The sequence below is a fragment of the Bradyrhizobium sp. B120 genome (assembly GCF_049075665.1).
GTDB lineage: Bacteria > Pseudomonadota > Alphaproteobacteria > Rhizobiales > Xanthobacteraceae > Bradyrhizobium.
Map to the genome: position 1 here is coordinate 5,708,077 of NZ_CP185242.1, position 54,851 is coordinate 5,762,927.

General features: G+C 63.5%; 60 protein-coding genes (2 of these 60 only partly in view). 28 read left to right on the forward strand and 32 right to left on the reverse strand.

Annotation, left to right across the window (positions count from 1 at the left end; all coding sequences use genetic code 11):
• The 5 genes from flgG to ACOIX3_RS26590 all read left to right on the forward strand — a co-directional run.
• Positions 1–751: the 3' portion of a flagellar basal-body rod protein FlgG gene (gene flgG, locus ACOIX3_RS26570; RefSeq protein WP_092115411.1), read on the forward strand. It extends 38 nt beyond the left edge of the window; 751 of the gene's 789 nt are visible here — the last part of the coding sequence; its start codon lies off the left edge, out of view; it ends in the stop codon at positions 749–751.
• 2 nt (positions 752–753) lie between these two features.
• A complete protein-coding gene (gene flgA, locus ACOIX3_RS26575) occupies positions 754–1,809 on the forward strand; it encodes a flagellar basal body P-ring formation chaperone FlgA (RefSeq protein WP_420964964.1) in 1,056 nt (351 codons plus the stop codon).
• Between the two features lie 5 nt (positions 1,810–1,814).
• Positions 1,815–2,567, forward strand: coding sequence for a flagellar basal body L-ring protein FlgH (flgH, locus tag ACOIX3_RS26580; RefSeq protein ID WP_092115413.1), 753 nt, complete (start codon positions 1,815–1,817; stop codon positions 2,565–2,567).
• 428 nt (positions 2,568–2,995) lie between these two features.
• Positions 2,996–3,430: a hypothetical protein gene (locus ACOIX3_RS26585; RefSeq protein WP_420964965.1), complete on the forward strand. Its 435-nt coding sequence runs from the start codon at positions 2,996–2,998 to the stop codon at positions 3,428–3,430.
• Between the two features lie 96 nt (positions 3,431–3,526).
• Positions 3,527–3,820 carry an antibiotic biosynthesis monooxygenase gene (locus ACOIX3_RS26590; RefSeq protein WP_092125805.1) on the forward strand — a complete coding sequence of 98 codons (294 nt, stop codon included), beginning with the start codon at positions 3,527–3,529 and terminating at the stop codon, positions 3,818–3,820.
• 156 nt (positions 3,821–3,976) lie between these two features.
• On the opposite strand, the gene ACOIX3_RS26595 is transcribed toward ACOIX3_RS26590, so the two are convergent.
• From ACOIX3_RS26595 to ACOIX3_RS26625, 7 genes are all read right to left on the reverse strand, one after another.
• Positions 3,977–4,249 carry a hypothetical protein gene (locus tag ACOIX3_RS26595; RefSeq protein WP_420964966.1) on the reverse strand — a complete coding sequence of 91 codons (273 nt, stop codon included), beginning with the start codon at positions 4,247–4,249 and terminating at the stop codon, positions 3,977–3,979.
• A gap of 116 nt (positions 4,250–4,365) precedes the next feature.
• A complete protein-coding gene (locus tag ACOIX3_RS26600) occupies positions 4,366–5,409 on the reverse strand; it encodes a phosphatase PAP2 family protein (protein WP_420964968.1) in 1,044 nt (347 codons plus the stop codon).
• 217 nt (positions 5,410–5,626) lie between these two features.
• Positions 5,627–6,127: a GNAT family N-acetyltransferase gene (locus ACOIX3_RS26605; protein ID WP_420964969.1), complete on the reverse strand. Its 501-nt coding sequence runs from the start codon at positions 6,125–6,127 to the stop codon at positions 5,627–5,629.
• Between the two features lie 400 nt (positions 6,128–6,527).
• Positions 6,528–6,929, reverse strand: a complete 402-nt coding sequence (locus tag ACOIX3_RS26610; protein WP_420964970.1) for a DUF1801 domain-containing protein — start codon at positions 6,927–6,929, stop codon at positions 6,528–6,530.
• A 33-nt stretch (positions 6,930–6,962) separates the two neighbouring features.
• The gene (locus ACOIX3_RS26615) at positions 6,963–7,196 is read right to left on the reverse strand and encodes a hypothetical protein (protein WP_420964971.1); all 234 of its coding nucleotides are present in this window, start codon (positions 7,194–7,196) and stop codon (positions 6,963–6,965) included.
• Positions 7,197–7,324: 128 nt separating this feature from the next.
• On the reverse strand, positions 7,325–7,756 hold the full coding sequence (locus ACOIX3_RS26620; RefSeq protein ID WP_420964972.1) for an SRPBCC family protein: 432 nt from the start codon (positions 7,754–7,756) through the stop codon (positions 7,325–7,327).
• Positions 7,753–8,076, reverse strand: a complete 324-nt coding sequence (locus ACOIX3_RS26625; RefSeq protein WP_050403489.1) for an ArsR/SmtB family transcription factor — start codon at positions 8,074–8,076, stop codon at positions 7,753–7,755. Before ACOIX3_RS26625 ends, ACOIX3_RS26620 begins: the two co-directional genes overlap by 4 nt.
• A 497-nt stretch (positions 8,077–8,573) precedes the next feature.
• Between ACOIX3_RS26625 and ACOIX3_RS26630 the strand changes: the two genes are divergently transcribed.
• The gene (locus ACOIX3_RS26630) at positions 8,574–9,326 is read left to right on the forward strand and encodes a carbonic anhydrase (RefSeq protein WP_420964973.1); all 753 of its coding nucleotides are present in this window, start codon (positions 8,574–8,576) and stop codon (positions 9,324–9,326) included.
• Between the two features lie 95 nt (positions 9,327–9,421).
• On the forward strand, positions 9,422–9,781 hold the full coding sequence (locus ACOIX3_RS26635; protein ID WP_420964974.1) for a ClpXP protease specificity-enhancing factor SspB: 360 nt from the start codon (positions 9,422–9,424) through the stop codon (positions 9,779–9,781).
• 245 nt (positions 9,782–10,026) lie between these two features.
• Here ACOIX3_RS26635 and ACOIX3_RS26640 read toward each other — a convergent pair whose 3' ends face one another.
• Entirely contained in the window at positions 10,027–10,812 is a 786-nt protein-coding gene (locus tag ACOIX3_RS26640; RefSeq protein WP_420964975.1) for a 2-keto-4-pentenoate hydratase, read from the reverse strand.
• Positions 10,813–10,921: 109 nt separating this feature from the next.
• Positions 10,922–11,950: an SDR family oxidoreductase gene (locus ACOIX3_RS26645; protein ID WP_420964976.1), complete on the reverse strand. Its 1,029-nt coding sequence runs from the start codon at positions 11,948–11,950 to the stop codon at positions 10,922–10,924.
• A 116-nt stretch (positions 11,951–12,066) separates the two neighbouring features.
• Here ACOIX3_RS26645 and ACOIX3_RS26650 point away from each other — a divergent pair, with 116 nt between their 5' ends.
• Positions 12,067–12,477 carry a winged helix-turn-helix transcriptional regulator gene (locus ACOIX3_RS26650; RefSeq protein WP_420964977.1) on the forward strand — a complete coding sequence of 137 codons (411 nt, stop codon included), beginning with the start codon at positions 12,067–12,069 and terminating at the stop codon, positions 12,475–12,477.
• A gap of 32 nt (positions 12,478–12,509) precedes the next feature.
• Here the strand turns inward: ACOIX3_RS26650 and ACOIX3_RS26655 are convergent, their stop codons facing one another.
• The 3 genes from ACOIX3_RS26655 to ACOIX3_RS26665 form a co-directional block, all read right to left on the reverse strand.
• The gene (locus tag ACOIX3_RS26655) at positions 12,510–13,316 is read right to left on the reverse strand and encodes a phytanoyl-CoA dioxygenase (protein WP_420964978.1); all 807 of its coding nucleotides are present in this window, start codon (positions 13,314–13,316) and stop codon (positions 12,510–12,512) included.
• Positions 13,317–13,574: 258 nt separating this feature from the next.
• Positions 13,575–13,940: an RNA polymerase-binding protein DksA gene (gene dksA, locus ACOIX3_RS26660; protein ID WP_021077973.1), complete on the reverse strand. Its 366-nt coding sequence runs from the start codon at positions 13,938–13,940 to the stop codon at positions 13,575–13,577.
• A 223-nt stretch (positions 13,941–14,163) separates the two neighbouring features.
• Positions 14,164–14,775, reverse strand: coding sequence for an NAD(P)-dependent oxidoreductase (locus tag ACOIX3_RS26665; protein WP_420964979.1), 612 nt, complete (start codon positions 14,773–14,775; stop codon positions 14,164–14,166).
• Positions 14,776–14,877: 102 nt separating this feature from the next.
• Here ACOIX3_RS26665 and ACOIX3_RS26670 point away from each other — a divergent pair, with 102 nt between their 5' ends.
• A complete protein-coding gene (locus ACOIX3_RS26670) occupies positions 14,878–15,264 on the forward strand; it encodes a winged helix-turn-helix transcriptional regulator (RefSeq protein WP_420964980.1) in 387 nt (128 codons plus the stop codon).
• A 25-nt stretch (positions 15,265–15,289) separates the two neighbouring features.
• Here the strand turns inward: ACOIX3_RS26670 and ACOIX3_RS26675 are convergent, their stop codons facing one another.
• Positions 15,290–15,703: a flagellar assembly protein FliX gene (locus ACOIX3_RS26675; protein WP_212310064.1), complete on the reverse strand. Its 414-nt coding sequence runs from the start codon at positions 15,701–15,703 to the stop codon at positions 15,290–15,292.
• Positions 15,704–15,968: 265 nt separating this feature from the next.
• Here ACOIX3_RS26675 and ACOIX3_RS26680 point away from each other — a divergent pair, with 265 nt between their 5' ends.
• From ACOIX3_RS26680 to ACOIX3_RS26695, 4 genes are all read left to right on the forward strand, one after another.
• Positions 15,969–17,093 carry a flagellar basal body P-ring protein FlgI gene (locus ACOIX3_RS26680; protein WP_420964982.1) on the forward strand — a complete coding sequence of 375 codons (1,125 nt, stop codon included), beginning with the start codon at positions 15,969–15,971 and terminating at the stop codon, positions 17,091–17,093.
• Positions 17,093–17,449, forward strand: a complete 357-nt coding sequence (gene flgJ / locus ACOIX3_RS26685; RefSeq protein WP_212310066.1) for a flagellar assembly peptidoglycan hydrolase FlgJ — start codon at positions 17,093–17,095, stop codon at positions 17,447–17,449. Before ACOIX3_RS26680 ends, flgJ begins: the two co-directional genes overlap by 1 nt.
• 23 nt (positions 17,450–17,472) lie before the next feature.
• Positions 17,473–17,970: a hypothetical protein gene (locus tag ACOIX3_RS26690; protein WP_420964983.1), complete on the forward strand. Its 498-nt coding sequence runs from the start codon at positions 17,473–17,475 to the stop codon at positions 17,968–17,970.
• Positions 17,971–18,132: 162 nt separating this feature from the next.
• Complete coding sequence (locus ACOIX3_RS26695; RefSeq protein WP_420964985.1) at positions 18,133–18,519, forward strand: hypothetical protein; 387 nt, start codon at positions 18,133–18,135, stop codon at positions 18,517–18,519.
• Positions 18,520–18,536: 17 nt separating this feature from the next.
• Here ACOIX3_RS26695 and ACOIX3_RS26700 read toward each other — a convergent pair whose 3' ends face one another.
• The 3 genes from ACOIX3_RS26700 to ACOIX3_RS26710 form a co-directional block, all read right to left on the reverse strand.
• A complete protein-coding gene (locus tag ACOIX3_RS26700) occupies positions 18,537–18,899 on the reverse strand; it encodes a hypothetical protein (RefSeq protein ID WP_097676407.1) in 363 nt (120 codons plus the stop codon).
• Positions 18,900–18,927: 28 nt separating this feature from the next.
• Positions 18,928–19,293, reverse strand: coding sequence for a flagellar biosynthesis regulator FlaF (gene flaF, locus ACOIX3_RS26705; protein ID WP_342728044.1), 366 nt, complete (start codon positions 19,291–19,293; stop codon positions 18,928–18,930).
• 205 nt (positions 19,294–19,498) lie between these two features.
• The gene (locus ACOIX3_RS26710) at positions 19,499–20,668 is read right to left on the reverse strand and encodes a flagellin (protein ID WP_420964986.1); all 1,170 of its coding nucleotides are present in this window, start codon (positions 20,666–20,668) and stop codon (positions 19,499–19,501) included.
• Positions 20,669–21,037: 369 nt separating this feature from the next.
• Between ACOIX3_RS26710 and flbT the strand changes: the two genes are divergently transcribed.
• Positions 21,038–21,469: a flagellar biosynthesis repressor FlbT gene (gene flbT, locus ACOIX3_RS26715; protein ID WP_212310072.1), complete on the forward strand. Its 432-nt coding sequence runs from the start codon at positions 21,038–21,040 to the stop codon at positions 21,467–21,469.
• A gap of 130 nt (positions 21,470–21,599) precedes the next feature.
• On the opposite strand, the gene ACOIX3_RS26720 is transcribed toward flbT, so the two are convergent.
• The 5 genes from ACOIX3_RS26720 to ACOIX3_RS26740 all read right to left on the reverse strand — a co-directional run bounded on the left by ACOIX3_RS26720 (position 21,600) and on the right by ACOIX3_RS26740 (position 29,560).
• Positions 21,600–23,480, reverse strand: a complete 1,881-nt coding sequence (locus ACOIX3_RS26720; protein ID WP_420964987.1) for a flagellar protein — start codon at positions 23,478–23,480, stop codon at positions 21,600–21,602.
• Positions 23,481–23,487: 7 nt separating this feature from the next.
• Positions 23,488–25,365 (reverse strand): flagellar hook-associated protein FlgK, encoded by a 1,878-nt coding sequence (gene flgK / locus ACOIX3_RS26725; protein WP_420964988.1) that lies wholly within the window; start codon positions 25,363–25,365, stop codon positions 23,488–23,490.
• A gap of 43 nt (positions 25,366–25,408) precedes the next feature.
• Positions 25,409–27,244 carry a flagellar hook-basal body complex protein gene (locus ACOIX3_RS26730; RefSeq protein ID WP_229172109.1) on the reverse strand — a complete coding sequence of 612 codons (1,836 nt, stop codon included), beginning with the start codon at positions 27,242–27,244 and terminating at the stop codon, positions 25,409–25,411.
• A 231-nt stretch (positions 27,245–27,475) separates the two neighbouring features.
• Positions 27,476–27,976: a peptide-methionine (R)-S-oxide reductase MsrB gene (gene msrB / locus ACOIX3_RS26735; RefSeq protein WP_420964989.1), complete on the reverse strand. Its 501-nt coding sequence runs from the start codon at positions 27,974–27,976 to the stop codon at positions 27,476–27,478.
• 87 nt (positions 27,977–28,063) lie between these two features.
• Positions 28,064–29,560, reverse strand: coding sequence for an NAD(P)/FAD-dependent oxidoreductase (locus ACOIX3_RS26740; protein WP_420964990.1), 1,497 nt, complete (start codon positions 29,558–29,560; stop codon positions 28,064–28,066).
• 94 nt (positions 29,561–29,654) lie between these two features.
• On the opposite strand from ACOIX3_RS26740, the gene ACOIX3_RS26745 reads away from it, so the two are divergent.
• The 6 genes from ACOIX3_RS26745 (at position 29,655) to ACOIX3_RS26770 (ending at position 33,464) form a co-directional block, all read left to right on the forward strand.
• On the forward strand, positions 29,655–30,197 hold the full coding sequence (locus ACOIX3_RS26745; RefSeq protein WP_420964991.1) for a SixA phosphatase family protein: 543 nt from the start codon (positions 29,655–29,657) through the stop codon (positions 30,195–30,197).
• Positions 30,198–30,353: 156 nt separating this feature from the next.
• Positions 30,354–30,779, forward strand: a complete 426-nt coding sequence (locus tag ACOIX3_RS26750; RefSeq protein WP_163159795.1) for a universal stress protein — start codon at positions 30,354–30,356, stop codon at positions 30,777–30,779.
• Positions 30,780–31,362: 583 nt separating this feature from the next.
• Positions 31,363–31,584 carry a hypothetical protein gene (locus tag ACOIX3_RS26755; RefSeq protein WP_420964992.1) on the forward strand — a complete coding sequence of 74 codons (222 nt, stop codon included), beginning with the start codon at positions 31,363–31,365 and terminating at the stop codon, positions 31,582–31,584.
• Positions 31,585–31,795: 211 nt separating this feature from the next.
• Entirely contained in the window at positions 31,796–32,413 is a 618-nt protein-coding gene (locus tag ACOIX3_RS26760) for a Crp/Fnr family transcriptional regulator (protein WP_420964993.1), read from the forward strand.
• Positions 32,413–32,808 carry a DUF6894 family protein gene (locus ACOIX3_RS26765; protein WP_420964994.1) on the forward strand — a complete coding sequence of 132 codons (396 nt, stop codon included), beginning with the start codon at positions 32,413–32,415 and terminating at the stop codon, positions 32,806–32,808. The genes ACOIX3_RS26760 and ACOIX3_RS26765 overlap by 1 nt, the downstream gene beginning before the upstream one ends.
• Before the next feature lie 368 nt (positions 32,809–33,176).
• Positions 33,177–33,464: a hypothetical protein gene (locus ACOIX3_RS26770; protein ID WP_420964995.1), complete on the forward strand. Its 288-nt coding sequence runs from the start codon at positions 33,177–33,179 to the stop codon at positions 33,462–33,464.
• Positions 33,465–33,510: 46 nt separating this feature from the next.
• Here the strand turns inward: ACOIX3_RS26770 and ACOIX3_RS26775 are convergent, their stop codons facing one another.
• Together ACOIX3_RS26775 and ACOIX3_RS26780 are read right to left on the reverse strand one after the other, a co-directional pair.
• Complete coding sequence (locus ACOIX3_RS26775) at positions 33,511–33,711, reverse strand: hypothetical protein (RefSeq protein WP_420964996.1); 201 nt, start codon at positions 33,709–33,711, stop codon at positions 33,511–33,513.
• 109 nt (positions 33,712–33,820) lie between these two features.
• Positions 33,821–36,958: a CheR family methyltransferase gene (locus ACOIX3_RS26780; RefSeq protein WP_420964997.1), complete on the reverse strand. Its 3,138-nt coding sequence runs from the start codon at positions 36,956–36,958 to the stop codon at positions 33,821–33,823.
• A gap of 509 nt (positions 36,959–37,467) precedes the next feature.
• On the opposite strand from ACOIX3_RS26780, the gene ACOIX3_RS26785 reads away from it, so the two are divergent.
• The 6 genes from ACOIX3_RS26785 to ACOIX3_RS26810 all read left to right on the forward strand — a co-directional run bounded on the left by ACOIX3_RS26785 (position 37,468) and on the right by ACOIX3_RS26810 (position 42,320).
• On the forward strand, positions 37,468–38,400 hold the full coding sequence (locus tag ACOIX3_RS26785) for an AraC family transcriptional regulator (protein ID WP_420964999.1): 933 nt from the start codon (positions 37,468–37,470) through the stop codon (positions 38,398–38,400).
• Between the two features lie 128 nt (positions 38,401–38,528).
• Positions 38,529–38,945, forward strand: coding sequence for an SPW repeat domain-containing protein (locus ACOIX3_RS26790; protein ID WP_420965000.1), 417 nt, complete (start codon positions 38,529–38,531; stop codon positions 38,943–38,945).
• A 64-nt stretch (positions 38,946–39,009) separates the two neighbouring features.
• Positions 39,010–39,927, forward strand: coding sequence for an NADP-dependent oxidoreductase (locus ACOIX3_RS26795; RefSeq protein ID WP_420965001.1), 918 nt, complete (start codon positions 39,010–39,012; stop codon positions 39,925–39,927).
• A gap of 100 nt (positions 39,928–40,027) precedes the next feature.
• Positions 40,028–40,681, forward strand: a complete 654-nt coding sequence (locus tag ACOIX3_RS26800) for a nitroreductase family protein (RefSeq protein WP_420965002.1) — start codon at positions 40,028–40,030, stop codon at positions 40,679–40,681.
• Between the two features lie 29 nt (positions 40,682–40,710).
• Positions 40,711–41,826, forward strand: a complete 1,116-nt coding sequence (locus tag ACOIX3_RS26805) for a hypothetical protein (RefSeq protein WP_420965003.1) — start codon at positions 40,711–40,713, stop codon at positions 41,824–41,826.
• Positions 41,827–42,020: 194 nt separating this feature from the next.
• Positions 42,021–42,320, forward strand: a complete 300-nt coding sequence (locus tag ACOIX3_RS26810) for a hypothetical protein (protein WP_420965004.1) — start codon at positions 42,021–42,023, stop codon at positions 42,318–42,320.
• Between the two features lie 59 nt (positions 42,321–42,379).
• Here the strand turns inward: ACOIX3_RS26810 and ACOIX3_RS26815 are convergent, their stop codons facing one another.
• The 4 genes from ACOIX3_RS26815 to ACOIX3_RS26830 all read right to left on the reverse strand — a co-directional run bounded on the left by ACOIX3_RS26815 (position 42,380) and on the right by ACOIX3_RS26830 (position 46,744).
• Entirely contained in the window at positions 42,380–42,784 is a 405-nt protein-coding gene (locus ACOIX3_RS26815) for a hypothetical protein (RefSeq protein ID WP_420965005.1), read from the reverse strand.
• A gap of 328 nt (positions 42,785–43,112) precedes the next feature.
• Positions 43,113–43,385, reverse strand: a complete 273-nt coding sequence (locus ACOIX3_RS26820) for a hypothetical protein (RefSeq protein WP_420965006.1) — start codon at positions 43,383–43,385, stop codon at positions 43,113–43,115.
• A 306-nt stretch (positions 43,386–43,691) separates the two neighbouring features.
• Entirely contained in the window at positions 43,692–46,133 is a 2,442-nt protein-coding gene (locus ACOIX3_RS26825; RefSeq protein WP_420965007.1) for an EAL domain-containing protein, read from the reverse strand.
• Positions 46,134–46,507: 374 nt separating this feature from the next.
• Positions 46,508–46,744, reverse strand: a complete 237-nt coding sequence (locus ACOIX3_RS26830; protein ID WP_420965009.1) for a DUF1127 domain-containing protein — start codon at positions 46,742–46,744, stop codon at positions 46,508–46,510.
• A 181-nt stretch (positions 46,745–46,925) separates the two neighbouring features.
• On the opposite strand from ACOIX3_RS26830, the gene ACOIX3_RS26835 reads away from it, so the two are divergent.
• Positions 46,926–48,269 carry a PLP-dependent aminotransferase family protein gene (locus ACOIX3_RS26835; protein ID WP_420965010.1) on the forward strand — a complete coding sequence of 448 codons (1,344 nt, stop codon included), beginning with the start codon at positions 46,926–46,928 and terminating at the stop codon, positions 48,267–48,269.
• A 110-nt stretch (positions 48,270–48,379) separates the two neighbouring features.
• Here ACOIX3_RS26835 and ACOIX3_RS26840 read toward each other — a convergent pair whose 3' ends face one another.
• Entirely contained in the window at positions 48,380–48,736 is a 357-nt protein-coding gene (locus ACOIX3_RS26840) for a hypothetical protein (protein ID WP_420965011.1), read from the reverse strand.
• Between the two features lie 89 nt (positions 48,737–48,825).
• Positions 48,826–49,434, reverse strand: coding sequence for a hypothetical protein (locus ACOIX3_RS26845; RefSeq protein WP_420971800.1), 609 nt, complete (start codon positions 49,432–49,434; stop codon positions 48,826–48,828).
• Positions 49,435–49,517: 83 nt separating this feature from the next.
• On the opposite strand from ACOIX3_RS26845, the gene ACOIX3_RS26850 reads away from it, so the two are divergent.
• On the forward strand, positions 49,518–49,952 hold the full coding sequence (locus ACOIX3_RS26850) for a hypothetical protein (protein ID WP_092115447.1): 435 nt from the start codon (positions 49,518–49,520) through the stop codon (positions 49,950–49,952).
• Here ACOIX3_RS26850 and ACOIX3_RS26855 read toward each other — a convergent pair.
• From ACOIX3_RS26855 to ACOIX3_RS26865, 3 genes are all read right to left on the reverse strand, one after another.
• Entirely contained in the window at positions 49,949–52,351 is a 2,403-nt protein-coding gene (locus ACOIX3_RS26855) for an EAL domain-containing protein (RefSeq protein ID WP_420965012.1), read from the reverse strand. The genes ACOIX3_RS26850 and ACOIX3_RS26855 overlap by 4 nt on opposite strands.
• A gap of 147 nt (positions 52,352–52,498) precedes the next feature.
• Entirely contained in the window at positions 52,499–54,505 is a 2,007-nt protein-coding gene (locus ACOIX3_RS26860) for a S9 family peptidase (RefSeq protein ID WP_420965013.1), read from the reverse strand.
• A 78-nt stretch (positions 54,506–54,583) separates the two neighbouring features.
• Positions 54,584–54,851, reverse strand: partial view of an MFS transporter gene (locus ACOIX3_RS26865; protein WP_420965014.1) — the 3' end only. It continues 1,151 nt past the right edge of the window; 268 of the gene's 1,419 nt are visible here — the last part of the coding sequence; its start codon lies off the right edge, out of view; its stop codon occupies positions 54,584–54,586.

The window sequence follows — 54,851 nt, forward strand, 5'->3', positions numbered from 1 at the left end:
ACAGGAACTCAGCGTTCAGGTGATCTCCAACAACATCGCGAACCTGCGTACCACCGGCTACAAGAAGCAGCGCGCTGCGTTCCAGGACCTGATCTACGACCATGTGCGCCGGGTCGGCGCGCAGGCCTCCGACCAGAACACCATCATGCCGATGGGCATCGACCTCGGCGGCGGCGTCAAGACCGTCGGCACGCCGCGGATGATGACCCAGGGCACGCTGTCGCCGACCGGCAACGATCTCGACATCGCGATCCGCGGCGAAGGCTTCTTCAAGATCCTGATGCCGGACGGCACCTTCACCTACACCCGCGACGGCTCGTTCCAGATGGACAACCAGGGCCGCATCGTCAACGCGCAGGGCAATTTGCTGCAGCCGACGATCACGATCCCGCAGAACGCCTCCGGCCTTACCATCAATGCGCAGGGCCAGGTCTCGGTGACGCTGCCGGGCCAGACCGCATCGACCAACATCGGTCAGGTCGGCCTGACCCGCTTCATCAACAAGGCCGGCCTGATGCCGATCGGCGACAACCTGTTCCAGGAAACGCCGGCCTCCGGCCAGCCGCAGGACGGCATCGCCAACACCGACGGCTATGGCGACATGCAGCAGAGCAACCTCGAACAGGCCAACGTCGAAGTGGTCTCGGAAATCTCCGACCTGATCGCCGCGCAGCGCGCCTATGAGATGAACTCGAAGGTGGTCTCCGCAGCCGACCAGATGATGCAGTCGACCTCCAACCTGTTCCGCTGAGGATGATGTCGATGATCGCCCGCTCACTCCTGATCGCAGCCGCGCTGCTCGCGGTGACCGCGCTGCCAGCCGCCGCGCAAAGCCGCGGCGAGACCATCGCGGTGCCGACGCTGCGCGCCAGCGTCACGGTCGCGGACGACATCGTGCGGGTCGGCGACCTCATCGACAATGCCGGCAGCGCCGGCAGCATTGCGATCTACCGCGCGCCCGACCTCGGCACCACGGGCACGCTGCCGGTCGCGCAGGTGCTGAACGTTCTGCGCACCCACCAGGTGATCGGCGTCGACACCCGTGAGCTGAAGGAGATCACCGTCGCGCGGCTCGCGCGCACCATCGACAGCAAGGAGATCGAGCAGCAGGTATCGCGCGCGCTGGAGGGCCGCCACGGGCTCGGCAGGGCCGGCAACATCGCGCTGACCTTCGACCGCGATCCCGGCGATATCCGCCTCGAGGCAACCAGCACCGGCGCGATGCAGCCCGTCGCCGTGCGCTACGACCAGCGCTCGACGCGTTTCGACGTCACCTTCGAGGTCAGCAACGAAGCCGGCACGGCTCCGTACAAGCTGCGCCTCACCGGCACCGCGATCGAGACCATCGAGGCCGCCGTTCTGACGCGCAATGTCGAACGCGGCGACGTGCTGAAAGCCTCCGACGTGGTGGTCGAGCGCCGTCCGAAAGCCGAAATCGGCAACGACGCCGCAGTGCGCGACGGCGCCGTCGGCATGCAGATGCGCCGCCAGATCCGCGCCGGCCAGGCGCTGCGCACGGCCGACATGGCAAAACCCGATCTCGTCACCCGCGACCAGAACGTCACGCTGGTCTACCGCACCTCCGGTCTCTACCTCACGATCCGCGGCAAGGCGATGGATGGCGGCGCCGAGGGCGACGTCGTCAACGTGATGAATTTGCAGTCCAAGCGCGCCGTCTCCGGCGTCGTCACCGGCCGCGGCGAGGTTTCGATCTCGGTCGCGACCCCGCGCGCAGCGCCAGCCGCCGACGCCGCCTCTTCAGATTCCGCTCCCGTCAAGCTGAGTTCAGTTGCACCAAACGCCGAGTAAAGTTCATGTCCCAGTACCGCATCAACCGCCTCATCCTGACCGGTGCGCTGCTCGCGCTCGGAACGATCGCCAGCGGTTGCTCGTCGATCGACCGTCTCTCCCAGATCGGTGAAAAACCGAAGCTGACGGAGATCGAGAACCCGACGGCGCAGCCCGGCTACAAGCCGGTGCAGATGCCGATGCCGAAGCCCGAGGTCGCCTCCTACAGCCCCAACTCGCTGTGGCGCAGCGGCTCGCGCGCCTTCTTCAAGGACCAGCGCGCCGCGCGCGTCGGCGACATCCTGACGGTCACGGTGAACTTCACCGACAAGGCCGCGATCGCCAACGAAACCCAGCGCAGCCGCAGCAATTCCGAAGACTCCGGGGTGACCAACTTCCTGGGCTCGCAGACCATCACGCAAGCGAACAAGATCCTGCCGGGCAAGATCCTGACCGCCGAATCCACGGCCTCGAGCGACGGCAAGGGCTCCGTGAACCGCCAGGAAGCGCTGCAGACCAGCGTCGCCGCCGTCGTCACCCAGATTCTCCCGAACGGAAACCTTGTCGTCGAAGGCAAGCAGGAGATCCGCGTCAACTACGAAATCCGCGAGCTGATCGTGGCCGGCATCGTGCGCCCGGAAGACATCCAGAGCGACAACACCATCGACTCCTCGAAGATCGCCCAGGCCCGCATCGCCTATGGCGGCCGCGGCCAGATCACCGACGTGCAACAGCCGCGCTACGGCCAGCAGGTTCTCGACGTGCTCTTGCCCTTCTAACGGCATGATCCCGAAAAGTGGAAACCGGTTTTCGGATAACGATCATGCCTGAGTAGGACTTTTACGAGCTCCCACATCTCGTCGCGAACCTAGGCGCGGCGCGGTGTACCAACACGGCCCTCGCTAGCTCCCCTGGCGAGGGCCGTGGCATTCTTGTGACCGGTCGGATGCACAAGAGCGTTTTCGAGCGAAGTGGACACCGGTTCGCGTGAAGAAAACGCGTCAAGACAACAATCGAGAGCCCGTTCCGATTCCATCGGAACGAAAAAGGGCTCTCGCCCAATCGTCGCGCACCAGTCCGATACCGCTTCGCGCAAGTCGCACGATCGGCTTCTCGGTTCGTTAACCGTTGGGAGAAGGTTAAGTAGCAGTCCCTCCGCTTGCAACGTAGCTAGACGACAACGCAGGGTTTGCAGTTCGTGACGATCATGCAAAGAGACGGTCAATATGCGGCGTGGTTTCGCACACCGCGCGGCGAAGGCACCGGAATAGTCCAGCTTGCAAACGGCAGGATCACAGGCGGCGACGCCATGTTCACCTATGGCGGCTCCTATCAGCTCGACGAGGACCGCTTCACGGCGGTCCTGACGACGCACAGATATGCCGACGGCCCGTTCACCACCGTGTTCGGATGCGACGAGGTCGAGGCGCAGCTGACCGGCACCTTCAGTGGCAATCGTGCGGTGTGCTCGGGCACCGCCAAGCAGGCCCCCGGCGTGGTGTTCGAAGCCACGCTGTTTCTGCAGCAACAGGAGCAGGCGCCCGCCCCCGGCCCAAAAACCACGGCAACGCGCGCGGATGTGACGAGGCTGCCGAAGCTCCCCGACCGCCGCACGACCGTCGTGACCCGGCGTTTCAGCTGATCGGTCCGCAATCCCGTTGGCATCTCCGCCGCTTCAGGCGTAGCATCGCGCATGCGCGAAGCGCAGCCCGATCGATGCAGCCGGAAGGAGGAACGCATGTATGCCGCCATCCGTCACGCCAAGGCGAAGACTGGTAGCGCCGAAGAACTCGCGCGCCGGATCAAGGAAGGCGCAATTCCGATCATCAGCGATGTCGAAGGCTTCATGGCCTATTACGTGGTCTATGCCGGCGACGACACGGTCACCGCGATCAGCGTCTTCAACAACCATGCCGGCGCCGAGGAAGCCAACCGTCGCGCATTGGCCTGGATCGATGACAATCTCGGCCCATTGCTGATCGGGCAAGTCACCGCAATTGCCGGTCCCGTGATCGTGCACACCAAGGCGTGACGGCCGCTTTCCCGGCAAGGTTCACCCGGCAGAACTTTCCTGCGGCAGGTTCGGTGCGCGCCGCATCATCGCGATCCGACCAGGCGGTGGACATCTCGACGAAGGTTGGCTGCGCGCGAGCCCGGCGGACGCTTGGCGGTGCCATCGAGACGATCGTTAGATCGGATAGCGCCATCCGAGCGCGCGCCGCACGAACACCAGAGCGACGGCATCCACGAGGACAGCGAGCCAAAGCAACGTCGGCGTTGACCGAAGGCCGATGTGAATGATGCAGCACGCCAGTCCGATCAGAACGGCAAGCAGTACAATCCACGCCCAGAAAAGCGGTGAACGGAAGATTCCAGTTGGGGCAGCGTCAAGCAGTCTGGAGCCCGTTGGCGCCGGGAAGAACGAGCCTAGCAGGGCTTCCCACAACGCTTCCCAGTCCATTGCCGTCCGCTCCACCTTCACGTTTGCCGGAACCGCAGTTGGCGGGTTCAGCTAGAAAGCCGTCGCCGGCATCAAGCAGAGGTGATATTGCCTCGCTGATCGGCTCTGCGCCCGCGCTAGGCGGACACGGCTTCCGGCATCGGCATTCCGCGCAAGGTCATGAACGATCTGCCGAGCATCGCCTCGATCTTCATCGCCGCCAGCCACAGCAGCGCACCGCAGGTCAGGTCGATGACGTAATGGCCGCCGATCGGAAGCGTCGAGACGAGGACGAGGAGATTCCAGATTAGCGTGATGCCGAACAGCCACCGTGTGCCAATCGTTGCGAAAACCGTCATCAAGGCAAGACAGGTGTGGAACGACGGAAAGGTCACGACGCCCTGCAGATTGCTCAACGACAGTTCCGGAGACACGCCGTTGCGGAAGTACTCGAACTTCGCGAGATGATAGATCCCCGCGTGCTCCGGCAGCGCATCGAGGATCGCGACGGGATGGTCGAAATAGACGAAGGCTCCCTTGGCGGGCCAAAACACCGAAAAGATCGCCGACGCAACGATCGTCAAGGCGAACACGAATGCCAGCTGCCAAAGCTTGTCGAAGCGCTTTGTCGCCGCCAGCAGCACGAATAGCGCGGCCACCTGGACGAATGAGCTGCAATAGGCGGCGGCGAGCAGCTCAGTCAGCCAGGGATGGTTTGCAAACCACAGGATGATGGACGGCAAATCGATCCTGATGAAGCGATCGGCATCGGCGAGACCGACATCGATCAGGGGGAACTTGTATCTCAGGCCGACGAGGCTGATCGTTGCTGCCGCCGCGGCCGACCAGAAGAACACGGCAACCGCTCCCGCCAGATTGGACAGAACCGGCGCGGACCGCCATCTGCCATAGACGATATCGACGGCAAGGAGAAACCCCATCAGGCCCGAGAACAGCGTCAGACTTTCGGGCTCGACTGCGATCTCAAATCTCCAAAGCAGGTAGCCGGCGAAACCGCTCGCCGCGATGCCGATCAACCATGCGCCGCGCTCGACCCGCTGATGGGCTTGCGGGATGCGAGGTTCCTCGCTCGTGGCTGCTGTTCTCGGGGAGGCCTGCTGTGCGACATCGGTATCGGCCGACGACGTGGTCCGTGACGGACCAACCAACTGACTGAACATTGCGACTGCCATTCCAGCGGGCACCTCGACACGAGACCCGCTCATTCCACAGCCACAGGTTTAGCAGCCACGCCTTCAATTGCGTTGGTAAGCCAATACAACCTGTGGCAGGTCGCCAGTCATTCGCATCCGATGGTGAACGATTTATTTCCCGATATTGCTGACAACGGGACTGGAGTTCCCGTGCGCAGAACTCAGGTTCCCGGCGCGATCCGGGCTATTCGGGGCCGGGCCTGTCGCTCAGGACCATGAAAACCTTGCCGCCGAAGTCGTATCGCGCGACCGCGCGCATGCCGAGCCGCAGATGCGCCTTGAGCGAGCGCGGATTGTCTTCCCTGATGAACAGGATCGCTTCGCGGCCGGGAAACGTGGCCTGAAGCCTGGCGTAGAGCGCGTCGAGGACGCCGAGACCGCGCGCGTCCGGGGAGACGCACACGGGACCATACACATACCCACCGGGGCCGCCCGGCCAGGCCTTCAGCATGGCCTGCACCGGCGGGGCCTCGCCGAATCCTTTCTCCGACGTCAGGAGCGCGCCGAGCAGCCTGCCCTTATCGCCGGTCGCGATGACGATCGATTGCCCGCGTGCAATGCGCGTCTCAATCACCTCGCGCGGCCATTGCCCGAGCAGCATGCCGCCGCGGTCGCCGGCGTTGGCCGTTAGCAACGCTGAGATCGCTTCCGCATCCGACGATGTGGCGAGCCTGGTCGTGATCATCACGGATGGATAACCTTCCGGGGAGATTTGACAAGCCAGTCGCTTGCATCAGCGAAGCGAACCGGCACAATGTCTCGACTTGCGAAGGACGAGTAACGGGATCGAGAGGCCTTCGCCTTGATTGACGGATCATTCTGGCGAGGTTTTCTGTCTGGCGCTGCGGTCTCGCTCGTCGTGCCGCTCCTGTTTGCTTATGCCGTGTCAGACCATTCAACTCAAGTCGGCCAATCCGTTGCGCTGCTCATCATGATCGCGCCCGGATCAGTGCTGCCGCCTCTCATGTTCATCGGGGCTTTGGCTGGCGGGTGCATTTTCAGAGCAGCTTCCGCTATCAGGGCACGGTCCTCCAACAGGTGACACGCCAGAATCGGGCGGCGTCAGCGGCCGACGCGGGCGCACTTCACGGCTTCTTCTTCCCCGGCTTCTTCGCAGTTTTGCTGGATTTAGCCTGGTTGAGCTCGATCGCAGCACGGATCAGGGCCCTCAGCGCGCGGTCGTTGATCTTGTCGCCCTCGAACAGATCGATCGCGCGCCGCACATTGCCTTCGAAGCCGGTGTTGAACAGCTTGTCGGGGTCCGGAAGTTGTGCGCCGTACATGAAGGTCAGCTTCACCTTGCCCTTGTGGGCGTTGCCGACCGCGATGATGCCGTCGCGCGACCACACCGGGCTGCCCATCCACTTCCATTCCTCGATGATTTCCGAGTCGGCGGCGAGGATGCTCTTGCGCAGGCTGGCGAGCGTCTTGCCGCGCCAGTCGGTGAGATCCTCGATCATCTGGTCGATACGTTCCGATGCCGTCATTGCTGCCTCGTGGTCCCAGCCTGTCCCATGCAATCACACTTGTGAGGCGGAGGTCGATCCCCCCTGCATCTGCCGCGGCGCCAGATAGGGCAACGCGAACAGATACAGGCCGCTCAGCAGCATGAAGATCAGCGGGAACAGCGCCAGCAGGCCGATCCAGACGGCTTGCTGCTGCAGGACCATCGCGACGATGTTGATGATGACGGCAACCGTAAAGGCGATCGAGAGCCAGCGGTGAAATTGCCTGATCCAGTTGTTCCAGTTCAATGTGACCTCCTGTTGGATGATGTGTGTAAAATCGTCATTGCGAGGAGCGAAGCGACGAAGCAATCCATCTATCCGTACATGCGGCACGATGGATTGCTTCGCTTCGCTCGCAATGACGAGAGAGACGATCAGCCTTCCCGCACCAGCAGCTGATCGAGATTCTCCAGGAACTGCTTCCACCCGGCATGGGCGCCGCCATACGCTTGCTTCTGATGCGGCTGGAAGCCGGACTGCTCGACGCGCAGATGGGTGCCCTTCGCCGTCGGGGTCAGCGTAAATACCACCACGCTCTCGAGATTGTAGGCGGCATCGTCATGGGCGAAATTCCAGGTGTAGGACAGCGTCTTGTGCGGCTCCACAGTGAGCACCTTGCAGTCGAGCACGCCGCCCCACTCGCCGCTCAGATTGAAGCTGTGCCCGACCTCGGGCTTGAAGTCGTTCTTCATCAGCCACTCCTCCATCAGATGCGGTTGCGTCAGCGCGCGCCAGAGCTTTTCCGGCGGATGGGGAAATTCGCGCTCCACGATGGCGGAGCGCGTTTCACGGGTGGTCTTGTTCATTGGTCCATCCTTTTGAGAAGATCTTCGAGGTGGTCGAACCGGTTCTGCCAGAAGCCCGCCATCTGGCTGGTCCAGTCGATCAACGGCGCCAGCGCGCCGAGCTGCGCGCTGTAATGCGTCTGCCTTCCTTCATGGCGATCGCGCACCAGCCCGGCCTGCTTCAGCACGCCGAGATGCTTTGACACCGCCGGCTGCGAGATCTTTGCCCGCGCGGTCAGCGCACCGACGGTCTGCTCGCCCTCGCGGCACAGGCGCTCGAAGATCGCCCGGCGGGTCGGGTCTGCGAGGGTTCGAAACAACACGTCGTGAGCGTCCGGCATCGGATCAATAGCCCGCTGGTTATGGATTAACGTATAACTGACGAGCTATGGATTGGTCAAGCGGGAAAGTTGTGGAGACCAACCGGCATCCAAGCTGCCGAATTTCGGCTTGCTGGGCGCAACATCGGCCGCACCGAAATACATAGCTAATTGGTTATGTGACGGCCGCTGATTTGTCCGTCGGGGCGAAACGAGACGCAAAGCTCGGACAAATCATCTCGCGAGAATGCGGAAGTATGTCTCACAGCTCGCGCGACAGACTCAGTGTCGTCCTGGCGAAAGCCAGGACCCATTACCCCAAACTTCAATTGTTGCGCGACGCTGGGGCCGCGATCCCGTTCATCACCGAGTTCGGTGGTTATGGGTCCTGGCTTTCGCCAGGACGACAACGATGAATGTGGCGCGCCCGCAAGCGTACGAATGCACCTCGTTGCGAAGGAATTGCGCATGACCTACACATATCGCGCGGATGCGGTCCTTGTTCACGGAGAACCTTGATGTGCCAGCTCTGCGAGATAACTCCCCCCAGCCGAACCTCCCGACGCGTCTTCCTCGCTGGCGCGGCGTGCACCGCGGCCAGCCTCGCCCTTGCGCCGGCTGTGACGGCCAAAGAGGCAAAGCCGCCGCCGAAGCCGCAGAACGTGCTGCCGCCGGACGCCGCGCTCGACCGGCTGGTGAAGGGCAACCTGCGTTATGTCGAGGGCGTCTCGCGGCGGCATGATTTCAAGCACGAGCGCGAGGCGCTGTCCGGCGGACAGAACCCGTTCGCCGGCATCCTGAGTTGCGCGGACTCCCGCATCGCACCGGAATACGCCTTCGATACCGGCCGCGGCGATCTGTTCGTCTGCCGCGTCGCCGGCAATTTTGCCAGCGACGAGATGATCGCAAGCCTGGAATATGCGTCATCCGTGCTCGGCGTGCCGCTGTTCATGGTGCTCGGTCACGACAGCTGCGGGGCGGTCGACGCCGCGATCGAGTCGCTGAAGGACAACACCACTCTGCCCGGCCATCTGCCCTCGCTGGTCACCGCGATCGCGCCTGCGGTGAAGGCGACCGAGGGCAAGCCGGGCGACCGGCTCGCCAACGCCATCAGGCAAAACGTCATCGACAACGTCGCCAAGCTCAAGACGGCGACACCGATCCTCAGCGCCGCGGTCGATCAGGGCAAGCTCCGGATTGTCGGCGCGGTCTATCGGCTGACCGACGGCAAGGTCGAGCTGGTCACCGACGCCAAGCGACCGGCGACTTGAACCTCGGCGCGGCCTGCGACCACTGAAGCCAAGAACGACATCGCGTGAGCGAATGGAGAAGGCGGATGTGGTGCCGGCGCGGATGGATTGCTGGAGTGCTGCTCCTGCTCGTGGCTTCGTTGCCGGCGCGCGCCGGCGTCGAGCCCTGCAACACGGCGCAGATGCGGATCGAAATGACCGCCTTGCTCCGCCGCGCCGCGGAGGACCGGCCGGTCAACATCACCTTCGCAACCCGGGCCGATGGCGTGAAGCTACCCGCCGCCGTGATCGAGCAATATCCCGAGGAGATCACGATTATCCTGCAGCACGAATTCGATCGCCTCGTGGTGAGCGATGACGGCTTCGAGGTCGGCGTCTGGTTCAATCGCAAATATGCCAGGCTGACCGTGCCGTTCGACGCGATCAGGAGCCTGTGGGACGGCAAGGTTCTGATGTGCACGAACGATCAATTGTAGGAAACCGTGACGTCCCGATGCAGAAAGCACGCAAAGTCACGCGAACGTCGATCCGCACACTCAATGTCGTCCCTGCGAAAGCAGGGACCCATACGCCGCGGCGGATGTCGTGAACGGCGCTCGTCGTTCCGGCGACGCGCAACAATCAACGTTCGTGGTTATGGGCCCCTACTCCCGTGCGCTATTGCGCACCAGGCAGGGACGACATCCTTATATGGAGACAAGCTCGTCAACACAACGTCACCTCACGTGAACGTGGCTTCCACCTTGCCGAGCCCATCGAGCTCCATCACGACCGTGTCGCCGGCCTTCAGCCACACCGTCTTGACCAGGCTGCCGGTCAGCACGATCTGGCCGGCATGCAGGCCACGGCCTTCGGCGGCGAGATGATTGGCGAGCCAGGCGAGCGCGTTGTGGGGATGGCCGAGCACATCGGCCCCGGTGCCGCGCCCTTCCTCTTTGCCGTTGACGAGCGCACGTCCGGTGACCTTGCGCAGATCGGGCACGGTGATGCGCGGCACGGCCTCGCCGAGCACGCAGCCGGCGGCGAAGAAGTCGTCGGCGATCAGTGTCGGCGCGCCGAGCGTCTCCCATTTGACATAGCGGTCGTCGACGATCTCGATCGCCGGATGGTAGGCCTCGATCGCCTCCGCGACCCATTCGGCGGTGAACGGCGCTTCGCCGGGAGCGAGACTGCGCGACAGCCGCACCGCGATCTCGCATTCGACACCGACATGGACGAAGTCGGCCGCCGGCAGCCCCACGCCGCTGTCATGCACGACCTTCTCGAACAGGCCGCCGCCGCAGGGGTGCGGGATGTTGATGTACTCCTGCATCACCGCGCTGGTGCAGCCGATCTTGTAGCCGACGAGGCTGCCGACCTGTGGCTGCAGCAAATCGTGCAGCGCGTACTGCACCTGATAGCCTTCGGCCTCGTCGCGTGGCACGACGTCTTTGGCGAGCGCCTTGAGCGGCGCGCGGCTGCGGCGCGCGCTGGCAATCGCCTTTGCGGCCGCGAGGATCCGTTCCATCTGCGCAGCCTCCCTGAAATTCTCCGGCGGCGCGGTGGCGCCTCCGTCTGCTCGTGGCAATTCAGCACTCGCCGACGCGTCTGGCAAGCACGCCGGACGGGAGAGGCCGTCAGGCCTTGACCAGGCCGAGCCTGATCAGGCTCTCGGCGGTCGCGACGATCATCTCCTCATTGCCGCGCGGACGCCAGCCGAGCAAGTTCTGCGCCTTGGCGCTGGTCGAGCGGCGCACCTTGCCGAGCAGCGGCAGGGTGGCGCGGGCCAACGGGTTGCGCCGCGCGGCGAGCCGGATCATCCAGTCCGGCGCCTGGAACCGGGGCACGCGCCGCGCCTTGCTGCCGAGTTTCTTGCGCAGGACCCGGGCCACCTGGAGCACCGACAAGGTCTCGCCGGCGACCGCGAGGAACCGCTCGCCCCCGGCCTTGGGCGAGGTCATGGCGCGCAGATGCAGGTCGGCGACATCGCGCACGTCGACGAGGCCGAAATGGATCCGCGGCACCGCCGGCATCGCGCCGTCGAGCAGCGCCTTGATGATGCCGATCGACTCGGAGAAGTCAGCACCGAGCGCCGGGCCGAACACCGCGGTCGGATTGACCACGGCAAGCTCGAGGCCATTGCCTTCGCGCGCGACGAAATCCCAGGCGGCGCGCTCGGCCAGCGTCTTGGATTTCGGATAGGCCTGCACGTCGGGGCCGTCGAGGTTGGACCAGGTGGTCTCATCGAACGGCTTGGCTTGCGGTGGATGGCCATAGCCGATCGCCGCAAACGACGACGTCACGACCACGCGCTTGACCCCGGCGTCGCGCGCCGCGCGCAACACCCGCAGGGTGCCTTCGCGCGCCGGAACGATCAGCTCGTTCTCGTCCTCCGGCACATGCGCACCGAGCGGCGATGCGACATGCAGCACGTAATCGCACCCCGCGGCCGCCTCGCGCCAGCCATCATCGCGCGTGAGGTCGGCGGTGACGAAGCCGACCTGGTCGGCCGCAAGCGCGCCCCCCTGGCGCAGCATCGCGATCACGTCCTTGCTGCGATCCGGATTGCGCAGCGTGGCTCGCACCGTATGCCCGTCGGCAAGCAGCTGCAGAATGGTATGCACGCCGATGAAGCCGGATCCGCCCGTGACCAAAACCGTGCTCATGTCGCTGCCCTCTTCTTGGTTCGGCAGATGGGGCACACATTGCGCCGCCCACCCTGCACAGGCCGCATCTGGTCACTATCTGATGTCAGACAAGTAGAATGAAATTCGAGACCGGTATGGAAAACAATACCAGCGAACTATGTGACGGCGGTGAATGCGAGAGCTGCCCGACCGACCCTAATCTGCTGATCGAGTTCAAGGGCGCGATCCATGCGCTCGGCGGCAAATGGAAGCTCGAGATCCTGTTCACGCTGATGAACGGCGGCGTGCGGTTCGGCGCGCTGCGCCGCGCGCTGGTGCCGATCACCCAGCACATGCTGACCGCGCAACTGCGCGAGCTCGAGCGCGACGGGCTGGTGGCACGCAAGGTGCTCGCCGAAAAGCCGTTGCAGGTCGAATACGAGCTGACGGATTCGGCCTGGGGCCTGACGCCGGCCTTCCGCGAATTGCTGGTGTGGTCGAAGACCTACGGCCCGCGCCGTCACGCGGAGGTTAGCGAGACGACACTCGGGGCCGGACTGGCCTGAATGTCGTCTCGCGCCTTCAGATCGGCACGCGGTCAACCCATGCCGAGCGCGCGCCGGATCGCGATCTCGACCGGCGAATAGGCGCCGTCGTCACGCTCGAGCCGGTACGGCTCGGCGGGACTGAGCGACGGTTGAGCCATGAAGCGCGGCCTGGTGCCCCGGTGCTGCTGCGCGGCATGCACCAGGAAGGGATGGCACAGATAGACCGTGCCCGCCTCACCGGTTGCCAGCGCGAGCTTGCAGTCGGCGCCCATTTGCGCGAGGTCCATGCGCCCGCGTCCGGCCTCGCCGGCCGGCGCGAGGTAACGCGCCATCGGGATATGCGAGCCGACCCTGATCCGGGTCGGCGCATCGCTTTCGCCGACATCGGAGAACAGGAACAACATTAGCAGCGCGCGGCCGCGCGAGTTGACGTTCACCCGCCAGGCGGAGAAGTCGCTCCGCTCGTGCGGGTCGCAATCGTCGCCGGGAAAGCTGACATCGACATGCCAGCCGGCGTCGCCCGGATCGTCCGGATGCGGGAACCGCACCGGGAAGGTCCCAATGTTGTGGCGTGGAGACCAGCGGCCGGGGCCTGCGATCTGGTCGAACGCCCGATACAGCACCGGCATGTTGATCGCCAGCCGGAATGGTTCATCGCCATAGCCGGGCAGCCGGACCACCGGGCGCGTCCACGTTGAAGGATCATGCTCGCTGCACGGCAGGTCGCGCCACATGATGGCACGTCCCGCATCGGCGAGTTCGCGGGGAAAGGCGTTGTCGATCCGGACAAAGCCCTGTTCGATGAATTGCTCGATTTGCGCGTCGCTGAGCGCACGCGTGTCGTCTCGATCGATCATGATTGTCTCTCAAATCGTCGCCAGCCGTCGACGCTCCGCAAGGCGCGGAGTTTGGCCGGCTCATTCGATTCACTGGAATCCCGCGAGCCCAGGCTCGCGGGGACGATCAGCGCTTCCGCGCGGAAGCGTGTTTCCTGGCGGAAACGAGATCAGCCCAGGAAGAAGACCGATGCGATGTTGAGAGTACGTGTCATCATGGCGGCGCGAACCTACAACCGGTGCGCGCCGGAATCAATCAGTGGGGGCGATCCGCCACCACTACTCGTCGCGATAGACCTTCTCGCGCTTCTCGTGGCGTTCCTGCGCCTCCACCGACAGCGTCGCGATCGGGCGGGCTTCGAGCCGCTTCAGCGAGATCGGGTCACCGGTCTCTTCGCAATAGCCGTAGGTGTTGTCTTCGATGCGCTGGAGCGCCGCGTCGATCTTGGAGATCAGCTTGCGCTGACGATCGCGGGCACGAAGTTCGATCGCGCGGTCGGTTTCCGAGGAAGCTCGGTCCGCGAGGTCGGGGTGATTGACGTTCTCTTCCTGCAACGTCTGCAGCGTGACCTTCGATTCGCGGAGGATCTCATCCTTCCAGGCCAGCAGCTTGGCGCGGAAATAATCACGCTGCCGCTCATTCATGAAAGGCTCTTTTTCAGTCGGCCGGTAGTTCTTCAGCTTTTCCAAAGGCAGCCATGTCCCTGTCTGGCGGAGGGAACAAAACCCCTCCGCGCGGCGCCTTATATAGCCACGTCATGTGACAGACAATATCTGCCACCGCGAAAGGCGCCCTGCCCCCAAGGCCTTGCACAGGCAAACTTATCCGTGCTGCCCGGGGGTCGGCTTTTCCCCTCTCCTTGGCCCGTCAGTAGCCGACCGTGAAGCGCTGGCGGATATGGGCCGGGCGCTCGATTTCGTCGGCGAGTGCAACTGCGAAGTCCTCGAACGAGATCGAGCTCTTCCCGTCCGCAGCCGTCAAAAGCTGGTCGGTTCCGAGCCGGAACTTGCCGGTGCGCTCGCCGGCCACGAACAGCGCCGAGGGCGACAAAAAGGTCCAGTTCAGGTCCTTTTCCTGGCGCAGCAGGTCAAGGAATTCGCCCCCCTTCGTAGCTTCGGCCTTGTACTGGGCCGGGAAGGTCGGTGTGGTCACCAGGCGGACGCCCGGGGCCACCTCGAGACTGCCGGCGCCGCCGACCACGAGATAGCGCCCGACCCCGGATGCCTTGGCCGCCCCGATCAGCTTGACCGGGTCGCTGACGGTGAAATGGACGGAACTGATCGCGGCATCGTGGCCGGCCCACAGCGCGGTCAGGGCGGCCTGGTCGTTTACATCCCCCCTCACAGCGGTGACACCAGGCAGGGTTGCGATCTGCTCCGGATTGCGGGCGATGGCGGTGACGGCATGGCCGCGGCGGGCGAGTTCCGCGGTGAGGCGCGAGCCGGCCTGGCCGGACGCGCCGGCGATGGCGATCTTCATCAAAGTCTCCGATTGATAGTTTCCAATGGTGACTAGATAGCGAAACGGATGTAAGTGTGAAGAAGGCACTCTCGTCTCACCTGATTACGCCGGAGTAACCCGATGAAAGCCGCCAGCCTGAAGCCGGACGCCTATGCCGCCAATTGCCCGACCCGCCAGATCCTCGACCGGGTCGGCGACAAATGGGCGGTGCTGATCCTGCTGCTGTTGCGCAGCGAGCCGCTGCGCTTCAACCAGCTTCGCCGCGCCATCGAAGGCATCTCGCAGAAGATGCTGTCGCAGGTATTGAAGAGCCTGGAGCGCGACGGGCTGCTGCGCCGCCGTGCGATCGCAACCGTTCCGGTCACCGTGGAGTATTCGATCACGCCGCTCGGATCGACGCTCGCCGAGGCGGTCGATCCGCTGCGCGACTGGGCCGAGCAGAATCTGAAGGAAGTGCTGGCCGCACAACGCCGCTACGACACGCAGCGCAAGGCACTGGCGGCTTGATGCAGGTCAGGTGATCGAGAGGAGCCTAGTATTGCCCGGCCTTGGCGAGCTCGACTTCGACGCGCAGCTCGATCTCGCCCAGCACGGCATCGAGGCCGGGGTCACCGGAGGATTCCTTCAGGCTCGCCGCGGCATCGCGCAGCCGGTTCACGGTCGAGGAATCGAAATTACCGGACAGCAATCCGAGCTTGAGCGCATCGAGGACGTCCAGCGCGCCCTTGCCGCGGGCCACCGAGCGCTTGCGGCGTTCGGTCGGGTCTTCGACGCCCTGCAGCGCGAGCAGCGCATCGAGGCTCGTGGCGGCCTTCGGCGCGGCCGTGGAGCGAACCTCCTCCTGCGCGCTGGTCGCATCCGGCAGCGAGAAGCCGCTCGACGAGGTGCGCCGCGTCGAGCTGGTCGACGTGCCAAGCGTGGTGCCGTTCGGTCCGTAGATGCGCATCGTCATGATCCCGCAGGCCTGAATGCCGTGAGCATCGCCGTTTTATGGTTAACGGTGCGTAAACGACCCGGCAATTTCTGCCGCCGCACGGCAGTTTCGCGCTCCCTGGCGAACCGGAACCGAATGGCGACCCGACAATTTCGATAAAGATATCAACATACTGCTCCGACGAAACGGCGTGGCATGAGGCTCGCATGGTTAATGGCGGATCGCCGTCATGGGAGTGTCGCGTGATCCGCGAGTTGCAGTTCGAGGGGAGCATTGGATGCCCGGCATCCGCATCGTAAGCTTATTCGGGTTGGCCTGCGCCGCGCTGCTGGCGCTGGTGGCTTCGGCCATGCCGGCGGCCGCGACGTCGCGGATCAAGGATCTCGCCAACATCGAGGGCGTGCGCCAGAACCAGTTGATCGGCTATGGCCTCGTGGTCGGCCTCAACGGCACCGGCGACACGCTGAACAACATCCCCTTCACCAAGCAATCGCTGCAGGCGATGCTCGAGCGCATGGGCGTCAACATCCGCGGCGCCACCATCCGCACCGGCAACGTCGCCGCCGTGATGGTCACCGGCAATCTGCCGGCGTTCGGCACCCAGGGCACCCGCATGGACGTCACGGTCTCCGCGCTCGGCGATGCCAAGGATCTGCGCGGCGGCACCCTGCTCGTCACTCCCCTGCTCGGCGCCGACGGCAACGTCTACGCGGTCGCGCAGGGCACGCTGGCGATCTCCGGCTTCAATGCCGAGGGCGAGGCCGCCAAGGTGGTGCGCGGCGTGCCGACGGTCGGCCGCATCGCCAACGGCGCCATCATCGAGCGCGAGATCGAGTTCGCGCTCAATCGCCTGCCCAATGTCCGCCTCGCACTGCGCAACGCCGACTTCACCACCGCCAAGCGGATCGCCGCCGCGGTCAACGACTATCTCGGCGTCAAGACCGCCGAACCGCTCGATCCCTCCACGGTGCAGCTCTCGATCCCGCCCGAGTTCAAGGGCAACGTCGTCGCCTTCCTGACCGAGATCGAGCAGTTGCAGGTCGATCCCGACCTCGCCGCGAGGATCGTGATCGACGAGCGCTCCGGCATCATCGTGATGGGCCGCGACGTTCGCGTCGCCACCGTCGCGGTGGCGCAAGGCAACCTCACCGTCACGATCTCGGAGAGCCCGCAAGTCAGCCAGCCCAATCCGCTGTCGCGCGGCCGCACCGTGGTGACGCCGCGCAGCAATGTGCAGGTCACCGAGGACGGCAAGAAATTCGCGGTGGTCAAGGACGGCGTCTCGCTGCAACAACTCGTCGACGGCCTTAACGGCCTCGGCATCGGACCGCGCGATCTGATCAGCATCCTGCAGGCGATCAAGGCCGCCGGCGCGATCGAAGCCGACATCGAGGTGATGTGATGGGAAGCCTGATCAACAGCACCACCGGCAGCATGCCGAACAAGGCGCTGATGCCGATGTTCAACGGCCGCCCCGATCCGGTGCTACAGGACGCGATGAAGAAGGTCTCGCCGCAGCAACTCACCAAGGCGAAGGCGACCGCGACCGACTTCGAATCGATGTTCCTCAATACGATGTTCTCGCAGATGACCACCGGCCTGAAGGGTGAAGGCCCCTACGGTGACACGGTCGGCACCGGCGCGTGGCGGTCGATGCTGACCGACGAATATTCGAAGAACTTCGCCAAGGCCGGCGGCGTCGGCATTTCCAACGAGGTGTTCCGCTCGCTGATCCTGCAGCAGGCGAACAAGAGCTAATTCGGTTCTCAAGGAGCAGCGCGATGAATCAGCGTCCACAGCAGCATCGGCCAGCCGCCCCCGCGGCGCGGCCCGCGACGACGACGCCCCCCGATGTCGCACGTCTCGCCAACGAACTGACCGAAGTGATGAGCGCGCTGCTCACCGTCGTCGAGCAGGAGACCGGGTTCGTCCGCGCCGGCAAGATCCGCGAGGCCATGCGGCTCGAGGCGCAGAAGTCGGAGCTGTCGCGGCGCTACATGCTCGCGGTGGAGCACCTCAAGTCGATGCAGAAGATGCTGTCGCAGACCGACCCCGAACTGCTCGCAACGCTACGGCGTCATCACGAGACGTTCCGCGCGATGCTGCAGGTCAACCTGACGGTGCTTGCGACCGCACACGCGGTCTCCGAAGGCATCGTGCGCGGCGTCAATGCCGAGGTGCAGCGCCGCAACATCCCGAACACCTATACCGCGAACGGACAGCGCGCCACGCCGGGCCCGCGCAACATGACGCCGATCGCCGTCAGCCGCACGCTCTGACGCACGCACGCCGACAATTTAGCTCAATTCGACGCGGCTCCGGCAGCGCGACATTCAGCGTGTTCCCTAACAGCCTGTTGAGAGGTTCCCCGTAGAGTTGCGGATCGTGAGGGGTTGGGATTTGACTCAAGCAAACTAGTGCCTGCGCACTACGAGGCTGCCATGAGTACAGATTTCAACATCAAGCCGGTGGGGGCACCGGTTGCAGCGCCGATAATCACTCCCGTGAGCGATACGGCGCAGAAGGCGGTGAGAACCGAATTGCCCGCGAGCCAGAGCGTCACCGCTCCGGAGCCGAGCGTGCGCGTCACGATCGATCCCAACGCCGTCAACGCATCGATTTCAAATCAGGCGCCGTCGGTCACCGACCAGGTCATCATCGACCGCGATGCGCGCGCCGTGGTCTACCAGGTGGTCGACAACCGCACGAATTTGGTGGTGAGGCAGTTTCCAGAAGAAGCCGTATTGCGCCGCCGCGCCTATTTCCACGCGCTCGATCTCAGCAAGGACGCGCCGACGCGGGCGCGCGCAACCGACCGCCGCGCGTAACGCAAGCGAGCGGCCCCTCACTTCTGTGTGGCGTAGGCCTTGTCGAGATAGGTCGATCCGGTGGCCGGATCGGTGACGACATTGGCGATCAATGCCGTCCCCTGCTGCACCAGCGAAAACTTGGTATCGCCGACCCGGAACGCGCCGTCCTTGATCAGGACGTCCTGATACTTGCTGGTGCCGTCACTCTGATAGTGAACCTTGGCGCGGAAGCCATCGACGTTCGACACCGAGATGTTGAACGACTTGTTGTTGGCGTACTTGCCGCTCCAGCTGCCCTCATAGAGCTTCGGATCGACCGCCACATAGGGCGTCTTCGACGGAACCGTCAGGCCGGCGGCCTTGTAGTTGGCGGACAGGATGCTCAACACGTCGGCCATGCCGAGAGCTCCGTTGTGAACCGGCCGATCAGCCGCGGCCCGAAAGGCCGGCGGCGATGTTGCAGTTGATGTCGATCAGCGACTTCAGCTTCGCCGGGTCCGGATTCATCTGGATGTCGATGGTCTGCTTCATCACGAACACGCTGATGTTCGCGATGTTCTGACGCACCTCGAGCGGCTGCGGATTGTCGGCACCCTCTGCCGCGCTGAGGAAGATCGACCACAGGCGGCGATTGAACAGCAATGCGTGATCGAGCGCCTTGTCGGGCCCATTCCAGTTGGCCTGGACTTCCTGCAGCTGCCGCGCGGCCTTCAACAGCGCCTGCGCTTCGATTTCACGTGGGGAGGCCGTCGTCGTTGACGTACGGGCATAGGCCTGGGCTGCATTCGACATTAATGACCTCGATGGGATGCGGATTTCTCGGGCCGCGGAGACGCAATTCTAGCGCCCGATATTTATGCATCCGGCGCCTTTAAATATGGTTAGCAGGCGTTACGAAATGCGCCGTTCTGACGGCATCGAAAGATACCGTAATATCCCGGAGACAAAGGAAACGGCGGGGTTTCCCCCGCCGCTCTTGAACCACTTGTCGGCGTGCTTAGCGGAGCAGCTGCAGCACGCTCTGCTGGCTCTGGTTGGCCAGCGCCAATGCCGAGACCGCGATCGACTGGCGGGTCGACAGCGCCTGGCTGTTCGCCGCTTCCTCGTTGGTGTCGGCCAGCGTCAGGTTGGACGAGCCGGTCTGCAGCACGTTGATCAGGTTCTTCGAGAAGTCCTGGCGGATCTGCACGATCGACAGGTTCGAACCCAGCGTCGAGGCTTCGCTGCGCAACGAGGAGCTCGCCGAGCCCAGCGCCGTCAGCACCTTGTTCGCCGAGTTGTTGTCGAGGAAGTCGGTGCCCGCGGCCAGCGTGTTCAGGCCGAGGCCGGTGGCATTGAAGGTGACGCCGCTGATGGCCAGCGTCGACTTGCCGGTCTCGTTGAAGGTCAGCTTCAGGTTGTCGCCGTTCAACAGGTTGATACCGTTGAACGAGGCGTCCTGCGCCGTGGTCGTGATCTGCGCGATGGTGTTGTTGTACTGCGTCACCAAGGCGGCGCGCGCGGACTGCGAGGCCGGATCGGCAACCGGAGCCGTGCCGGCTGCGCTGAACGTCGCAGTGCCGCCGCCGGTGTTGGTGAAGGTCACCGCACCGATCGTCGAGGATGCTGCGTCGTTAGTCGTGGTGATGACGAGCTTGTTGGAGCTGTCGAGGCTCGCCGTCAGGTTGCTGGCCGCCAGCGACGCATTCAACTGCGTCAGCGAGTTGCTGGCCCCGAAGGTGAAGCTGAAGGCGGGCTGACCGGCCGAGGCCGCAATCGCCAGCACGTCGCCGCTCTTGATCGTGGTGCCGTCGACGAGGTTGGCTGCCGTGCCGCCGAGCGCCGCGGTGGACGTGACCTGCGACCTCGAGGTGTAGCCCGTCGGGCTCTGCAGCACCTGGTTGGCAATCGACTTTGCGGTATCGACCAGCTTCTGCAGCGAGGTGATGCCGGTGTTGGCAGCCTGCAGCACCTGCACACCATTGCCGATGCCGTCGAGCAGGTTGTTGATGTCGCTGGCGCGGTTGTCGAGCGACTGTGCGGTGAAGAAGTTGGTCGGGTTGTCGAGCGCCGTGTTGACCTTCTTGCCGGTGGCAAGACGGTTCTGCGTGGTGGAGAGCAGATCGGCGGTGGACTGGAGGGAGAGGAGGTTCTGACGAACGGAGGAGGAGAGAATGATACCGGACATTTTCATACCTTTCTGGTGTGAAACTGAGGAAAAAACCGCGCCAATCCTTTCTGATCGGGCGGATGGCCAATCCTGCCGGTCAAGCCTCGAAGGAAAAAGAAATCTCCAGCACGGCATTTAAGGCAAATGCCGAAGAATAAAATTGTCGCTACTGGGCGAAGTTCGCCGCGAAAACTACTGAGACGACTGCCGATTTCGGCCGAGGGCCGCTACTCGCGCGGCCCCTCTGTTCACCAAGCGTTAACCATCATGGGAAAGGATCGCTGTCGCATCGGCCCCGGGCCGCAACGGCGGCTGCTAAGCAGTGCCGAACTCAACTTCGTTACGCTGCAACGATATCGCGCGACTGCCCGGCAAAGGAGAACGGTCATGGCCCTGAAGGTCGAACTCAAACCGAACGAGCGCATCATCGTCGGCAATTGCGTGATCACCAACACCGATCAACGCGCCCGCCTGTTGATCGACGGCGACCGCATCCCGATCCTGCGCGAGAAGGATATCCTGACGCCGGAGACCGCGGACACGCCGGCGAAGCTGATCTATCTCGCCGTGCAGCTGATGTATCTATCGCCGGACCCGATGGCGCACCACCCGACCTATTTCAGCCTGGTGCGCGACATCATCACCGCGATGCCCAGCGCCTGGCCGTTCATCGAAAGCGTCAACAACCTCATCCTCAACGGCGATCTCTATCACGCGCTGAAGGAATCCAAGAAGCTGATCGCGCACGAGGAGAAGCTGCTGGAAACCGCACGCGGTCAGCGAAACGGCAATCAGGACGATACCCGCAAGAGCGCGTAGCGCTTCCTGTTTTGACGCGTCCTCGCGTGAATCGGCATCCACTTCGCTTGAAAACGCTCTAGCCCCCGCCTGAACGAAAAAGGCCTCCGCGAGGAAGGCCTTTTTGTTGGCTGGAGTTGAGGGCAAGCGATCAGGCGATCGGCAGATATTTCAACAGCGTGGTCTGATACAGCATCGACGTGGTCTGGTACGACGCCTGCAGGCTGGTCTGCAGCGCCAGGATCTTGGTCGCGACCTCGTCCTGATTGACGCCCTCGACCGAGTCGAGCATCGTTTCCGCCATGGCCTTGAGCTGGGTCTGACGATCGGTGGCCGCCTTGGTCGCCGTCTGCGCGCCGGCGAACTCGGCCTGCACGTCCTGGATCTGCTGCTGGCCGTTCTGCGGCGCAAGATTCCCGCTGACGCGCTGCGCGAGCGCCGTCACCTGCGCGCTTGCATTCGGGTTGCTGGCATTGGTGGTCACCGCCGCATACACCGCGACGTTCTGCAGCAGGTAGCGGAAGGCCTGCTCGTTGGCGCGCGCGCCATACTGCACGGTGATCGACTGATCGACCTGCGCGACGGCGGTGCCGCGCGCCGATCCCGGGCCGTTCTCGCCGGTGTACCAGTACACGGTGTTGTCCGGCGTGCCCGCGACCAGGCTGGTCGCGGTATCGAACGGCGGTCCCCCTACCCTGAGCGGCGCCGGGGTCGCGGTCGTGTTGTTGGCGATGCCGAGCGCGCCGAGTGCGGCCGCATTCGAGCTCGAGATCGAAAGGCTCGCGCCGTCGGCGCCGTGCAAGGTGATCGCACCATTGCTGATGGTCGACGGGTTCTTGGTGCCGCTGACCTGGTCGATCTTCGCCATCAGCGTCTGCACGCTGTCGGTGATGTTGAGCTGGTTGCCGGTGGCGCCCGAGGCAACGAAGGTGATCGGGGTGCCGTTGACCGTGATGGTGTCGCCGGCCGCAAAGCTCGTCGACAGCGAGTTGGTGCCCGCAGCGCCCGAAAGGGCGGTGGCGCCACTGATCGGCGCCGGCGGTGTGTTCTGGTTGTTGACGGCGACGCCCGCGACGGTCGCGACCGGATTGAAGAAGTTGTTGGACGCCGCGACCGCGGAGGCCGCCACCAGCGACGTGTCGCTGAGCGTCTTGATGGACGAGGTCAGCGTCGACTGAAGGTTGGCGGTCGTCGCCGTGGTGTCGGCACCGATCAGGAACGAGCCCGCCGGCGGCGGGTTCGTCGTCGTCGCCGTGAGCTCGATCGCATCGGTGGTGCCATCGGGCAGCGTGAAGTTGAACTTGATCTTGTCGCCATCCTTCGGATTGACGGCGCCGAGATCGACCGAGGTGGACTTCGGTGTACCGGCCGGCTGGGTCACGGTGGCGCCGGTCAACGACGACTGCACCGACAGCAGCTTTAGGCCGAACGGCGAGCCGTCCTCGGCGACGCTGGTCACCGTCGTGGTCGCCGGCGGCGACGAGACGCTCAGGCGTCCCATCAAACCGGTGCCCTGATCGGCCTGCTTGCGCTCATTGATGAGTTGGGTGAGGCCGGCCTGGGTTGCCGTGCCCTTCAACATGGTGTCGGCGGACACCGTGGCCGGCGTGTCCATCGCACGACCGGAGAACAGATAGCGGTCGCCCGACTGGCTGTTCAGCATCGCGACCGCATTGGAGAACGCGGCCTGCGCCGTGATCTGACCCGAGGTCTGCCCGCTGTTGTTGAGCGTCAGCGTCGCGGTCGTTGCGGCGTTCTTCACCTGGCTCCCGACGTCGGACAGCCCCTGCAAAGTGAGGTTGGCGACGCCGAGGCGCGTGTTGAGGTTGGTAGCCGTGTCCGAGAATGCGTTGATGCCGCTGATCTGGGCGCGCAGGCTGAGCGCGAAGCCGCGATCGAGCCCCTGCCCCGCATAGGTCGTCGATACCTTGCCGGTCGCGAGCTGCGTCGTCAGGTCATTGAGCTGACTGCGCAGGTTGAGGATCGTGGTGCCGATATAGGAAGTTCTGCCGCTTACGCCGTCGATCGACATGTTACCCTCACGTGAGCTGCAGCAGCGCGTCGTACATCTGCTTGATCGACGACATCACGCGCGCGTTGGCGGAATAGGCGTTCTGCAGCGACAGCAGATGCGCCATCTCCTCGTCCATGTTGACGCCGGAGGTCGAGTCCATCTTGGTTTGGAGCGTATTCAGCACGACGTCCTGACCATCGGCCAATTGCTTGGCCGCCGTCGCCGATTCGCCCTGCTGGCTGATGAACTGCTTGGCAAAGTTCAACAGCGTGCCGGTGAACGGCGCGCCCGACGTGCCGAGGCCGGTCTTCGGCGAATAGCTGTACGACGCGTTCGACAACTGGTTCAGAATGAGGTTGGCGCGCGTGGTGTCGCCGGCCGGCGTCTGCGGATTGGTCGCGTACACGACCATGCGCGAGGGGTCGCCGACCAGGGCGGTGTTGACGCTGATGCGTGCGGCAAGGCCGGTCGACTGCGAGCCGTTTGCCGTGATCGCGCCGGTGTAGAGCCCGCCATTGTCGGTGAACAGCGGAAGCTGCGGATCGCCCGACGTCAGCGACGAAACGGTTGACGTGACCGATGCCGCGGTCACATCGGCCTTGTTGGCGGCGCCGTCGTCGAGCACGCGCAGCGTCGACCCGGAGGGATTGGAGAATTGCAGGCCGGCTCCGCCGAGCGCGCCGTTGAGCTGCGACAGCACCGAGCTCATGCCGCCGGAGAAATCCACACCCAGCACCTCGTCGTTCGGATTGACGGTTGCGGTGTTGCTGAGCGGCAGCACGCTCGGATCGTCGACGCGGACGATCGACAGATTGTGCGTGATGCCGGTGGTGTTGTCCTTGTAGGAGACGTGGATGGTGTTGCCGCTCTGCAGCCCCGAGAGATCGAGGTCGAAGCCGGACTGCGCTCCCGCCGTCGCCGCGGTGCCGGCCGTCGTCTTGTCCGATAGCGCGCTCGACATCGCGGCGGCGAGTTGGTCGATCTGCGTCTGGGCTTGCGCCAGCGTGTTGTCGCGCAGCTCGAGATAGGCGGCGATCTTGCCTGACCGGATCGAGTTGGTCGACACCATGTCATAGGTGCCGCCATGCGGGAAATTGATGGTGATGGTGCCGACGGTGCTCTTGGTCGGGTCGGTATTGTACTGCGTGTTGGGCGTCATCGTGCCCTGGGCATTGAAACTGAGCGTCGCCGCCTCGGTGCCGACCAGCTGCACGCCGGAATTGGTGAACACGGTCACCTGGTTCTGGCTGTTGGTGACGGTGCGGATGTCCATCAGCTGCGAAAGCTGGGTGACGTAGCGATCGCGCTGATCGAGCAATGCCGCGGTCGAGGCGTCCTGCGTGCCGCCGGTGGCCTGCAGCTGGACATTGAGGCGCGCGATCTGCTGCATCGCATTGTTGGCCGTGGTAACGGAGTCGCTGATGCCGGCCTCGGCGTTGGCGCGCAGCGACTGGATTCCCTGCGAGGTCGCGTTGAGCTGCTGCGCCATCGATTGGGCGGCATTGACGACGCCGATCCGGGCCGACTGCGAGTCCGGGCTGGTCGACAGCCCCTGCACTGCGGTCAGGAACTTGTTGTAGGCGTCCTCGATCGTGCCGGTGGAGTCGGGATTGCCGTAGACGCCCTGCAGATTGGCGAGGAAGCTCGAGCGGACGTCAGCGTAGGACGCGCCCGACGTCTCGGTGCGAAGCTGGGTCTGCAGGAATTCGTCGAGCTGGCGGTTGACGCCGGTGATGAGAACGCTCGACCCGAACTGGCCGGTGGTGCCGGTATCCTGGTTCAGCGTCTTCCTGACGTAGCCCGGCGTCTCCGCGTTGGCGACGTTCGACGACACGAGTGAGAGCGAGGCCTGCGTGGCGCGCAGGCCCGACATCGCGGTGGAAAGGGCTTGGCTCAAACCCATGATGTGTACTCGCCTTTACTTCTTCACACGTTCATCGCTGCGATCAGCGCACGACGTTCAGGAGGTCCTGCACCATCGAATTGGTTGTCGTGATCACCTTGGTGTTGGCCGAATAGGCCTGCTGGGTCACGATCAGCTTGGTGAACTCGTCGGCGATATCGGTGTTCGAGCTCTCGAGCGACGAACCGACGATGGTGCTGCCGCCCTTGCCGAACAGCGCGCCACCGGACTCGTCGGTTGCCTCGAACGCGCCGCCGTCGATACGCTTGAGGAAGTTGGTGCCGTTGAAGGTCGCCACCGAGATTTCGGCGAGGTCGATGTTGCGGCCGTTGGTGTAGTTGCCGACGATGCGGCCGTTGGTCGAGACACTGACCGACTGCAGCTGGCCGGCCGGGAAGCCGTCCTGCTGAATCTGGTTGACCTGCACGTTGCCGTTGGCGTCCGCGAACTGGGTCACGCCACCGGAGCCGAAATTGATCACGGGGCTGCCGAGCGACACGCCGTTGACGACGGCATTGTTGAGCGCGACCGAGGAGATCGCCGGCGACATCTGGCCGTTCGAGGCGAAGGTGAAGTTGATGTTGGCGTTCTGCCAGGAGACCTGCGTGCCGGTTGCATTGGGATTGACCTGATAGAACAGGTTCCAGCTATCGGTATGTCCGGAGCCGAGCGAGGAGCTGTCGGTCTTGGCCCAGCGGAATTGCAGGTTCACCGGCGCGCCCGACACGTCGTAGGCCGTGACGGCGCCGCCCGAGACGGATTCGTTCAGGAAGGTCGAGTTGTCGTTGCCGACGACCTGGCCGGTGCCCACGGTGCCGCCGCCGCCGCGGGTCGCAACCGCCGAGCCGGTGAAGCCGAGCGCCGCAAGCGCGGTCGAGTTCGAGCTCGTCACGTTGAGGTCGGCCGACGTTCCGGAGTGCAGGGTGATCTTGCCGCCGCTGATCGTCGATGGCGTCGCGGTACCGGTAATCGAGTCGATCTTGGCGAGCAGCGTCCCGATGCTGTCGGTGACGTTCAGCTGGTTGCCGGTCGCCCCCGAAGCGACGAAGGTGATGACGGTGCCGTTGACCGTGATCGTATCGGCGGGCACGACCGGCGGGCCGGCCGAGCCGGCGCTGAAGCTGGCATTGATCGAATCGCTGCCCGCGGCGCCCGAAAGCAAGGTCGCGGCGGTATTGGCGACCGACGGCGTCGCCTTGTTGTTTTGCGCGGTGCCGGTGACGGAAGAATCGGTATACGGCGCGGCCGGCGTGCCCAGCACCAGCGGGTTATGTCCGGCGCTGAACGCGCCCGGCCGGATCAGCTCGGAGCCCGGAACCGAGGTGTCGTGCGCCGTGGTCAACGGATAGGACGCGAGGTTGGCGCGATAATCGATCTTGGTGGTCTGCTGCGCCGGCAGGAAGTCGTTCTTGAACCGCAGCGTTTGCGGCGACGAGCCCGAGGGGTTGCCGGTGGTCGGATCGATCGGCACGCCCTCGAGATAATAGCCGGCGCCGTTGACGAGGTAGCCGTCCTTGTTGAGCTGGAAATCGCCGCGGCGGGTGTAGCGGTCGACGCCGTCGAACACCGGCGAGCCGTCGGTGAAGCCGCCCGGCTTCTGCACCGCAAAGAAGCCGTTGCCGTTGATCGCCATGAAGGTCGCGACCGACGCCGACTGCACGTCGCCCTGCACCGAGTTGGTCGAGCGCGACTGCGCCGTGACGCCGCCGGCGAGCTGCGCGGTCAGCGCGGTCTGCGGAACGAGGTCAAGAAAGGAGGTATCGATGCGCTTGAACGCCGTGGTCTGCGAGTTGGCGATGTTGCCGGAGATGTTCTCGAGCGCGTACGACCCTGCGCGCAAGCCACCGACCGCCGTCGTAAGAGCGCCGAAGATACCCATGACATGTTCTCCAATTCGATTCCCGGCGGCTGGCAATCACAGGAACGGCCGCATCGGCGGAGCATGTCGCAAAGGTCGTGCCACGAAACGAAACGTAACAAAATCATGCGCTTGAAAAAAAAGCCCCGGCCGTTTAACCGGGGCACAATTGCCGGGCAGGCAACAATTGCCGGGACGGGAGCGCAGTTCTGACCGCGCTCCTTCCCTTCTGTTCTGACGCGCTTACGCGCGTCAGGTCGCCGAGGGTGCGGCCGGGTGAAACACCAGCGCAAAACCGTCCATGCAGTAGCGCAGCCCGGTCGGCTTCGGACCGTCGTCGAAGACATGGCCGAGATGGCCGCCGCAGCGGCGGCAATGCACCTCGGTGCGCAGCATGCCGAAGGTGCGGTCCGACGTCGTGCCGACAGCATTGTCCAGCGGCTTCCAGAAGCTCGGCCAGCCGGTGCCGCTCTCATACTTGGTCTCGGACGAGAACAGCGGCAGGTCGCAGCCGGCGCAGGCAAACGTGCCCTTGCGGTGCTCCTTGAGCAGCGGGCTCGATCCCGGCCGTTCGGTGCCCTCCTGGCGCAGGATCTCATATTGCTGCGGCGTCAGCTGCGCGCGCCATTCGGCGTCGGTCTTCTCGATCTCGAATTTCTCGGCGGCCTGCGCCGGCGAGGCGCGCAGCCAGCGGAAGGCGGCGAAGCCGAACAGGCCGGCGACGGAAGCAAGCAGGATACGGCGATCGAACATCAATCATCTCCGATGCGGGCGGCCAAAGCTGGCGAACAGCATTGGCAAACTGGGCTCGTGACCAAATACGAACCCCGCCGCCAGACGTTACATCCGCCCGTCGGAGATCCGCTCACTTTCTTGCGAGGGATGGGCAGACGGCGGCTCGCCGTCCTCAGCCTGCCGGGGCGCGGGCGGCGGCGCCGGCCCCACGGACGACGGCGGCGGGCGGCGGGGCGCCGGTCCCCGGGTTCCCGCCTTGAGATTGGCCTCGGCCAGCCGCGCCTCGCGGCGGCGCTCCTTCGCCCGAGCACCCTCGCGGTAGCGCGCCAGCACGCCCGACGCGGATGCGGCACCCCTCGCCCACAGGCTGATGAAATGACCGGCGATGCGGCCGGTGGTGCCGCCGGCCCAGACCAGCTCGAACGGCGAAAACAGCCGCCAGCGGTCGTCGCCCCACAGGATGCTGCGCGCGATCAACTGCCCGGCGAGCGCCGAGGTGTTGAGCCCCTGCCGGCCGAAGCCGCTCGCTACCCACAGGCCCCTGCGCAACTGCCCGATCTGCGGCATGCCATGCACGGTGACGCCGACCGCGCCACCGAACGTGTCGGCGATCGGAACCTTGCCGAGCTGAGGAAACACCGTGGCGATGCGGCGCTGCACCGCCGCACCAAGCCGCTCCGGCCGCGCGTTCCAGGTGGTTTCGGGACTGGCCCACAACAGGCGATCGCCATCGACGACGCGGAAATGGTCGATGCCGTCGCTGTCGACGACCGAACCGGAGAAGGCGATCGCCTCCGCCAGCCGTTCCCCAAGCGGTTCGGTCAACGCCGCGTAGCGCCACACCGGCAGCAGCGTGTCCGACAAGCGCTTCAGCGGCGCGCCGAGATGGATATTGCCGGCGAGGACAATATGGTTGGCGCGCAGTCGCGCCGTCGGCGTCACGATGCGTTTGCGGATGCCCGAAAAATCGATGCTGACGACCGGCGTCTCCTCGAAGATCCGCACGCCCGCCCGCATCGCCAGCGCGGCGAGACCGTGCACATATTTGCGGCCGTCGATCTGGAACGCCTTCGGATAATAGATGCCGTGGAAATAGCGCCCGGTCCTCAGCACGCTGCGCACGCGATCGACCTGCCAGCCTTCGACTTCGGTGGCAAAATCCTCGCCCAGCGTCTGCAGGCGGCTGATCAGCGCTTCGCCGACATCGACATTGGAGACCTCCAGCACGCCGTCGCTCGCCCTGATGCCCGGGATCAGGTCCTCGGTGGCGGTGGCGCGGACGTAATCGGCGCCCTCCTTCGACAGCGCCCACAATTCGCGGGCATCATCCAGGCCGACGCGCTCGATCACATCCGATATCGGCAGGCCGAAACCCGGCATCACGGTGCCGAGATGGTGGCCGGAGGCGTTCCAGCCGACCTGGCGGCCCTCGAGCACGGCGACGCTGGCGCCAAGCCGCGCCGCCTCGCGTGCCACGGTCAGGCCGGCCAGCCCCGCCCCGACCACGCAAATGTCGACGTCGAGATCGAATGCCAGACGGTCGCGGGACGGCGAGGCCGCCTCATCGGGGCCGTCTGCCGCACTTGTGGAAGTCTCGCTCATGTCGTTTCTTACGAACCGCTGCGGCGCTTGTCACCTTGTCCAGGGCATGCGCCTGTAGAATTAATTCGACCAGACCGAATCGAGATGGAAGTCCATGCGCCGTTTGCTGCTGCTGCGTCACGCCAAGACCGAAACCGACGCGCCTTCGGGGCAGGACCAGGACCGTCGTCTCGACGAGCGCGGCCACCGCGATGCGGCGGAGATCGGCGGCTGGATCGCCCGCCACCCGCCCCTGCCCAATCTGGCGCTGGTATCGCCGGCGGCCCGCACCACGCAGACCTGGGAGATCGTGCGCGAGGCACTGAAGGGTGCCGGACCTGCGCCGAAAGTCGAATTCGTGCCCGAACTCTACGGCGCCGATCCGGCGCATTTGCTCACCGCGATCCGGATGGCCTCGGCCACCGACCCGAAGCGGCTGATGCTGATCGGCCATAATCCCGGCATGCACGAGCTCGCGCTGACGCTGACCGGCAGCGGCGACGAGGCTGCCAAGCGCGCGCTTGGCGACAATTTGCCGACCTCGGGGCTCGCCGTCTTCGACTTCGCGACCGACGACTGGAACGACGTCTCCTTCCGGCGCGGCAAGCTCGTGCTGTTCGTTAGCCCTAAACTGTTGAAGCAGGCCTCGCGCGGCTAACGCAAGCGGACAACGCAGCTCTGCCATGCTATATTGATGTCGGCGCGACAGGGGGACCGGTTCGCGGCGACACGACAAGCTACCGAAGAACAAGAAGGCGCGCGTCCCGGCACAGGGACCAAACGGCTCCAGACCAATCGCGGACAGGAGGCGCAGATGTACAAGTCCATTCTCGTGCCGATCGACCTCGCCGATACCGATCTGGCGAAGCCTGCGATCGCAACCGCTGCGACGCTGTCGCAAACCTGGAACGGCGCGGTGCGTCTGCTCAACGTGCTGCCGATGACGCCGGTGATGCTCGCCGAATATGTCCCGGCGGATTTCGACAGCCAGCAGCGTGAAACGTCGGAGGAAGCGCTTGCGATCGTCGCGCGCGAATCCGGCATCGCGCCCGGGCGCATCTCCGGCGTGGTCCGCCAGGGCGGCATCTATCACGAGATCCTCGAAGAGGCCGCGAACATGAAGGCCGACCTGATCGTGATGACCTCGCACCGCCCGGCGATGCGCACCTACTTCCTCGGCTCCAATGCCGGGCACGTCGTGCGCTACGCCAAATGCTCGGTGCTCGTGGTGCGGCACTAACGCGGGATGAGTTCTGGGGCCGTCGCAGGCGGCGCTGCCAAAATATCGAAAACAACCCCATGCAAAGTAGCCGGCCGCCGCCGGCGCTCGACCAGGCGACTTGACACGTCGCGCAACTCAGGGATATATTTCTAATATTCCGAAATTGCGCATACGTGCCCTTCCCCACGCATCGCGGGCGAGAGAGGGAACGCGCACTATTTGCGACCGCGGCCCAATCTCATCCTGCTTTAATAATAACTTATGTGAAAGATCAGGCGGCGCGACTAACATACGTTAGTTGCAGAACAATTTGGCGGTACTTGTCGGAACCGCGTTAGAGCCACGGCGGTTGTAGATTTTATCGGGCGGGTTTTGAGGCGGGATGAGAACGTGAAACAACGAAGACGGGTGAAACAAGTGCACTCACTTGAGGTGCGACTTGCCAATGAGGCTCAGGAATTACGCACACAGGCCAGGCAACTTCCTCCAGGCCCCAAGAGAGAATCCCTGCTCCGTAGGGCCCGGTTCGACGAGACCGCGGCACACATGACGGAGTGGTTGACATCCTCCGGATTGCAGACACCGAAGTAGGGCGACCGTAATGGCCATCTATCGACTATTGAAAAACAGCCAGTTGAATCCGATAGAGGTCGATCGTATCGCAGCGGCTTACGACCACGCGCTACGTATCCTTTGTGTCAAGGATCGCGACGATCCACTAACGGAAATGGTCGCCAAGAAGATCATCAAGATCGCGCAAACGGGCGTACATGACCCAACGGACATTTCAGCGTTGGCAATCAAAGAACTGGAAATCAGGTAGAGTCCTAGGAACGGTCATCCCAAACCCACAGACCAAGGCCGCGTCACTGGCTCATCTTTCCGTCTGTGGCAAGACAACAGCATAAGGTAGATTGATGCCCCTTACGCCGTTTATGACAAAGCTTTCCTCTCGGATGACGCTACCGATATCAGATCAGCACGCCCTCTTTCGGGCGGCTTCTGCGCCGCGTCACGCGCTAAAAGGTGAATGCTTGATCGAAGAAGGCGCGGAATTATCGTCGCTCCTTATTCTTTGCAGTGGCATGGCGAGAGCGGTGCGCACATTCTCTGACGGGAATCAGCAAATTGTCTCGGTGTTCGTGGATGGAGATACGCTCAACGCCGGTGAGATCGTGTTTCGTCAATCCCGAAAAGCGGTCTACGCCCTCACCGCGGCGATCTATCTTTCAATTCCACTGCGCGAGTTGAACGCGCTAATGGATAGTAGTCCGGCGGTCGCGCGTGCGCTCTGGTTGGAGACAGCCGCCCAGGCCGCGATTCAGCAGGAATGGATGGCCTGGCTTGGACAGCGCGCGGCTCAAACCAGGCTGGCGCATTTCCTGTGCGAAGTGTCGCACCGATTGCAGCTCAGTGGACGCGACGCGCACGCAACCTGCGAGTTTCCGCTGACCCAGCGCGATCTTGCAGACACTCTCGGGTTATCGTCAGTGCACGTCAATCGGACACTGCAGACCTTGCGGAGCCAGGGCCTGATTGAGCTTACCCGCAGCCAGCTGACGATTTTGGACAAAGAGGGGCTTTACGCGATCGGGGAATTCGACCCCCAATACCTCGATGGACTGAAGCTTGTCGACGAAGGAGCGAACTGATGCCCCGTTTCTTTATCAACCACACCTCACCGAGCGAGATTTGTGTGGACCACATCGGGGTTGAGTTTTCCTCGCTCGAGGCTGCCTATCTGGACACCTGTGAAGCCGCACTTGCCATCGCATTTGAAAAGCTGCATGAGCGACAGGATCCGACAAGGGATGCATTCGAAATCATCGATGAAAAGCAAAACTTGCTGATGCAAGTGCCGTTTTCCGAAGTGCTGCGGCCGGCGGCGATGACAACCAAGCAGGCAAACACCTTAGCGTTCGAAAATTGCCGCCGCCAAATCGCCCGGAGCGAACGGTTGAAAGACGATATTCGCGCCGAGTTGACAAGGACAAGAGGAATATTCGACGCCATTCGTGCGAATCTCTCCCCTCTCCGTCCGGTATAACCGACATTCGCTGCTTTGCCCGCTAAGATGAACGGTTGCGCTGACATCGGCCGCGGGTGGCGGCCCCGCTCGTATTGCGCTGGGCGTCGTCCCAAACGTTCCCCGGCCCCGAGACTGTCATAGGTTAGCGACGGGCCGCGGAACGCGCATTAGCATGCTTGGCTAGAAAGCTGGGTCGCTCACCGTGAAGAAAAAAAGAAAACGCTACCGAATGGTTGAACCCCTTGAGGTTCGCCTGCAGAGATTTGCTGACGAGGCGCGGGCGTCGGCACGCGCAACGCCGGCCGGTAACGAGCGAGATCTCCTGCTAAGAAAGGTCGAGCAGACCGAGAACGCATTGGAAATGAACAGTTCGCTAGGTGGACGTCATGCGCCAAGGTGATGGAACAGATCGGCAGCCAAGGCTCGGCTGGTGGAACGAAACGACCGAAGAAAAATTTGACCGTCGCACTCTCGCGAATATGAATCTTGCACTGGACCGCGTCTGCGAGAATGTTCCCTATGGCGAGGACCATGTCGTCCGGAAACGTGTCGCTGAACAGATCATCAAATGCGCGACGAGCGGCAAGACGGCGCTCGGCGAACTGACCGATGCCGGCCAACGCGCCCTAATCAGCCTCGGCTGCGCGGCTAATAGCGAATCCCGCCGGCGCTAGACTCATTCGTTCGCGCTGAAGAGATCAACGCGGGCGCCGCCGTCCCTCACCGCCACATTGTAGGCGCGTCGTGCAGAGCGTCGCGGCCCGCTTTCCTAAGATCGTCAATCGACCATTCGCCGCTTCTTGCAACGTCCAGTATCCTGGAAGCAACGCGGGTTCGTGTCGATGATTCCAGCACGGGCACCTGTTCGCAAAGTTCTGCGAGGACTGCGCGCAACACCACGGTCGTGTCGGGATCGAACATGGAAGCCCCCTTGAAATCCGAGACCATGTTGGCGCGAACTAGCGATTGCCGACCTTACATATGTTAAGGTTGCGAAAATTTTGGGAGCCATCCCCTCCACGGGGCGGGGCTATCGTCCAACGCGAGCCCTGCTCGCAGGCATTTGCACCATCCATCGCAACCCGTCCGGTGCGAGGTCAGCCTGCACGGTAGCATCGAGCGAACGTGTAACCATCTGGTCGGTGACAAAATGGCCAAAGCCCTTGCGGGTTGACGGTTTTACGGCAGGTCCGCCTGTCTCTTGCCATTCCAATTTAAAGACTTCCGACGCACCATTTCCGCCCACGAAACTCCAACGAAGAACGATCTTTCCGTTCGGTGTTGACAGCGCGCCATACTTCGATGCGTTGGTCGCGAGCTCATGCAGGGCCAGCCCGAGCGTCTGGACGGTTTCGGCGGTCATCGTAACCGGCGCCCCCGCCATCTTGAGCCGCGTGGAGTCGGAGCCAACGAACGGAGCGAGCTGCGCTTCGATCAATCTGTCAATCGAGACGCCTTTCCACTGTTGATCGATGAGCAATGCGTTGGACTGGGCCAATGACTGCACCCGCGCCCCAAACTGCTCCTCGAAGTCAGCCAGAGAGTCGCTGGTGCGCACAGTCTGGCGCGCCATCGCTTGAATGACCGCAAAAAGATTATTGGTGCGGTGCTGAAGTTCCTTCATCAGCACCTGCAGATGATCGTGCTGCTGCTTTTGTTCGCTGACGTTGTTGAACGTCATCACGACGCCGGAGATGACGTTGGCGACGGTGCGGTAGGGCCTTATCCGCATCATGTAGGCCGCGCTCTCGTCTTTCAGATCGAGCTGATGCTCGACGATCTCCAGAGTGCGCTGGACCTTCCTGACGTCCTCGCGGAGTTGATCATAGGAAAGCAGCGACACGATATCGGTCACCGGCCGGCCGCGATCGCCTTCGCGCAGTGAAAACACCTCCCTCGCTGCCGGCGTGAAATTCCGGATGCAGAGTTCGTCGTCGAGAAAGATGGTCGCGATTTGCGTGCTGTCGAGAAGATTCTGCAGGTCGTTGTTGGCTTGCATCAGCAGATCGTTCTTGCCGTGCAGCTCGTTGTTGATGGTTTGGAGCTCCTCGTTGACGGACTGCATTTCCTCCTTGGCCGTTTCCAGTTCCTCATTGGACGATTGCAACTCCTCGTTCACCGACTGAAATTCCTCAGTCACGGACTTCATGTTTTCGATCTGGCTTTCCAGCTCGTCGCTGGTCGCCTGATGTCGGATTTGTAAGGCGTGCAATTCCTGCTGGAGCGCCTCAACGTCCCGTTTGGTGGCCGGCGCATCGTCCTCGGGCACTTGTTCGCCCTGCGGGCGGCTCGGGCGAAACCCTACCACGACAAGGCCGGGCGGCCTGCCCGCTTCGACGATCGGTTCGACGAGGAGGTCGACCAGCTGGCCCCCTTCGACCTTCAAACTCGCTTCTTCAATTGCTTGGCCGGATGAAAAGGCACGCTCTACGGCGTGCCGCACCCGAGTCCGCACGCTCCTCGCCAAATTCGCAAACAAATCCAGGCTCGCGTTGCCCTCCGAAGGCTCGAGATAGCGGCCGGTCTCGCCGCCCGAATACCGCACGATGTTGTGGTGGCGATCGATGACGAAATAGGCTGGAGAGTGCTTCGCCATGACGCGGCGAGCGCTCTTGTCGATCTGATCCTCGATGCGGGCAGTAGCAACTTTGATGGCTGCGCCGCTGCCTGCCTGAGGCAGAAATTCCGGCAACGCCGCCCGCACGCTGTCGTGTCGTTGCAGAATACGATGCTTCTTGTCGGCGGCGCGAAACAGCCGTGATTCTCGGCTGATGCTTTCCGACGGCCCGATAAAGAGATAGCCGCCGGGTCGCAGCGCATAATGGAACGTCTGCATGACGCGGTGCTGAAAGTCGTTGTCCATGTAGATCAGCACGTTGCGGCAGGAGATCAGGTCAATTCTCGAGAATGGAGGATCCCTGACAAGATTGTGCTCGGAGAAGACGCACATTTCGCGAATGGCATGCACCGGAATGTAATCTTCGCCATCCCTCACGAACCAGCGCTGCAGCCGCTCCGGCGACAAGCCATCCATCCGCCGGTACCGCGCCGTACGTGCGAACGTGATGGCTTGTGGATCGATATCTGTTGCAAAGATGGTGACCTTGGCCTCGCTGCGATGGGCCGCGAGCACTTCTTGCAAAAGCACGGCAAGGGAATAGACCTCCTCGCCGGTCGCGCAACCGGCAACCCAGACCCGGATTGGATCGTCGGCGTCTCTCGCTGCGAGCAGCGACGGCAGAAAATTCGCCTTAAGCGCCTCAAACGGCTCTTCGTCGCGGAAAAACTGCGTAACACCGATCAACAACTCACGAAACAGCGCGTCACCCTCTGACGGCTCACGGCGCAGATGTTCAGCATATGCGGGAACGGCTTCGATCTGCAGTATCTGCATTCGGCGTTGTATCCGCCGGATCAGGGTGTTTTGCTTGTAACCGCTGAAATCATGCTTGAGGCGTTTTCGGAGCAGCGCGGTAATCGTGGTCAGGCTTTCGCGGATATCCTCGCGGGCCCCGTCAGCACCCTTCTGCTCCTCGACCTTTGCCAGATAGGCCTGGTGCTCAAGAACCTTCGCCGGCAGGCTCTCGACCGAGGCGACACAATCGACAAGTCCCGTCGCCGCGGCGCTACTCGGCATTCCCATCATGGCGGTTTCGTCGAATTCCGCCTGGGCAAGAGTAAAGCCGCCATATTCCTTGATCGCCTTGACTCCGAGCGACCCGTCACTGCCGACGCCCGACAAGATTATGCCGACCGCGCAATCCTCCTGACTTTCCGCCAGAGATGCGAAAAACGTATCGATCGGGCGGCGATACTCCCGGGGAGGTACCGGCGTCGCAACTCGCAGCACATCGCCTTCGAGCGTAAGCGTCGCATTCGGCGGAATTACATGAATCTGGTTGGGCACCAACACTACGTGATCCTGCGCCTCCACCACTTCCATGGCGGTGTGTGGCCGCAGCAAATCTACCAGCAGGCTATTGTGGTCGGGATCGAGGTGCTGAACCAAGACAAAGGCCATGCCGGTATCGGCAGGCATATGATCGAAGAAACTTCTGAACGCGGTTAGTCCGCCGGCCGATGCCCCAATGCCCACTACGAGCGAGGGCGGACGTCTTCGCGCGAGATTTGCTTTATCGCCGGCAATGTCCGATTGCTTCTCTTCCATGTTTTCCTCGGCCGCGGCAAGGAATTCCGCGCGGTGCAAGCCGCAATGGATCCTGCCCCTTGACGTCCGGTTCCCACACTAAGCCTTTGCTAAACCTGATAGAACAGAAAAGCCAGAGCGAGGCGCAAAGTTCCCGCCAAGACGGCTGCGGCCAGCCAGGTCTTCCGGGCAACGCGAAGCCAGTCCTGAGACAAAACCGGTTCCCTTCCAGATGAAGCGTCGCAGTTGCTCCAACGCCCGGCGATTGCCCTCGGCGACACGCGCCCTATTTGCGGCCGCAGCCTAATCTCATCCTGCTTTGATCTGACACGGGATGTGGACTCATCAACGCGCAGCCACAGCGGCGGGTAACATTCTGGACTTGTGTCGGCTTTCGAACAATTGAGGACGAAGTTAGCGCCTTTTCGATCAAAGCGACGGGCGCAATTGACCCCATCGGCGACATGCGAGGCGAAGTCTGCTATCATGCAACGCGGGTGCGGGGAGTCTAGCTGAACGAGATGGCCCGCATGTTCGACCTCTTGAGTGATGTCTTTGAGACCATCAGGCTCAAAGGAACACTTTATTTCCGTACTGACTATTCGCCACCTTGGGCCATTACCGTTCCGGCATACGAGCAAGCGGCGCGGTTCCATTTTGTGATCCAGGGCTGCTGCCATGTGAGCCTTCCGTCCGGCCGCAATATCGTTCTTGAACCAGGCGATGTCGTATTGATTCCCCGCGGTCGGGGGCATGTCCTTGCCGATCGTCTAGGCCGGGCACCGGCGCCGCTGGAACGCGTGATCCAAGAATCGGGTTACGACGGCAAGGGCGCGTTCGTGATTGGCAAGGGCGACCCTCAGGCCACGACGCAAATGGTTTGTGGTCACCTGGGCTTTTCGCAGGGTGCCGATCATCCGCTGCTTGGCGCATTGCCCGAAGCAATCCTGATAACCCAGCCCGACCGCGGTCGTTATCCGCTGCTTGACGAGACACTGGGCCTGGTTGCGCGGCGAGCATTGAGTGACGAGGTCGGTGCCGCCGCTTCGATCGCGCGTCTGTCGGAAATCTTTTTTATCGAGGCTGTGCGGGCAAGCGTCGAACGTCATCCGCCACTGGCCAACGTCATGACCGCGATGACGGATCTTCATATCGGCCGCTCTCTTGAACTGGTGCACAAAATGCCCGGCGATCCATGGACGGTCGAAACTCTCGCCAAAGCAAGCGGCATGTCGAGGAGTCGCTTCGCGGAGCGGTTTACGGAACTCGTCGGTGTTGCGCCTATGGCTTATGTCACGGAATGGAGATTGCAAAAGGCTTTGGCCAGGCTCGGCAGTTCCAAAGCAAGCGTGAAAGAAGTTGCAGCTCAGGCCGGATACCAATCGGCCGCCTCCTTTGCGCGGGCATTTTCCCAACGCTTTGGAATTCCTCCGACCGATACTCGTGGTCTTGAATCGTCATAAGTTTGCATATCGTCCCAACTGTCTTGCAGACAGTCCGTACTTTGTTCGCGTGTCTTGCTCCTGCCTCCTGCGCGATCCTAGGTGAGTGGTGTTGCGAACAGTCGCCACTCAAACCAAAGGAGTCGATCGTGCAAATCACTCAACAAGCCAACCAGCCCTCTACTCGCTTCGATCCCAGGTTCGTCACCAAGACGCTGCACGCTTACCTGGACTATCCTGTTGCTGCGAGCTTGATCGCCTTGCCCTTCGTACTCGGACTCGGCGGTTCAAATGCTTCGGCAAAATGGATCGCTGTCGTCACTGGCGTGGCGGCGATCGTTTTGACGTTCTTCACGGATCACGGGACGGGCGTCATCCGGATTATCCCGTTCTCATTCCATGTCGCGGTTGATGCTCTCGTCGGCATCATCTTCGTGACGGTGCCGTTTGTCCTCGGCTTTACCGGTCTCGATGCCTGGTACTACTGGGCGAACGGCGGGGCGCTGTTGGCGGTGCTCTGCTTGCAGAAGTCCGACGCGATGCCGATGCGGACCGCAAGCGCTTGAAGTCCACTTGCTCCAACGCTGCAACATTTCCAGCAAAGAGACAGATGACTCGGGAGAAATAACCATGAAGGCAATTGTGGTAACGGACCAGGCTGCGGGAAAGGCCGGGATGAAGCTGGCGGAGCGGCCCAAGCCGCAGGCAGCGATAAACGACGTCGTCGTTCAGGTTCATGCGTCGGGATTCGTCGGGACTGAGCTGGAGTGGCCCTCGACCTGGACCGATCGCCTCGACCGGGATCGAACACCGTCGATCCTCGGGCACGAGCTGGCCGGAGTGGTCACCGCTCTCGGCTACGGCACGACGGGGCTGTCGTTGGGACAGCGAGTGCTCGGCCTCGCCGACTGGTATCGCGACGGCACCCTGGCGGAGTATGTAGCCATGGAGGCACGCAACCTCGCGCCGCTCCCGGGCGACGTCGATTTCACGGTGGGCGCGAGTCTGCCAATCTCGGGCCTCACGGCGTGGCAGGGACTGTTCCAGCACGGCCGCCTTCGGGCGGGCAAGAGCGTCCTCGTGCACGGCGCGGCCGGCGCAGTCGGTTCGATGGTGACGCAGCTCGCACGAGAGTTCGGCGCCCACGTCATCGGCACCGGACGCGCTGCAGACCGTCAGAAGGCGCTCGACTTCGGCGCGCAGGAATTCGTCGACATCGAGAACGACGCCTTGGAAGACGTCGGCGGCGTCGATTTGGTGTTCGATCTCATCGGCGGCGACATCGGGAAGCGATCCGCGCGTCTGGTTCGAGCCGGAGGAACGCTGGTGTGCGTCGTTGGGCCATGCGAGGCACGGCCCGCCGACGGCCAGGCAGTCGACTTCGTTGTCGAGTCTGATCGTGCCCAGCTGAGTGAGATCGTCCAGCGGGTGCGGGACGGACGACTGCGGACGAACATCGGCACCGTGGCGATCCTCGACGATGCCGTCGCTGCTCTCAATCCGACCAAGCGGATCAGCGGGAAGACGATCATCCGCGTTCGTCCCTGAGCGACACACGCCCATTGATCCACGCAGCCGGCTGGCGCGCGTCTCATACAGCGAAAACACTCCCGTACTTCAACCTATCCCTTCACCCACAGGAATCACCATGACCGACGGAATCCCCACGAGCGACGGAATCACCATGACCAATGCCGTCATCGAATGCATCCTGAGCCGCAGCGCCGCCAAGTACTACGACCCCGATGCCACCTTGAGCGACGACCAAATCCGCGAGCTGGTGCGAATCGGCACCACCGCGCCGACGTCCTTTCACTTGCAGAATTGGCGCTTCGTCGCCGTACGTACGTCTGAAGCCAAGGCTCGGTTGCGTCCGATTGCCTGGGATCAGCCTGCGATCACCGAAGCCGCCGTTACCTTCATCGTCTGCGGCCAGTTGGCCGATGCAAGCGTAATACCAGGGCGCCTGGCACCGTTGGTGGAAGCGGGCATCATGCCGGCAAAGATGGTGCCGGATTGGGAGATCCCCGCACGCGATCTGTATATGGAGTACCCCCAGCGCCAACGCGACGAAGCAGTACGCTCCGGCACCTTCGGCGCGGCGGCGATGATCTATGCGGCCCGCTCGCTGGGCCTGGGTTCGACGCCGATGATCGGTTTCGATGCCGAAGCAGTGCACCGCGAGTTCGAACTGGCCGAGGACGAAGTGCCGGTCATGCTGTTGTGCGTGGGGTCGGTCCGTGCGGGAAACTGGCCGCAGAAGCCGCGCCGTCCGGTGGCCGATGTGCTGGAACTCGCATAGTTGCGGAGTCCGGCCTTAGCAGGCGAATTATGGTGACAGTGCACTCAATTCCCGATGATCAATCGTCCTACGACGCGGATAGCTTGGGCCTGCGTTTGCCAAGCGAGTCAATTGAGTGCGCTGTCACCGGTTCGGCTGCAAGGGTGGCTCCCTTAGCTGTCCTCAAGCGTTACCCTGCAGAAGGTCCCCAACCCTTTCGAGCCGCCGTGCGGGATCGAGGGTCGCGAGCATCGAGTTCTTCAGCTGTCTTCCGTTCACTGAATATTCAGCACCTGCTGTGCTTGCAGTTGACGATCAGACTTAATGCAACTCAAAAGATGGTTGCCGGAATCGGCAAGCGGACCGGGGATATGGCTGAGTTTGGACGCAGGCAATACGATACGACCAGCATTCCCTCCGGTGCAGAAACTCCCGACCGGACGAAGTGGCTTGTCTGGGGCGCCGTTGCGATTGCGCTGATCGCAGGCTCCTTCCTGAGCTACAAGGCGTTTTATCAATCTGCCGACCCGCTGCTGAAGCACGAATCCTTTGCGGAGAAATTGCAAAGGCATGCCTCTCTCCAGGAACTGCGGGAAAATTACCCGTCTCTCGATAAGAGGACGATTCCGATCGCTTTTGCCGACAGGATCTACAAGATTCCGCGCAACTATTTGGTGGATCTGGATCGATCAAGTGCTGATCCCAAAGAGACTGCGTTCGAAATTTACGTTCTGCTTCCCAATCTGGAGCCTAGAACGGCGAATAACGCTGGAAGGTTCGCAAAGAGCCCGTTCTACGACGGATACGGAGATCAGGTGAATGCAAGGATGCGCGGTGGGCAGGAGGAACTGGACTGGTCGGAACGGAGGCTTCTATGGAATCGTCGGTGCGAGGAGAAAGGCTCGGGCGCTTTTCGTATGGTCGAGTCCGGATATCAATTATGTGAGGCGGCGAATTCTGATCTGTTCCTAAAGGATACGCCCGAAGGCCCTTTGATTTTCGTTTGCGAGAAGGTCACGGTCAAGAAACCTGACTGCACGATTGCGGATCGGACCGGAGCCGGATGGGGCGTTCTCACCTTGCATTTCAGTCGCAAGTACGTCTACCAGGCCGACGAGATAAGGAAGCGGTTTCGTTCGCTTTTGGATTCGTTCGCCGAAAGGTAGGCTGGGTCTGCACAGGCAACTCATGAAGAATAAGCGGTCGGATTTGCAGCTGGCCGCTGACTCGGACGCGGATGGGTCGATTGCTCGCGGACTTGATTTCGCAGTGAAGCGAGAACCGCTCCTGGTCGATAGCCAACCCAAAGTCTTTCTTTGGAACGAGCCGATAAGATCTTCAGGCACGAAGGATTATTTCCATGTACTTCCTGACCGCCTGTCTAATCGTGGTCGTATTGAGTTTCGGGGTATCGTTTCGTCGCGCTGGAATCTTATCGCGGAACTCCAGGGGGGCTGCCCCGGCCCAGCGGCTCGTAGCGCGGCGGCGGGCGCTTTGGCCCGCACTCTGCGCGCTAATTTGCACGCTGCTGGTTCTGATCGGATTTGATCATGTTCAAGATGAGCTTGGTCTCCCCGCGACGAACGATCTCATGATGCTTGGCGCCTCTTTCTCTGGCGGCTGGTTTCTTGGCACCATCGCCGGGATGGATTGGGATTGAAGCGCGATCAAGGCAACTCGACGCGGTTGACCCGTGGCGGACCTGGGGCCGGTGTTTAGCTAGCTCGACCTTCGTGAGAGCCTGTTCAGGTAAAGACCGCACCACGCGAAGACTACGCCGCAAATAAGCGATGCAATCATAACTGCTCCCTTACCGTATCCCAAACTGACCATGACGAACACGACCGGCAGGAGAGCGACGAACACCACGGGGCGGAGTTTTTTGGATCGCCGAATGCGAGCGTCCATCAGTTGGCGCTGCGCCGGCGTGCTCGTCCGAGTCCACGACCCGACCGTCAGGCGGTTGCGCATGGCCGCGATTGCGACAGCAATGGCCAAGAGTCCGAGCGCTATCGGCAGATCGTGGCGGGGGGCAATGCCAGGGAGATACATCAGAAAGACGATCAGGATGAGCGAACCGGTGAGCGGCGCGCCGATAAGGATGTTCCAGACAAGGGCCTGCATAAAGTCCTCCTGGGTTCCTGTTCTACGGCGTTCAGCCGAAATGCCCGTAAACCCCACAGCTAAAATTTTCAGAGACAGTCGCGCCCGTAGTTTCTTGCGTCATCATTGGGAGCACCGCAACGAACGACGCCGACCTCTATCGAGCGCCGAAAAGGGGATTGGTATCTGAGGGAGCCGCAATAGTTAGCGCCTTGGACGAATTCCGCTGTTGGCCCATCGCGACCAATGCAACCGATCACCCGCCTGTCCGCGGTTAGGTTTCGACCAGACCTTACTGCGACAGGTCCACACTGTCGCGATTGCCCTGTGCAGGGGTGAAACGTCTTGCTCACAACCAGTCGGGGCGCTTCTCTTGGTGCCTTTGCTCGTTGAGCCACGTCTCCGCGCCAATCGCATCGGCGGATTGATCGCCTCTTCTCGGTGCGGCGAATTCGCGTTCAGAGTTCGACCACAGCGCATACAAGATCATCACGATGATCATGCCTAATACAATTGACAGTAACCAGTGGTTTACGACGAAGCCCACGATGCCAAAGATACCAAGGATGGCATACCATAGTCCCCAGACCGCGTAGCCGGCTATCGCTTGCACAATGTCCATTAGCATCTCGCGTAAAGGCGAACGGATAGTGGCGGATCAGGGAGGTCTTCCTGACAGGCCAGCATTCTAGAAGACAGCCACAGATTGCAACACCGAAAGACCGGCTCTCGTGAGGTCCGAGGTCCAGCCTGTGGCCGATTACGATATCGGGAGCGGCAGCTCTTCAAGGCCAACCAGAAGCCTCTGAGTCAGTCGGAATAGGTGGCTTTTGACCCGAAGCGTACAAGGATGCGTTCGCTGCGCCGGTTACGTTTTGCAGCAAAGCAAAGCCACGGGCAAAAAGAATGCTGCCAAAACGGTGCTCGCCTAGAGGCGATTCCGTTTTGGCTCGATCCGGTACGCGTCGCGCTCGATGCCGGCGGCGACCAGCGGCGCCCTGTCGGCGGTGACGGGCGGGGAAAACACGAAGCCCTGCACCAGGTCGCAATCGAGCCCACCGAGCACGTCCACTTCGGCCGGCAATTCGGCGCCCTCCGCCACGACGGTCATGCCGAGCCCGTGCGACAGTGCGATGATGCCGCCGAGCAGCTTGCGCTTCTCCGGCGCGGTGGAAATGCCGTCCACGAAGGCGCGGTCCACCTTCAGCCAGTGGAACGGCAGGCGTGTCAAATAGCCGAGCGAGGAATAGCCCGAGCCGAAATCGTCGAGCGCCAGCCGGACGCCGAGACCGGAGAGCGCCGTCAGCGTGCGGCTGATGCGCTGCTCGGTATGATCCACGAACAGGCTTTCGGTGAGCTCGAGGCAGAGCAGCTTCGCCGGAAAGCCGGTCTCAGCCAACACCGCCGAGACGGCCGCATCGAAATCCACGTTCCAGATCTGCGCCGGCGAGACGTTGACCGAGACGGAGCGCGGCGGCAACCCGGCATCGAGCCAGGCGCGGCCCTGCCGGCAGGCCTCGCGCAGCACCCACAGGCCGAGATCGACGATGAGCCCGGAGCTTTCGGCAATCGGGATGAACTCCGCCGGCGAGATTGGTCCGCGCTCGGGATGGGTCCAGCGCAGCAGCGCCTCGAAACTGGTGACGCGGCCGGTCCTCAGATCCACCTGCGGCTGGTAATGGGCCTCGAGGGTGCCGGCCTCAACCGCGTGGCGCAGATGCCGGCCGAGATCGAGCCGTTGATCGACTGCCTGGGCATAGACCGGCTCGAACAGTTGCGCGCGGCCGCGCCCGGCCTCCTTGGCCATGTAGAGCGCGAGGTCCGCGTTGCGCATGGCAGTCTCCGCCGTCGCCCCATGCGCCGGCAGGCGGGCGATGCCGATGGTGGCGCCGACGAAGGCTTCGCCCTCGGCGAGATCGACGGGGACGGACAGCTTGCCGATGAGCCGATCGGCAAGCCCGGTCAGCGCGGCGTCGGACATGCCGCATCCCTCCGCCAGCACCGCGAATTCGTCGCCGCCGAGCCGGGCGATGAAGGCGCGCGGCCCCAGCTCCCGCCGCAGCGCAGCCGCCACCTGGATCAGCAATTTGTCGCCGGCGGCATGGCCAAGGGAATCGTTGACCTCCTTGAAGCGATCGAGATCGATGAGCAGCAGCGCGGCGCGTCGGTCTTGCCGGGTGCAGCCCTCGATCAGGGCGGCGAGCTGGCGCGTGAACAGCGCGCGATTGGCGAGCCCGGTCAAAGGGTCGGTATAGGCGAGCTGCTCGAGTTGGCGCTCGGCCTCCTTGCGCTCGGTGACGTCCTGCACGGTGCCGATGATGCCGATGACCTTGTCGTGTGCGACCTCCGCCTTGCAGATGACAGCCAGATCGCGGGCCGTGCCGTCCGCGTGCAAGATGCGCAGGTCGGTGGCCTCGGTCCTTCGGGTGCGGACCACCCTCCTCTGCAGGTCCTTGAAGCGGTCGGCGTCGCCGTCCAGGAAATAGGGCCTCATGCTCGCATCGGTCGGTTCGAACGTATCGGGATCGAAGCCGAGCAGCTGGTAGAGCTCGGGCGCCCAGGTCGTGCGGGCGGTGTCCAGGCGGTAGCTCCAGGTGCCGATCTTGCCGAGCCGGTGGGCTTCCTCCAGCGCCCGCGTGCGCTGGTCGAGCAAAGCCTTGGCCGCCCTCAGCTGGGTGATGTCGCTGGACGTGCCGCGATAGCCGAGAAAGCTGCCATCATCGGCGTAGATCGGCTTGCCGCTGGTGCAGATACTGACGCGCGAGCCGTCCTGGCCGATCAGCGTATAAATGAAGTCGCGAAAAGGGCGATGGGCCTCCATGTCGGCCCGGTGCCGCGCCATCGCCTCGCCGTCCTCGGGCGCATAAGCGAGTTCCCAGCGCGCCTTGCCGCCGGACGCCACCGTCTGGAAGGCCGCATTGCCGGCCAGCGATTTGGGATAGGGCAACAGCCGGTGGGCGGCGTCGCTCTCCCAGCACCAATCCGAGGCGGTCGAGACAAAATCGGCCAGCCGTTGCTCGCTCTCCGTCAGGCGCCGCAGCGCGGAGGTCTCCTCCGTGACGTCGCGGACAATGCCGGACACGCGCCGGACCTGACCGCGCGCGTCGAATTCCGGCTCGCCATGCACCACGCAGTCGAGCAGGCTGCCATCGGGACTGCGGAGCCGCGTCCGCACCGCATAGGGTTGCCCCTCCGCCCAGCAGGCCGCGTAGTGCGCCTCCAGAACCTTCCGGCTTTCAGGCAGATAGCGCTCACGCACCGTCGCGATCGGGATGTAGCCGTCGACCGTCTCGAATTCGTGGAAGGCGGCGAGCTCGGGCGATATCCAGAGATCGGTCGCGGAAGCGCTCTGCGACTCCCAGTAGCCCATGCGGGCCAATCTGATGGCGCACCGCAGCGACCGCTCCTCATGCCAGCGGCGGCGCGCTTCCCGGGTCGGGGCCTGCCCTTGCGACAATTTGCGAGCGGCCATCGGTCCCCAACTACAACGCTAGCGCATGCAACCAATACGCTAGCATGGAGCGTCACAACCTTGGAGCGATGGCGACGACAAACCGGGGTTGTTCCGCTTCTTTGGTGTAGTTTCCGTGAATTCCGCAACCGGTACCAAGTGTCCGGACGCGACCTAATCTGAACAATTCGCCACGCTCAAACGCTGCTGGCTCAAAGCCGCACCACGAACCATCGCGGCCGCTTGCGATGCGATGGCTCCGATCACGCGAAGCCGCCGCACCACGCTTCTGCTCAACGGATCCGCACCAGCTCGATATCGAAATCGCCGGCGACGGCGGGTTCGATCTGGCAGCGCGAGATTCCGATATCGCGCAGCGTCCGGTCATCAAGCTGCCGCAGCGTCTTGATCGCCTCGCGGCGCACCCAATAAGTCGCGAGTGCATCGCCCCACACTCGGAGCAATCGGAGCAATCCGCCCACGATACTGGACCGCGTGGGCGATGCGGCAGCGGAGGATATCATCGTCATTGTCATCTCCTTCGGTGCCCAAACGGCAAAGCTATGCCGTTGACGCAAATGCCATTTCGACACCTGCGCCGTCGTAACCTCGGATCGCCTGCGCGCTCCTCGGTGCAATCATGGGCTTGTTCCCTCTTAAATGATCCGGTACATTGCTCGGAGCAAGCAAAACATTGCTCTCGGTGCAATAATGTCGAGGTTCGAATATCTGAAGCTGGCGGATGCGGTGGCCGCCGAGATCGCCAGCGGCGCGCTGAAGGCGGGAGACCGCCTGCCGCCGCAGCGCCATTTCGCCTATGACCGCAACATCGCGGTCTCGACTGCGAGCCGGGTCTACACCGAGCTGTTGCGGCGCGGGCTGGTGGTCGGTGAAGTCGGCCGCGGCACCTTCGTGTCCGGCGAGGCGCGCCGCGGCATCGCCGCTCCGCCCGAGCCGCGCGGCGCCCGCATCGATCTCGAATTCAACTATCCCCTGCTGCCGCATCAGGCGACGATGATCGCCAAGAGCCTCGAAGGGCTGGAGCGGCCCGAAGTGCTCGAGGGCGCGCTGCGGCCGGCGACCAGTTTCGGCACGCGGGCGGCGCGAACCATTTCCGCGGAATTCCTGACGCGCAAGAGCTGGGCGCCGAATCCCGACCAGATCGTGTTCACCGCCAATGGCCGGCAATGCATCGCCTCGGCGCTCGCCGCCGTCGTGCCGCCGGGCGGACGCTGCGGCGTCGAGGCGCTGACCTATCCTTTCGTCAAAGGCATTGCCGCACGGCTCGGCATCGCGCTGGTGCCGCTCGCGATGGACGAGCACGGCGTACGCCCCGACGCGGTGCAGAAGGCGCACCGCGAGGCGCATCTGTCCGCGATCTACATCCAGCCCACGATCCAGAACCCGCTCAGCATCACGATGCCGGCCGAGCGCCGCGCCGAGCTGTTGCGCGTGGTGGAGAAGCTCGGCCTCGTCGTCATCGAGGATGGCGTCTACGGATTCCTCGACGATGAGGTGCCGCTGGCTGCGCTCGCGCCGGACAGCTGCATCGTGCTCGACAGTTTGTCGAAGAAGGTCGCGCCCGGCCTCGCGCTCGGCTTCATCGTCCCGCCGCCGCGGCTGCGCGAAAGCATCATGGCCGCGGTGCGCTCGGGCGGCTGGACCGCATCGGGCTACGCCTTCGCCGCGGGGCAGCGGCTGATGGCCGACGGCACCGCCGCCGAACTGTCACGGCTGAAGCGGATCGACGCCGGCCGCCGCCAGCAGATCGCAGCCAAGCATCTGGCCGATTTCGAGATCCAGACCAACCCGAAATCCTATCATCTGTGGCTGACCTTGCCGCCGCACTGGCGCTCGCAGACCCTGGTCGCGGCCGCGGCGCGACGCGACATCGCGCTGACGCCGTCGACCACCTTCGCCGCCACGCCGGGACACGCACCCAATGCGGTGCGGCTCGCGCTTGCCGCCCCGCCGATGGAGCAACTCGACCTCGGCCTGCGGACCTTGGCGGGAATGCTGAGCGCGACCGAAGAGGATTTTGATTCGACGGAGTGACGTCGCACGCTCACTCCGAAGCGGCGCAGCAGCCCAGAATTGGATACGGGTGGCACGCGCAATCGCAGCACTCGCGGCGAGCTATGTCCAGCAATCCGAGCGCCAAAGCATCAAAAGCCACAGGCCGCATACGTCTTTCTCACGAGACGAAAATGCGCGCCCTCGGCTACGAAATCCACATCCAGGCACTGGTTGCCTCTGCGATATTCCCCGATCACGCCGCACTGCAGATATTCGAGGTTGATCCGCCAGCGCTTCTCTTGCGGTGAGTAGGTCGCAAAGTCGTGCTGCGCGACAGGCGTTCCCTTGCAAATCCCGGCAACGTATTGCCGCACGTCGGGCGGCAGATTGTCGACGTGATTGTGATCAAGCGGATCATGCTTGTTGCCTACGCTGCCCTTGGAAAGCGCCGGGGAGATGATCGAGAGCACAAGGCATAGAGCCAGAATGGGGGTCCGGATTGTCATCTGACACTCCAGCTTGAAGCAAATCGGTCGCCAAGTTTACAGCGCGTTGCTTACAGCCCGCTTACAGTCCGCTCGCGAGAGCAGCCACCTCACTGATTGCGAGCCGGCTTCGGCAAAAGCGCATCGGGCAATTGATCGAAGCCGTAGCGCCGCGGGCGGTTGCGGGTGACGAAGCCGCCGACCTGCCAGGTGAACAGCGCGGCAAAGCCGACCAGGAACAGCGCGCCCATCCAGTTCGCAGCCAGCAGCGCCATCACCAGCAATCCGGTCATGGCCACAGCAAGGCACGCCAGCAGCGCCAGCGCCGCGGTGTATGTCTTCGGCCCGAGGCCTGCGGCCAGCCTGGCCGTGCTGCCCGCGGCCTGCATCCGGCGATGCAACTCGACGATGAAATCGCGGTAGAGATGGCCTTGCGGCGCGACCAGCGTCGCGGTCTGCCAGGTGGTCGACAGGATTGCGATCCTCCCGCCTTTGGCATTGTCGATGTCGGCGCGAAACCGCTGCTGCTGCATCGAGACCGGGCGGTAGGACAGTTTGATGGCGGAGATGTCCTTGTAATCCCACACGCCCGACCTGCCGGCGATCCGCCACGACAGCCCGGCCCCGGTCAGCTCGAACTGGTGCGCCGAGCCGACCAATGAGGCCTTGTAGGCATAGCGCACGGCTGCGCCCTCGCCTGCCTCCGGCCGGTCCTGCAACGTTGTTGGCAATCCGCCGTTCCACCTGTTCAGACACATCCGTGCGCTTGCATGGGATGTCACGCCTATCCTACAAGCGAGCCATGCCCGAGACGACCTATTTTCCGCGTTACCTCATCCTCGGCGGCGCGATGATATCCGGCGTGCTGCTGGCGCTTGCCGTGCACATGCTCGGCGCGCGCTACGGGCTGGATCTCGGCGGCCTGTGGCGCTCCGATACCCACGAATTCATGCCGGCAGGCGCGGCGATCGCCTGGTGGCTGATCGCGAGCGTCGGGTTTTCGGGCGGCTACTTCACCGCCAATCTGATGCACAGCGCGGTGGCCGGCCAGATTCCGCAGCGGATGCGCCAGTTCCTGATCGTCGTCGGCGTGCTGATGCTGGCCGGCGCCGGCCAGGCCGCGGCGGCGCCAAGCACGGTCTCGACCATTTCCGCCGTGCTCGCCGGTCTCGCCGCGCTGTGCCTCGGCGCCGTGATGGCGTTTTGCGGCGCCTATTTTGCCCAACGCAGGAACTAGGCGACCGACCGTTCCGGTACCCGGCGCAGCATCTTGGCGACGTCAGCCGCCGGCCGCGGCGGGCTGAACAGATAGCCCTGCGCCTGCGTGCAGCCTTCCCGACGCAGCAGGTCGAACTGGGTATCGGTCTCGACCCCCTCGGCGGTGGTGACGATGCCGAGACTCTTGCCGAGACCGGTAACCGCGCGCACGATCGCCATCGAGTCCTCGCGCGTCGCAAGGTCGGTCACGAACGAACGGTCGATCTTGATCTTGTCGAACGGGAAGCTGCGCAGATAGCTCAGCGAGGAGTAGCCGGTGCCGAAATCGTCCAGCGAGATCCGGACGCCGAAACCACGCAGCTCGTGCAGCACCGCGAGCGTCGCCTCGCTGTTCTGCAGCAGCACCGATTCGGTAATCTCGAGCTCGAGCCGATCCGCCGACAGGCCCGACGCCTCCAGCGCCGCCTTCACCGACGGCACCAGATTCGGGTTCTTGAACTGCACCGGAGACAGGTTGACGGCGACCGCGATGTCCGCGGGCCATCTCACCGCCTCGGCGCAAGCCTTGCGCAGCACGATCTCGCCCAGCGGCACGATCAGCCCGGTTTCTTCGGCGACCGGAATGAAATTGTTCGGTGCGATCAGCCCGCGCAGCGAATGATTCCAGCGCACCAGCGCCTCGAAGGCGACGACCCGATCGCCCACGACATCGCGGATCGGCTGATAATAGACCTCGAACTCGTCGCGCTGGAGCGCGAGCCGCAGGTCGCGCTCGAGCAGGCGGCGCGCCTGCGCACGCGCATCCATCCCGGTCTCGAAGAACCGATAGGTGCCGCGGCCGTCGGCCTTGGCGCGGTACAGCGCGAGATCGGCCTTTTGCAGCAGCTCGTCGGGATCCTTGCCGTCCTCGGGCGCGAGCGAGATGCCGATGCTGACGCCGATCACGAGCTGATGGCCCCCGATCTCATAGGGTGCGGCGATCCGCTCGACCACCGCGCTTGCCAACGACGACACCACGGACGGCTCGCAATTGCTGCAGAACTGCACGATGGCGAATTCGTCGCCGCCGAGCCGCGCCACGGTGTCGTGCTCGGTCACGCATTCGCCCAGCCGGCGCGCGACCTCACGCAGCAGCGCATCGCCGATCGGATGTCCGAGCGTGTCGTTGATCTCCTTGAAATGATCGAGATCGAGGCAGAGCACCGCCAGCTGGTCGGAGCGCTTGGCCAGTCGCGAAGCCTTCTCGAGCTGCTCACGGAACAGCGTCCGGTTCGGCAGATTGGTCAGCGCGTCATGCCGCGCCATGTGTGAAATCTGTTCCTGGGCCTGCTGCCATTCGGTGATGTCCTCGAAGGTCGCGACCCAGCCGCCACCCTTCATCGGCTGATCGACGACACGAATCGCGCGCTCGTTGCGGCTGACGATCCGCGTCGCGCTGTGGCCAGCCTTTGCTTCGGCGAGCAGCGCGTTGCAGAATTCCTCGGGATCGCCGTCCCACTCGCCGATGCAATGCAAGTCCTGCAGGACGTCGATCAAGAGGCGCCCCTGCAGCGGAACGCGATTGCGCCCCATGATCTCGGTGTAGCGCTCGTTGAACAGCATGATGCGGCCATCGGCATCGAACATGCACAGTCCCTGCGACATGTTCTCGAGCGCGGTATCCAGCACCAGCTTCTGCTTGTGAAGCTCGGTCTTGGCGCGACGATCGAGGATGGAGGCGATCAGCGAGAGGCCGAGGATCGCGAACGCCGCAACCGCGGTCATGAAGGAGAGCACGCGCGGCGAGACCGAGAGTCCGTCGGGGACGATCGTCGGATCCGGGACCAGCGTCACCGCACCCATCCCGGTGAAATGATGCGAGACGATCGCAACCGTCAGAAGACCGGTCGCAGCCGCCGTGGTGCCAAGGCGTTCGCCGCGCGTGGCGACGACCAGAGCAAGCGCGCCAAACAGGCTTCCGAATACGATCGATGCGACGACGATGCCGGGCGACCAGACGATGCGCGCTGGCAGTTCCAGCCCCAGCATGCCGGTGTAATGCATCGCCGCGACACCGACGCCGACGATCGCGCCACCGGCGGCGACCGTCTGCCAGCGTTCGTTGAGCGTTGCGACCGCCAGGCCGACGGCCAGGATCGCAACCGCGAGCACCAGCGACAGCAGCGTGATCGGAATGTTGTATCCGGCCTCGATGCCGGGATCGTACGCCAGCATGGCGACGAAATGGGTGGCCCAGATGCCGCAACCGCCGACCGCCGCATCAAGACCGATCCAGATCTCGCGGGCGCGGCCCTCTGCGGCGCGAGCGCGGTGAAACAGGCTGATCGCGACAGCGCTGGCGAGCAGACAGATCACGCCACCGAGGACGACCAACCGCCAGTCATGTTCCAGGGTGAGACAGGTAAAAACGCGATACATTATAGGCCCCATTTATGGACCCATAAAAACAGGCGCATTCGTGTACGAACGGTAACCGCACCGCAACAAGGCTTCACGCATGGTGAAAAAGCCTTGAATGCACGCGAGACAATCGGGGAAAACCGCAATCCGCTGACGCAGTTCGTCTCAGCCGCGCAGCCCGGGCACCAGTTCGGCCCCGGTCTCGACCTTGAGCGACGAGCCGGCGAAATCGCTTCCGATCGGCTGGCAGCTGCCACCGAGATGCCTGGCGAGGAACGCTTCGGTGACGCCATAGAAGGCAAGCCGGTTTTCCGGCCGCACGAAACCGTGCCCTTCGTCAGCGAATGTGATGTAGGTCACGGGCACGCCGCGCTGCTTGAGCGCGTTGACCATCTGCTCGGACTCGGCCGCCACAACCCTGACGTCACGCATGCCCTGCGCGATCAGGATCGGCTTCACGGCACGGTCGATATGAGTCAGCGGCGAACGTTCGACCAGGAACGCGCGACCCGTCTCGGTGTCGGGATCGCCGAGCCGGTTTTTCCAGACGCTGATCCACGGGCCCCAATAGGGCGGGATCGTCGCCATGAAGGTGACGAGATTGGAGATGCCGAACAGATCGACGATGCAGGCGAACACGTCGGGCGTCTTGGTCGCGGCGACCAGCGCCGAATAGCCGCCATAGCTGCCGCCGAAGAAGCCGACGCGCTTCGGATCGGCGATGCCCTGCGCGATCGCCCAATCGACCGCATCGATCAGGTCGTCATGCATCTTGCCGCCCCATTCGTGGTCGGCGGCGGTGATGAAGGCTTTGCCGAAGCCGGTCGAGCCGCGGTAGTTGACGGCAAGCACCGCATAGCCCCGGTTGGCGAGCCATTGATGGACCGGGCTGAACCCCCAGGTGTCGCGGTAATACGGCCCGCCATGGATCACCAGCACCAGCGGCACCGGGCCGGCGGCGGCTTCGACCGGCCGGGTCAAATAGCCGTTGAGACGCAGGCCATCGCGCGAGGGGATCACGACCGGCTCGAGCTTGCGCAACGCGAGACCGTCAAGCGCACGGTGCTGGGTGTAGAGCTTGCGCACCTCGCGCGTCTTGCGGTCGAGCAGCGCGAATTCGCCGCTCTCGGTGTCGCGCTCGAAATGGATCGTGCCGAGCCGAAGATCGTCGCTGTTACTGACAAAGCTGATATCGCCCGCGCCATAGCGGCTGAGATCGGCGAGGTCGTTGGCGACGCTTTGATCGACGGCGTGCCAGCGCATCCGGTCCGTGATCGCAAGCGCCGCCAGTGGCCGGCGGTTCTCGTCGAAGATCGCCCGCACGATGTCGGCATCGTCATCGGCGGCAAGCAGCGTGGTCTGGCGCGTCGCCATGTCGAGGGCGAACAACGCCGCTTTGTCGCGGCCGCGTGAATCGATCAGGTACAGCGTCTTGCCGTCGGTGCTGAAATCCAGCAGCTGGGTCGTGTCGGTCTCGGCGATCGGCACCGTCATGAACGGAGCCCAGCTGCCGTCGGGACGGCGCTCGAACATCTCGGCGGAGCCGTCTGCGATCAGGCGCGATGCCAGCCGAAGCTGGAACGTGCTGTCGGTGATCAGCCCGGTGTAATCGTGGTTCTCGTAGACGAGTTCGCTGGCGCCGGTCACGAGGTTGACGCGGTACATGTCGAAGTAGCGCTTGTCGCGCTGGTTGTGCCGCAGCAGCATCTCCTCGGGAAACTTGCGATCGGACTCCTGCAGGAAGGCCTTGACGCCGGTCTCCGGCGTCAACGGCACGATCTTTCCGTCGGCGATGTCGACGCTGGCGGCACGCCAATTCTCGTCGCCGTCGCGCTCGCGGAAGAACACCACGTGGCGGTTGGTGTGCGCCCAGCGATAGCCGTTCGAGATGTTGCGATCGGTGACGCGGGTCACCGGCCGCGCCGCCTTGAGATCGGACAGCGGGGTGACCCAGAGGTTGTTCACGCCGTCGAGCGGCGCGACATAGGACAGCTGCGTCCCGTCCGGGCTCAGACGCACATTGATGTAATCGGGATTGTCGAAGAACACCCTGCGCGCGATCAGGCCGGGCGCCTCGCCGCGGGCCGGACCGATCAGGTTGGCAAATGGCAGCGAGGCGCCGAGCATGGCGGCGCGGCGCAGCAACAGACGACGGTCGATTGGCGCAGGCATCTGATCAGCCCCCTCGGCGACAGTCCCCGATCGCGCAAAGTTAGATGCCGCCCCGCGACCGCGCAACGACGGCCTCGCTCATTGCCGCGCTTGTGATGATGCGCTGATCCAGATCAGCGCGGCGGCGGCAAGCAATACGCCGGCGGAGATCACGAGTGCCGCATGCAGGCCGGCGATGAAGGCCGCGGGCCGGCCGACCATCGAGCCGAACAGCGCGACACCCAGCACGCTGCCGGTCTGCCGGGTCGCGTTCAGCACCCCGGCCGCGATCCCGGCATGCTGCGGCTCGGCACTGCCGAGCAGCGCCGATGTCAGGGGCGGCACCAGCAGGCCCAGGCCGCCGCTG

Coding starts and splice junctions, on each gene's coding strand:
- flgA (WP_420964964.1), top strand. CDS start 754: ATGATGTCGATGATCGCCCGCTCACTCCTGATCGCAGCCGCGCTGCTC.
- flgH (WP_092115413.1), top strand. CDS start 1,815: ATGTCCCAGTACCGCATCAACCGCCTCATCCTGACCGGTGCGCTGCTC.
- ACOIX3_RS26585 (WP_420964965.1), top strand. CDS start 2,996: ATGCAAAGAGACGGTCAATATGCGGCGTGGTTTCGCACACCGCGCGGC.
- ACOIX3_RS26590 (WP_092125805.1), top strand. CDS start 3,527: ATGTATGCCGCCATCCGTCACGCCAAGGCGAAGACTGGTAGCGCCGAA.
- ACOIX3_RS26595 (WP_420964966.1), bottom strand. CDS start 4,249: ATGGACTGGGAAGCGTTGTGGGAAGCCCTGCTAGGCTCGTTCTTCCCG.
- ACOIX3_RS26600 (WP_420964968.1), bottom strand. CDS start 5,409: ATGTTCAGTCAGTTGGTTGGTCCGTCACGGACCACGTCGTCGGCCGAT.
- ACOIX3_RS26605 (WP_420964969.1), bottom strand. CDS start 6,127: ATGATCACGACCAGGCTCGCCACATCGTCGGATGCGGAAGCGATCTCA.
- ACOIX3_RS26610 (WP_420964970.1), bottom strand. CDS start 6,929: ATGACGGCATCGGAACGTATCGACCAGATGATCGAGGATCTCACCGAC.
- ACOIX3_RS26620 (WP_420964972.1), bottom strand. CDS start 7,756: ATGAACAAGACCACCCGTGAAACGCGCTCCGCCATCGTGGAGCGCGAA.
- ACOIX3_RS26625 (WP_050403489.1), bottom strand. CDS start 8,076: ATGCCGGACGCTCACGACGTGTTGTTTCGAACCCTCGCAGACCCGACC.
- ACOIX3_RS26630 (WP_420964973.1), top strand. CDS start 8,574: ATGTGCCAGCTCTGCGAGATAACTCCCCCCAGCCGAACCTCCCGACGC.
- ACOIX3_RS26640 (WP_420964975.1), bottom strand. CDS start 10,812: ATGGAACGGATCCTCGCGGCCGCAAAGGCGATTGCCAGCGCGCGCCGC.
- ACOIX3_RS26645 (WP_420964976.1), bottom strand. CDS start 11,950: ATGAGCACGGTTTTGGTCACGGGCGGATCCGGCTTCATCGGCGTGCAT.
- ACOIX3_RS26650 (WP_420964977.1), top strand. CDS start 12,067: ATGGAAAACAATACCAGCGAACTATGTGACGGCGGTGAATGCGAGAGC.
- ACOIX3_RS26655 (WP_420964978.1), bottom strand. CDS start 13,316: ATGATCGATCGAGACGACACGCGTGCGCTCAGCGACGCGCAAATCGAG.
- dksA (WP_021077973.1), bottom strand. CDS start 13,940: ATGAATGAGCGGCAGCGTGATTATTTCCGCGCCAAGCTGCTGGCCTGG.
- ACOIX3_RS26665 (WP_420964979.1), bottom strand. CDS start 14,775: ATGAAGATCGCCATCGCCGGCGCGTCCGGCCAGGCCGGCTCGCGCCTC.
- ACOIX3_RS26670 (WP_420964980.1), top strand. CDS start 14,878: ATGAAAGCCGCCAGCCTGAAGCCGGACGCCTATGCCGCCAATTGCCCG.
- ACOIX3_RS26675 (WP_212310064.1), bottom strand. CDS start 15,703: ATGCGCATCTACGGACCGAACGGCACCACGCTTGGCACGTCGACCAGC.
- ACOIX3_RS26680 (WP_420964982.1), top strand. CDS start 15,969: ATGCCCGGCATCCGCATCGTAAGCTTATTCGGGTTGGCCTGCGCCGCG.
- flgJ (WP_212310066.1), top strand. CDS start 17,093: ATGGGAAGCCTGATCAACAGCACCACCGGCAGCATGCCGAACAAGGCG.
- ACOIX3_RS26690 (WP_420964983.1), top strand. CDS start 17,473: ATGAATCAGCGTCCACAGCAGCATCGGCCAGCCGCCCCCGCGGCGCGG.
- ACOIX3_RS26695 (WP_420964985.1), top strand. CDS start 18,133: ATGAGTACAGATTTCAACATCAAGCCGGTGGGGGCACCGGTTGCAGCG.
- ACOIX3_RS26700 (WP_097676407.1), bottom strand. CDS start 18,899: ATGGCCGACGTGTTGAGCATCCTGTCCGCCAACTACAAGGCCGCCGGC.
- flaF (WP_342728044.1), bottom strand. CDS start 19,293: ATGTCGAATGCAGCCCAGGCCTATGCCCGTACGTCAACGACGACGGCC.
- ACOIX3_RS26710 (WP_420964986.1), bottom strand. CDS start 20,668: ATGTCCGGTATCATTCTCTCCTCCTCCGTTCGTCAGAACCTCCTCTCC.
- flbT (WP_212310072.1), top strand. CDS start 21,038: ATGGCCCTGAAGGTCGAACTCAAACCGAACGAGCGCATCATCGTCGGC.
- ACOIX3_RS26720 (WP_420964987.1), bottom strand. CDS start 23,480: ATGTCGATCGACGGCGTAAGCGGCAGAACTTCCTATATCGGCACCACG.
- flgK (WP_420964988.1), bottom strand. CDS start 25,365: ATGGGTTTGAGCCAAGCCCTTTCCACCGCGATGTCGGGCCTGCGCGCC.
- ACOIX3_RS26730 (WP_229172109.1), bottom strand. CDS start 27,244: ATGGGTATCTTCGGCGCTCTTACGACGGCGGTCGGTGGCTTGCGCGCA.
- msrB (WP_420964989.1), bottom strand. CDS start 27,976: ATGTTCGATCGCCGTATCCTGCTTGCTTCCGTCGCCGGCCTGTTCGGC.
- ACOIX3_RS26740 (WP_420964990.1), bottom strand. CDS start 29,560: ATGAGCGAGACTTCCACAAGTGCGGCAGACGGCCCCGATGAGGCGGCC.
- ACOIX3_RS26745 (WP_420964991.1), top strand. CDS start 29,655: ATGCGCCGTTTGCTGCTGCTGCGTCACGCCAAGACCGAAACCGACGCG.
- ACOIX3_RS26750 (WP_163159795.1), top strand. CDS start 30,354: ATGTACAAGTCCATTCTCGTGCCGATCGACCTCGCCGATACCGATCTG.
- ACOIX3_RS26755 (WP_420964992.1), top strand. CDS start 31,363: ATGGCCATCTATCGACTATTGAAAAACAGCCAGTTGAATCCGATAGAG.
- ACOIX3_RS26765 (WP_420964994.1), top strand. CDS start 32,413: ATGCCCCGTTTCTTTATCAACCACACCTCACCGAGCGAGATTTGTGTG.
- ACOIX3_RS26770 (WP_420964995.1), top strand. CDS start 33,177: ATGCGCCAAGGTGATGGAACAGATCGGCAGCCAAGGCTCGGCTGGTGG.
- ACOIX3_RS26775 (WP_420964996.1), bottom strand. CDS start 33,711: ATGTTCGATCCCGACACGACCGTGGTGTTGCGCGCAGTCCTCGCAGAA.
- ACOIX3_RS26780 (WP_420964997.1), bottom strand. CDS start 36,958: ATGGAAGAGAAGCAATCGGACATTGCCGGCGATAAAGCAAATCTCGCG.
- ACOIX3_RS26785 (WP_420964999.1), top strand. CDS start 37,468: ATGTTCGACCTCTTGAGTGATGTCTTTGAGACCATCAGGCTCAAAGGA.
- ACOIX3_RS26795 (WP_420965001.1), top strand. CDS start 39,010: ATGAAGGCAATTGTGGTAACGGACCAGGCTGCGGGAAAGGCCGGGATG.
- ACOIX3_RS26800 (WP_420965002.1), top strand. CDS start 40,028: ATGACCGACGGAATCCCCACGAGCGACGGAATCACCATGACCAATGCC.
- ACOIX3_RS26805 (WP_420965003.1), top strand. CDS start 40,711: ATGGTGACAGTGCACTCAATTCCCGATGATCAATCGTCCTACGACGCG.
- ACOIX3_RS26810 (WP_420965004.1), top strand. CDS start 42,021: ATGTACTTCCTGACCGCCTGTCTAATCGTGGTCGTATTGAGTTTCGGG.
- ACOIX3_RS26815 (WP_420965005.1), bottom strand. CDS start 42,784: ATGCAGGCCCTTGTCTGGAACATCCTTATCGGCGCGCCGCTCACCGGT.
- ACOIX3_RS26820 (WP_420965006.1), bottom strand. CDS start 43,385: ATGGACATTGTGCAAGCGATAGCCGGCTACGCGGTCTGGGGACTATGG.
- ACOIX3_RS26825 (WP_420965007.1), bottom strand. CDS start 46,133: ATGGGCTACTGGGAGTCGCAGAGCGCTTCCGCGACCGATCTCTGGATA.
- ACOIX3_RS26830 (WP_420965009.1), bottom strand. CDS start 46,744: ATGACGATGATATCCTCCGCTGCCGCATCGCCCACGCGGTCCAGTATC.
- ACOIX3_RS26835 (WP_420965010.1), top strand. CDS start 46,926: ATGTCGAGGTTCGAATATCTGAAGCTGGCGGATGCGGTGGCCGCCGAG.
- ACOIX3_RS26840 (WP_420965011.1), bottom strand. CDS start 48,736: ATGACAATCCGGACCCCCATTCTGGCTCTATGCCTTGTGCTCTCGATC.
- ACOIX3_RS26850 (WP_092115447.1), top strand. CDS start 49,518: ATGCCCGAGACGACCTATTTTCCGCGTTACCTCATCCTCGGCGGCGCG.
- ACOIX3_RS26855 (WP_420965012.1), bottom strand. CDS start 52,351: ATGTATCGCGTTTTTACCTGTCTCACCCTGGAACATGACTGGCGGTTG.
- ACOIX3_RS26860 (WP_420965013.1), bottom strand. CDS start 54,505: ATGCCTGCGCCAATCGACCGTCGTCTGTTGCTGCGCCGCGCCGCCATG.